The sequence below is a fragment of the Pseudarthrobacter raffinosi genome (assembly GCF_023913835.1).
GTDB lineage: Bacteria > Actinomycetota > Actinomycetes > Actinomycetales > Micrococcaceae > Arthrobacter > Arthrobacter raffinosi.
Genome location: NZ_JAMXBG010000002.1, coordinates 227,473 through 285,143, shown reverse-complemented (window position 1 = coordinate 285,143; position 57,671 = coordinate 227,473). Strand labels below are relative to the sequence as shown.

Below are 57,671 nucleotides of genomic sequence, written 5' to 3'. Positions count from 1 at the left end.
TTTCCTCATTCACGAAGTTGATAATATGGACGTACCTGCAATTGGCGGCCCCATCAAGCCGTTTTTCATGGCAATTGCGGGCATTCAAGCCTTAGAGACGCAAAGAAAAGAGTCCGACCCAACGTACCAACGGCGCCTAAGATCCTCCATCGTTACAGCACGGAATAGTCCTGCCGACCTTCGTGTACTCAACACGCTCGAGTCTTGGGGAGTAACCGTTGATGATGCCTTCTTCCTTGGTGGCCTCAAAAAGGGTCCCGTATTGAGCGTGCTAAAACCAGACATCTTCTTCGATGACCAAAAGGTTCACATCGAGGATGCTGCAAAACACACGATGTCAGCGCACGTGGTGTTTGGAGTCAGAAATGAGAAAACTTCTACCCCGGTCCACATTGAATCACCCTCGAGCGTTTCGAAGTAAGTGAGACTTATCGCGTATCGCACCCCTAAGGGAAAAGCCCACTAATAGAACAAACACGCTTCATAGCTCTCGCCACCCCGCGCCCCTGCATGCGACTCATTGACGCTTCAGGCGCCTCTTTCGTGAGGGCCTCTGCGGTTGCCACCGTTGCGCTTTGGTCCGTGCGGCGCTCATTATCTCTGCGTCTGGATCTAGCCCCTCCACCAGGTCAAACGAAAGCTGCTCAAGCGCAACTGACGATTGTTCCTTGGGCGCCTCCGTCACCGATGGGGATACCCTCCGCCACGCGGAAAGCGAGCCCTTCTTGCCCGGAACTTTCTCAAGGCTTCCTGCTTTTTGCAGATTGTAAAAGCGTTGCTTCACGAGGTTTTCTGAGTGAATACCCGTTATCTCCCGTGCTGCTTTATTGGTGATCTCATTGTGACTTTCCAAGTATTCCAGGATCAGCTCTTCAGGTCGAGCCAGAGGAGTGTGCCCAATCCTCACCACAAAATAGTTTCCTTCAAACCTAAATTCAGGATCCTTTAGCTTGGCTTCTTTCATTTTCGCGAACGCTGTCTGCAGTCCTTCCCCAATGTCTTTATTTGGCGGGTCAGGATATTTGTTGAGCAGTCGGACGATGGTGCCGTTCCTGGATGCGCGGTCGGTGAAAATATTTTCGAGCGTGATGTGGCCGGGAAGCTTACCGGGGCTGTGCACTTCGACCCTATTATTGAAAATGTAAATAAGAATATCGTCCGCGAGATTATAGTCCCGGTGGATGACTGCATTGACGATGATCTCTTTTAGAGTTTCAGGTGGATAGCGCGTTGGTACTAGTTGTCCCGACGAATCCCGAGTTTGGACCGCTTGAATTTCCTCGGAAACGGCAGCAAGTGCTTGATCGATCAGGCTGCGCGCCGGGCCTTCCAGAGATCGAGGGACGCCCTTCAGGTAGTCCCGATTTGCCTCTTCCAGATCGGTCTCGTATCGAGCTATTTTGATGCCGCATCTCTTGCTGAGAATGCTCTGCGGATGTTCGGCAAAGAGGAGCGCGGCCGATACCTTCATGCCCTCGGTTTTTCGGTTGTACAACCTCTCACGCCGAAGGAAATCGCCTGGTCTCATCGCAGGACTGATGCTCGACAGAAAGTCCTTGAGCTCCTGCTCCTCAGTCGCCTCCTCTAGAAAGTAATCGCTAAGTTCCTGATCCTCGTATGAGACTGCGCCTTTGGAAAGACTGAGGTTCACAATTTCTTGCCCGGTGACCTCCGTAGACGCGGCGTGGTGCCGAACATACACCTTTCCACCGGCGGTGTAGTGAACATCTCCGCTCTTCGTGATCGTCACCAGGCACACGAATCCTTGGCGCTCTTGCCCTTCAATTTCCAAATAGTTCACTGAGTAGGGAAGCGCGGGCTTGCAGTCCTGAGACAATGCCTGATGAACGGGGTTCAGTTCCTCGATAGTCTCGTAGCCTTGCCAGCGTTCCAAGCTTACGACTGACGTCTTCGCGTCTTCGATACCGAGTGCGAATTCCCCGCCATCGCCATTTGCCAAGGCAACGGCAATCTTCTGGATAACCGAACCCTTAGCCTGCCGACTCTTCACGTCCCAGAAGTGTGATTCCTCGCGCTCAAGCAGGCTCAACGCTTCTTCCACGGTGATCGTACGTCGTTCCAAGATCTCCCAGTTTCGTAGTCGCGTTGTTACTCGAATGAACGTGAGAGTCGGCTGCTGCAGCGCTGTCCCGTTCGTTGCTATTGCTCGCCCTGAATCACGTCGTTCCAAATATGATCCGGAGTTCCCACAGACACGAAAGCTAGGCTGCGTCTACTGGACGCCTTGCACCTCGACCGCTATTTGGAAAATGTCGATCCGTCCACGTTGGTCAACCCCTCGTACGACGTTGGAACTAGAAGTCCCAGTCATCATCCTCGGTGTTGACGGCCTTGCCGATGACATAAGAGGAGCCGGACCCCGAGAAGAAGTCGTGGTTCTCGTCGGCGTTCGGGGACAGGGCCGAGAGGATGGCCGGGTTCACGTCGGTGACGGAAGCCGGGAACATGGCCTCGTAGCCCAGGTTCATCAGTGCCTTGTTGGCGTTGTAGTGCAGGAACTTCTTGACGTCCTCGGCCAGGCCAACGGAATCATAGAGGTCGTGCGTGTACTGGACCTCGTTCTCGTACAGCTCGAAGAGCAGCTCGAACGTGTAGTCCTTGATCTCCTGCTTGCGCTCCTCGGACAGGCCTTCAAGACCCTTCTGGAACTTGTAGCCGATGTAGTAGCCGTGCACGGCTTCGTCGCGGATGATCAGGCGGATCAGGTCGGCCGTGTTCGTCAGCTTGGCCCGTGAGGACCAGTACATCGGCAGGTAGAAGCCCGAGTAGAACAGGAAGGACTCCAGCAGCGTGGAGGCCACCTTGCGCTTCAAGGGGTCGTCGCCCTGGTAGTAGTCCATGACGATCTGGGCCTTCTTCTGAAGGTTCACGTTCTCAGTGGACCAGCGGAATGCCTCGTCGATCTCCTTGGTGGAGGCCAGGGTGGAGAAGATCGAGGAGTAGCTCTTGGCGTGCACGGACTCCATGAACGCAATGTTCGTGTAGACGGCTTCCTCGTGCGGGGTGATCGCGTCCGGAATCAACGAAACAGCGCCGACGGTGCCCTGGATGGTGTCCAGCAGCGTCAGCCCGGTGAACACGCGCATGGTGAGCTGCTGCTCGTCCGGAGTCAGCGTGGCCCACGACTGAACGTCGTTGGAGAGCGGGATCTTCTCGGGCAGCCAGAAGTTGTTGACCAGACGGTTCCAGACGTCTACGTCCTTATCGTCCTGGATGCGGTTCCAGTTAATCGCTTCGACGTGGCTAAGCAGCTTGACCTTCTCGGTCATGTCATCCCCTAAAAGTTGGGTTGTTCTTTGAAGTTAAGCGTACGACGGCGGGCGGGCGCCCGCCGTCGTACTGTCCAGATTTAGTTGAAGATTAAAGCATGCAGCTGACGCAGTTGTCCACCTCAGTTCCCTCCAGCGCGAGCTGGCGGAGACGGATGTAGTAGATGGTCTTGATGCCCTTCTTCCAGGCGTAGATCTGGGCCCGGTTGATGTCGCGCGTGGTGGCGGTGTCCTTGAAGAACAGCGTCAGGGACAGGCCCTGGTCCACGTGCTGGGTGGCTGCGGCGTAGGTGTCGATGACCTTCTCGTAGCCGAGCTCGTACGCGTCCTGGTAGTACTCCAGGTTGTCGTTCGTAAGGTACGGCGCCGGGTAGTACACGCGGCCCAGCTTGCCTTCCTTGCGGATCTCGATCTTGGACGCCACCGGGTGGATCGAGGAGGTGGAGTTGTTGATGTAGGAGATCGAGCCCGTCGGCGGGACGGCCTGCAGGTTCTGGTTGTATATGCCGTGTTCCATGACGGAAGCCTTCAGCTCACGCCAGTCATCCTGGGTGGGGATGTGGATGTTCTTGAACAGCTCCGCGACCTTCTCGGTCTGCGGCACCCATTCCTGGTCCGTGTACTTGTCGAAGAACTCGCCCGAGGCGTACTTGGACTTCTCGAAGCCGCCGAAAGTCTGTCCGGTCTGGATGGACAGCAGGTTGGAGGCGCGGACCGCGTGGTACACCACCGAGTAGAAGTAGATGTTGGTGAAGTCCAGGCCCTCTTCGGATCCGTAGTGGACCCGCTCGCGGGCCAGGTAGCCGTGCAGGTTCATCTGGCCGAGGCCGATGGCGTGGGACTGGTCGTTGCCGCGGGCGATGGACGGTACCGAGGTGATGTTGGACATGTCCGAGACTGCCGAGAGGGACCGGATGGCCGTCTCGATGGTCAGTCCGAAGTCCGGGCTGTCCATGGCCTTGGCGATGTTCAGCGAGCCCAGGTTGCAGGAGATGTCCTTGCCGGTCTGGTCGTAGGACAGATCGTCATGGTACGTGGTGGGCTGCGAGACCTGGAGGATCTCGGAGCACAGGTTGGACATGATGATCTTGCCGTCGATCGGGTTTTCCCGGTTCACGGTGTCCTCGAACATGATGTACGGGTAGCCGGATTCGAACTGGATCTCGGCGAGGGTCTGGAAGAACTCGCGCGCCTTGATCTTGGTCTTCTTGATCCGGGAATCGTCCACCATCTCGTAGTACTTCTCGGTGACGGAGACGTCGGAGAACGGCATGCCGTAGACCCGTTCGACGTCGTACGGGGAGAACAGGTACATGTCCTCGTCCTTCTTGGCCAGCTCGAACGTGATGTCCGGGATGACTACGCCCAGCGAGAGGGTCTTGATGCGGATCTTCTCATCCGCGTTCTCGCGCTTGGTATCCAGGAAGCGGTAGATGTCCGGGTGGTGCGCGTGCAGGTACACGGCACCGGCACCCTGACGGGCACCGAGCTGGTTGGCGTAGGAGAAGCTGTCCTCGAGGAGCTTCATCACGGGGATGACGCCGGAGGACTGGTTCTCGATCTGCTTGATCGGGGCGCCGACTTCGCGGATGTTGGTCAGCGCGAACGCCACACCGCCACCGCGCTTGGACAGCTGCAGCGCCGAGTTGATGGACCGGCCGATCGATTCCATGTTGTCTTCGATGCGGAGCAGGAAGCAGGAAACCAGCTCGCCACGCTGGCGTTTGCCGGCGTTCAGGAAGGTCGGAGTGGCCGGTTGGAAGCGGCCTTCGATGATCTCGTCCACCATCTGCAGGGCGAGCTTCTCGTCACCGCGGGCCAGGTGCAGGGCCACCATGCAGACGCGGTCCTCGTAGCGCTCCAGGAATCGATTGCCGTCGAACGTCTTCAGCGTGTAGGACGTGTAGAACTTGAACGCGCCCAGGAAGGTCTCGAAGCGGAACTTCTTTTTGTACGCGCGGTTGTAGAGCTCGCGGATGAAGTTCATCGTGTACTGGTCGAGGGTTTCGCGCTCGTAGTACTGGTTCTTCACCAGGTAGTCGAGCTTCTCTTCCAGGTCATGGAAAAAGACGGTGTTGTTGTTCACATGCTGCAGGAAGTACTGGTGTGCAGCCTCGCGGTCGGCCTCGAACTGGATCTCGCCGTTCGGACCGTACAGGTTCAGCATGGCGTTGAGCTCGTGATAGCCCAGGCCCTTATAGGCGGCCGGCATCTCGGGCTTTTCGACGGCGGCGCCTGCGCGGGTGCCCTGGCCTTCGGCCCTGGTTACTTCTGTGTCTGCGACAGTCGTGTCCAAAACGTGTCCAATCCATTGTGTACGCGGGCGACGTCTTCTGGCGTGCCCATTAGTTCAAATCTGTAAAGCCGGGGGACGTTGCACTTGGCGGCAATAATGTCCGCGGCCATGCAGTAGTTGTCCCCGAAGTTTGTGTTGCCTGCACCGATAACCCCACGGATCAGTTGCCTGTTCTGCGGGTCGTTTAGAAAGCGGATCACCTGCTTGGGCACGGAGCCCTCTCCCCCGGTGCCCCCGTAGGTCGGCACCACCAGCACGTAAGGCCGGGTGGCGAGAAGGGGTGCATCCTTTGTATGGAGCGGGATCCGTGCCAGCTCACGTCCGAGCTTCGCGACAAAGCGGCTGGTGTTCTCGGAGGTGGAGGAAAAGTAGATGAGCTGGCTCTGTGTGGTGACAGGCTGCAACGGGTCCACCTGGGCCCTGGCCACTGCCAGTGCTGACACGGGAGTCACCTCATGTGTGGGTATTGAAAGTTGCCGGCTGGCGAAAAGTGCAGGGCCTTAGGCCACGGAGGAAACGGCAGACAGTGCCAGTTCCTCGATCTTGTCCGGGCGGAAGCCTGACCAGTGGTCCTGGTCCGTGACTACAACAGGTGCCTGCATGTAGCCCAGCGCCTTCAGGCGCTCGAGGGCATCGGCGTCCTGGGAGATGTCAACGCTCTGGTAAGTGATGCCCTTTTTGTCCAGCGCACGGTAGGTTGCGTTGCACTGTACACACGCAGGTTTGGTGTAAACCGTAACGGTCATGGTCCTGTCCCCTTTTATCGAAATCTTCGCTCGTCTTTGTCCCGCCCAAGCTAGTACGTCGATACTACATGTAGTGCAGACGGCTCTTCGGAACCCCAAGATGATGTATTACAAGTATGTCATTTAATGCACTTTTAATCCACAGGCAGAGGCCCTCAAAATGTCCGGAATCCCGCCATTTTTGCGGACGTCATCCACACCCTGTGGAGTACTTAGCCACATTTTCCGGCCCGGCGTGTCGCCTGCGGGACGGCGTGTCGCGCGTGGCTCGAACAGGCCAAACCGGAGTCTTAGCTCCGTACCGTGGGCAGCGACGCCAAGAGGCCCATGGCGCGGTCGAGCAGGTCATCCATGCTTCCCCGGGCCGCTCCGGCCACAGCCTGCCTCGCCACGGCATCCGCACGGACCGTGTCCCCGGACTCCAGCGCCGCGCTGGCCTCTGCCAGGAGGATCTCAACCTGTACCCAGGCGTACGAATCAGTGACCCGGCTGCAGAGGATCCCCGCGTTCTTCATCCACTCCAGTGCAGTATCGGCGTTGCCTTCCAGCAAATGCGTGAGCCCGATGGTCTTCGCAGCAAGGCCTTCCCAGCAGGGGTCCTGCAGCTGGCGTGCGAGCGCGAAGGTTGCCTCCGCCTGCTCCCGGACCACCCCGGGCCGTTCTCCATCGGACAGACGGGCATGGGCCAGCCACGCTTCCGGCCAGGGCCGGAATGCCGTCCAGCGTTCGCGGCGGGCCAGTTCGCAGGATTGCCGGGCCCATTCTCCGGCCTCGTCCACGCGGCCCAGGAGAAACAGGCTTCGTGCCCCCAGTCCCAGGTTCCAGGCTTCACGTCTGACGGAACCGGCACTCCGGCTCAGCTCGACGGCGGCAGCGAACTGGTCGGCACCTGCTTCAAGCTTGCCCCAGTCGCTGAGGTTCATGGCTTCAAACCCGGCGATCGCCGCGTCGAGGGACGGATCCCCGGTTGCCAGCCCGCGGGCAGTTTCCAGGTATCCGGCGGCACTGGCCCGCCGTCCGGCGAGGATGTCAACATATGCCAGCTCCGACAGCGCCTTTGCCGCTACCGGCTCCGCGCCGGCGGCAGACGCCAGGTCTACGGCGGCGGCAAGAATGATGGAGCCTTCGTCGTCGTAGCCTCGAATTGAGTGGACGAGCGCCGCGCCGAGCTCGGTCAGGCAGCGGCTCAGCAGTTCCTTGTCGCCGGATAACTCGGCTGCGGCGGACGCTCCGCGCAGGCATTCGATCCCGGCGTCGGCAGCGCCGGCTGACAGGGCGGCAAGCCCGGCCTCGCACAGGGACTGGGCGGACGCGCGGGCTGAAACACCGGGTACCGGCGCCGCGACGGCGGGCCGTGCGGCCGCGCGGAGGGCCGCGGTGGGCCTTGTTCCGAGCTCGGCGGCGAACATTGCTTCGCTGGCGTCGGCCTGCCGGAGGGCAGCGTCCACATCACCGGATGAGGCCAGCGCCTTGACCAGCAGGATGTGCGGCCCTTCTTCGAAGGGCGCCCGTGCCACCATGGCCCGGGAAAGTTCCACGGCCCGGGCGGACTGCCGGGCAGAAAGCGCCCGAAGAGCGGCCTGCCTCAGGGCGCTGAGCACCTCACTGTCCACCCTCTGGCGCTCCACCAGGAGCCAGGACTCAAACCCTGGCGATCCCTTGACGTCGATCCCTTCCAGGAAGTGCCCTTCGGGAATCTCCGTTTCCAGCACGCCCCGCGAGAGTTCGGCCACGTCCACAGCTGTATCCGGACCGAGCCCGTGCGAGACAGGGTTGCCCCGGAAAGCTTCGGCCAGGCCCGTTTTCCGACGCAGTTCAGCCAGCGTCCACCGCAGTGCCCCCATGGGATCGTCGGCGTCAGAAAACAGCTCATCCACGAGAACCTGGCGGGAAACCGGCCCCGATGACCGGACCAACCTCCCCAATACGGCCCAGCTCTTGTGGCCTCTGGGCCCGGGAATCGGCTGGCCGTCGCGTTCAAGACCCAATCTGCCGATCAACCGAAGGCGCAGCACAAGCACAATGTAGCAACGCTCAGGCAGCCAGCACCAGAGCGGGTGCCGGATTGAGCTGCGCCAGGAGTTCAGCCTGGGCGGGCGCACCCAACTCACGCACCAACACACCGTGAACGATGCCAAATGCCCGCAGCCGGGCTACCTCCGAACCGTCCCAGTCATTGAGCGCGGCCGCCGCGCCCGGCGCAAACGGCTGGACCGCGGATGCCATCATCTCCAGGGTCCGGCGATCCCTCTGGGTGCCCTCAGCCACGATACGGTCGGCTGTGAGGGTGATGAAGGTATTCAGTTCTGCTGTGGTGTTCCAATTAGTTTCCATAACTGGAGTTTCCAGCGCCGGCGTGTGACCGTGCGTGTGACCACCTGAAAATTAAAGCTGAGCCTCCCTGCGGTCCAGCACAATCTGCTGCACGTCCAGGTAGCCGGACTGGAAACCCGCCCGTGAATAGCACAGGTAGAACAGCCACATCCGCTGGAACACGGCGTCGAACCCCAGCCCGCCCACCTCCAGTGAGCGGTCCATGAACCGCCCCTCCCAGAGGCGCAGGGTCGCGGCGTAGTGATCGCCCAGGCCCATCCGTTCCCGCACGCGGAGTGTGGTGTGCTGCTGGGTCACGCTTTCGATGGCCCGCACTGAGGGAAGGAAGCCACCGGGGAAAATGTACTTGTGCACCCAGGTGTACGCGTTGCGCGTAGCCAGCATGCGGCCGTGCGGCATGGTGATGGCCTGGATGGCCACCTTCCCGCCCGGGGCCAGCACGCGGTCAATGGTCTGGAAGTAGATGGGCCAGTACTCATAACCAACCGCCTCGATCATCTCCACCGACACCACGGCGTCGAACTCGCCCTCCACGGCCCGGTAATCCTGCAGCGCAACCGTCACCTGGTCTGCGTAACCGGCAGCCGCAATCCTTTCCTGCGCCAGCGCCCGCTGCTCACTGGACAGCGTCACGCTGTAAACGGTGGCACCACGGGCTGCTGCCCGGAGGGCCAGTTCACCCCAGCCGGTGCCGATCTCCAGCAGCCGCGTGCCTGATCCGACGCCGGCCTTGTCCAGCAGCCTGTCGATCTTGGTCTGCTGGGCCTCCGCCAACGCGTCCCACGGGACCGCATCCAGCGCACCGTCGCTCAGCGGGAAAAGCGCCGAGGAGTAGCTCATGGTGGTGTCCAGGAAGTGGGAGAAGAGCTCGTTGGAGAGGTCGTAGTGCCGCGAGATGTTGCTGCGCGTGTTGTGCTCTTCATTGCGTTCCTGCCGCGGCGTCCGGGGCAGGTACAGGGTCCGCAGCTTCTGCAGCGGAGCGGGAATCAGCGTGTCCACGGACGCGGCGAAGACCTCCAGCACCCCGGCGAGGTCTGATGCTTCCCAGTCCCCCGCCATAAACGACTCGCCCAGCCCGATCAGGCCGTTGTCCCCGATCCGCACTTCGAACGCTGCCGGCCTGAGCATGGTCATCACCGGCGCGTCCAGGCCGCCGGTGCCCAGCACTGAACCGTCCGGGTAGGCAACGCGCAGGGGCAGCCGGCGCACCGCCGCCTTGAACAGCAGGCCGGCGGCCTTGCCCGCCACCAGCGCTTTAGTGCCCGACGGCGCGTGGGCAACACCGGGCCACACTTCCGGATCGATGGTGGCCGGCGACGCCGGTACCCCGGCAGCGGTCCGTTCCGTCACCGGGTGCCGTGCGGCTGACTTCGCGGCGGAGACCTCCGCAGTCGCGGCTGTTCCGTTCTCATCGGTCATTGTCATTGGACTGCCTCCTGTGAGGGGTGATGTGGTTTTTTGATGACTGGCAGGCGTCGAGCCCAGAGTTTGATGCCCTGGATCCGGATCAGCGCCGATACCAGCAGCGGCGCGGCCGGGACGGCAATGGCCGCTGCCAGGATGTTCCTGACGGTGGCCGGGTGCCGGTCCCCGTCCATGGTTGCGGCGAACGGCCGTTGACCTTCCCGCTCCAGGACGATGGAGACGGACAGCCGTTGCTCCGGGGCGGGCAGCTTCATCCGGTACTGCCCGTCAACGTCATTGAACGGTGAAACGTAGAAGGCCTTGGGCACGCTGGCCCGGCCGGAAAGATCCGTTTCCAGGAGGTAGCAGTGGCGTTCGCCGTAGGTGTTGTGGACCTCGGCGATGACGCACTGCAGCTCCCCGGACATCCGGTAGCACCAGAAGATGGTGAGCGGGTTGAAGACGTGGCCGAAAACCCGGGCGCTGGTCAGCATCCGGATGGCCCCGCCGTCGGGCTCTATCTCCCGGGTCCGCAGGAACCGTTCCACGTTGCTGCGGATGGTGGCGTCGGGATCGCCCAGGTGGTCGGCGACCCGGAAGACAGCCAGCGGCCGCATGAGCCGGGGCAGAACCGGGAGCCGGTCCACGTCCACAAACCAGCTGTAGCTCCGGTAGGTGAACGCATTCTTCAGCGGCGTCTGGCGCACGTGGGAAATGGACGTGCGGTAGATGGCTGCGGTTGAGCTCATGCGCCCTCCGAGGCTGGGAGCAGTTCAGGCTCGGGTGCCTGGATCCCGGAAGTGTCCCAGGTGCGTCCCAGGCTCGCGGCGGCACGGACACCGGCCAGGGCGCCGTCCTCATGGAACCCCCAGCCCAGGTAGGCGCCGGCGTAGGCAATGCGGTCATCACTCAGGGCTGCAATGCGCTGCTGTGCCCGCAATGATTCGGGGGTGTACTGGGGGTGTTCGTAGACCATGCGTTCAAGGACCCGGTCCTCGGCGATGAGCTCGGACTCCCCCAGGCTCACCAGGTACGGCTGGCCATCGGCTGGCTCCAGGCGCTGCAGCCGGGTGAGATCGTAGCTGACCAGGACCTTGTCCGGGCGGGCTTCGCAGTCCGGGAGCCGGTAGTTCCAGGACGCCCTGGCATTGTCGGCTGTGGGCAGGACGGCCGGGTCCCGGTGGAAAACGGTGTGGTTGACGGAGTAGGGCATCTGGCCGAGGGCGTCTTTTTCGGCCGGTGTGGCGTCCGCGAGGAAGCTCAGGGCCTGGGCCGGGTGCGTGGCAATGACCACGGCCTCGAAATCCTCGACTCCGTGATCAGTGTCCACTTCCACGCCGAGGGCGTGGCGCCGGATAGCGGTGACCGGACTGCTAAGCCTGATGTCCGGGAGCGTGGCGGCCAACTTCGCCACGTACTGCCCCGAACCGCCGGTGACCGTCCGCCACTGCGGCGAACCCTTGACGCCCAGCATGCCGTGGTGGCCCAAAAACGTGAAGAGGTAGCGCGCCGGATAGGACAGTGCCGTGGTGGGATCGCACGACCACACCGCGCTGACCACCGGCGTCATGAAATGGGAGATGAAGTACTTGCTGAAGCGTTCCTTTGCCAGGAAGTCACCGAGGGTCAGCTCCGCGCCGCCCGCACCAGGGCCGGCGTCGGACGCGGGAGCCGACTCAATCAGAGTGCGGGCCCTGCGGTAGAAGCGCATGAGCTCCAGCAGCATCAGCAGGTAGCGTCCGCGCAGCAGGCTGGACGGGCGGGCGATGATGCCGCGACCGCCCCCACGGGCCCCGGCGTATTCCAGGCCGCAGCCGTCACAGCGGACGGACATACTCATTTCGGAGTCCTGCGTCTCCACGCCCAGCTCGGCGAACAGCCGCAGCAGGGTGGGATAGGTCCGCTCGTTGTGGACGATGAAGCCGGTGTCGATGCCGAGAACGGATCCATCCGGCTGCGCGACATTGTGGGTGTGGGCGTGGCCGCCCAGCCTGCTGTCCGCCTCGAAAAGGGTGACGTTGTCTTGCCGGTTCAGGACATACGCGGCCGTCAGGCCGGCCACTCCGCTGCCCACGACGGCGATGCGCCGTCCGTGCGGCTTGAAGGTCGAGTTCCCTGCCAAAGACACTGTTTTGCTCCCCTGCTCGGACTGCATGTGCGCTTGCTCGGTGCAAACTCTCTAGGGGCAGTTCGACGCCGTGGGGCCGGTGGATGACTGAGTTGCGGTAAATCTTTGTGCCAGAATGAAGCGGGCGTTCCATCCCCGGCACACCGCAGTGCCAAGGCGGCCCTGACCGAAGGACAGCGTTGGTAAATCCCGTACATCTGAAGACCCTCCTGGAAGTTACCCGGCTGGGCTCGTTCGCGGCCGCAGCGGCACGCCTGGGCTACACGGCGTCGGCTGTCTCGCAACAGATGTCCGCCCTGGAACGCGAAACGGGCGTGGTCCTGTTCCAGCGTTCGGCCCGCAGCGTGGTCCCCACGGAAGCGGCGGAAGTGATAACCCGGCACGCCGCGAAGGTGCTGACGGACATCGAAGCGCTGATGGCGGCAGCCTCCAAGACACACAGCAGCACCAGCCAGGAGCTCCGGCTGGGAATCTTCCCCAGCCTGGCTACCTATGTCCTCCCGCGCATCCTGAAGAATCCGGCGTGGAAGGACCTGGCCATCGACCTCAAAGTAACGGTGGCCGAACCGGCCCAGACCATCCAGGGACTGCGCACCGGCGGAGAGCTGGATGTGGCGCTCGTTTTCCAGGTGGGCCAGTCCGGGCTCGCCTGGCCGCACACTATTAACCGGCAGTGGATCGGCGATGACAACTTCCGCGTGGTGCTCCCCGCGGGCTGGGGTTTCCGCACGGACGCCAAGGTGGCGGCGGACCATTTGTCCGAGCTGCCCTGGATCATGCACCACCCCGGGAGCCCCGATGCCGTAGTGATTGAGCGTCTCTTTGCCAGCTGCAACCTGCATCCGCGCGTGGTGGCCCACAGCGACGACTTCCATGCCAGCCTCGAAATGGCGGCCGCCGGACTGGGCGCGGCGCTGGTGCCCGAGCTCGCATTGCGGAACCGGCCGGCCGGCGTTGTGGTGCTGGACGTTCCCGAGATCCGGCTGGCCCGGAACGTGTTTGCCCTGCTCATCAACGAGAAGAAGACCGCCCGGGTGCAGCTGTTTGTGGACCTGCTCGCCGAGACGATGGCCGCTGCGGGGTCCTCAGGCAATTAGCCCGGAATACTGGAAAGCGCAGCACTTGGGGGCTATGTTGAAGGTATGAACAGGGTAGCGAGCCAGCACTTTGGAGAAATCGAGCTCAACCACGGCAGGGATCACAACATCGCCGCCAAACATGAGCTGGGTGGCCAGGTACTGGAACTCGACCTGAACATCAACGCACACGACCACTTTGACGAAGCGGCCATGCACAAGGTGGACTACCGGCTGCGGTTCCTCCCCGAACTGGTGGATGAGGTGCGGCAGATGATCGCCGACGAGCTGGAGCAGGAAGGCACCAGCCCCCAGGAATACCTCCACTTCCACTGCAGCGCCCTCAAGGACGAGCACCTGCAGAAAGTCTTCGGCGTGGAGGAACGCAGCCAGCTCACCAACGACGTCTTCCTCAAAGCCCTCAAACTCGGCCACGTGGGCATCTTCCCCGGACAGCCTGAACGCTACTTCGTGATGGACTTCACCCTGGGCTCACACTTCACGGACGAGGTCCTGGTGGTAGCCGCCGACGAAGACGGCGTGGTGGACGACGAAATCCTCTGGGAGTCCTGAACCCTTAACGCACGACGGCGGCCGGTCACCTTTCGGTGACCGGCCGCCGTCGGCGTTAATGCGGTGGGTTACTTCGCGGACTCCAGCAGGCCGGCGCGGACCGTCTTGGTGGCCTTGACCAGGTTGCGCAGGGACTCTTCGGTCTCGGCGTAGCCGCGGGTCTTCAGGCCGCAGTCCGGGTTGACCCAGAGCTGGCGGGACGGGACGTGCTTGACGGCGGTGGCCAGGAGTTCAGTGACCTCGGCTTCGCCCGGAACACGCGGCGAGTGGATGTCGTAGACGCCCGGACCAACGCCGCGGCCGAAGCCGTGGGACTCGAGGTCGTGGACTACCTCCATGCGCGACCGTGCCGCTTCGATGGAAGTGACGTCTGCGTCGAGGCCGTCAATGGCGTCGATGATCACGCCGAACTCCGAGTAGCAGAGGTGCGTGTGGATCTGCGTGGCGTCGGCCGCACCGGCCGTGGCCAGGCGGAAGGAATCCACTGACCACTTCAGGTAGGTGGCGTGGTCTGCCTTGCGCAGCGGCAGGAGCTCGCGCAGTGCGGGCTCGTCCACCTGGATGACCTTGATGCCGGCAGCCTCGAGGTCCGCGATTTCGTCGCGGAGGGCCAGGCCAACCTGGTTGGCGGTCTCGCCCAGCGGCTGGTCATCGCGGACGAAGGACCAGGCCAGGATGGTGACCGGACCGGTGAGCATGCCCTTCATCGGCTTGCTGGTCAGCGACTGGGCGTACTCGGCCCAGGCCACGGTGATGGGGGCGCTGCGGGTGACGTCGCCCCAGAGGATGGACGGGCGGGTGCAGCGTGAGCCGTAGGACTGGACCCAGCCGTGGACCGTGACGTCGAAGCCTTCGAGGTTCTCGGCGAAGTACTGGACCATGTCGTTGCGCTCGGGCTCGCCGTGCACCAGGACGTCGTAGCCGAGCTCTTCCTGCAGCTCAACAACGCGCTTGATCTCGTCCTTCATGAGCTGCTCGTACTGCTCGTTGGTGAGGTCGCCCTTGTTGTTGCGGGCTCGCGCCGAGCGGATTTCGGACGTCTGCGGGAAGGAGCCGATGGTGGTGGTGGGCAGCGGCGGGAGGTGCAGGGCCTCTTCCTGGGCGGCTTCGCGGACTGCGTAGGCGGAGCGGCTGAAGTCCGCTGCGGTCAGGGCCTCGGTGCGGGCCCGGACGTCGTCGCGGCGGACGCCTTCGGCGATGGCGCGGGCTGCGATGACGGCGGATGCCTCGTCGATGGCTGCTTTGGCGGAGGCCGGGTCGGCCAGGTAGGACGCGAGGGTCTTGACTTCCACGGCTTTCTGGTCGGCGAACGCAAGCCAGCTGCGCAGCTCGTCGGAGAGCTGGCCTTCTTCGGTGACGTCGTGCGGGACGTGCTGGGTGGAGGTGGAGGTGCTGACGGCGATCCGGCCGGCGGCAGCCTTCAGTTCGTCCAGCTTGGCGGCGGCGACGGCCAGGTCGTTGCGCCAGATGTTGTGGCCGTCAACGACGCCGGCAACCAGGGTCTTGTTGCCAAGGCCGGCCAGGGCCGCTGCGGACGGGACCGCGCCCTTGAAGGCGTCGATGTGCAGGGCGTCGATGTTGGTGGCGGCAAGTGTGCCCAGCTGGCCATCGAGGGCGCCGTACGGGGTGGAGACAAGGATCTGCGGGCCCTTGGCCGCACCGGAGAGGACTTCGTAAGCGCGGGCAACGGCTGCTTCGATTTCGGCGGCCGGGGTGTCCTGGTCAACAACCAGGGCGGGCTCGTCCAGCTGGATCCAGCTGGCGCCTGCGGCGGCGAGCTTCTCGAGCAGCTGCACGTAGACCGGCAGGACGTCTTCGAGGCGGGACAGCGGAGCGAAGCCTGCGGGGGCTTCATCCGAAGCCTTGGAGAGCAGCAGGTAGGTGACCGGGCCAACGATGTACGGGCGGGTCTCGATGCCGTTGGCCAGGGCGAACTCGAATTCCTCAACGATGCGGTTGGAGGCGAGGGTGAACTCGGTCTCCGGGCCAATCTCCGGAACGAGGTAGTGGTAGTTCGTGTCGAACCACTTGGTCATTTCCAGCGGCTGCTGGTCCTTGGTGCCTCGGGCCAGGGTGAAGTAGCCGTCGATGTCGAGCTGGCCTGCGGCGTTGAGGAGCTTGCCGAAGCGGGCAGGGACAGCGCCGAGGTGGGCGGTGGCGTCCAGGACCTGGTCGTAGTAGGAGAACGTGCCCGGAACAGCGGCGGCTTCGGTGAGGCCCAGTTCCTGCAGGCGCTTGGCAATGGTCAGCTGGATGCCCTTGGCGGCGGCGTCCAGGGCAGCAGCGTCGATCTTGCCGGCCCAGTAGGCTTCGACGGCCTTTTTGAGCTCGCGGCGGCGGCCGATGCGCGGGTAGCCGAGGAGTGACGCGGCCGGGAACGGAGTGGCGGGGGTGTTCTGTTCAGTCATGGGAGATTCCTTGAGTGTTAGTGGAAACTGTGAATGGTCTGGCGGATGTTGGAAGGTCAGCTGGCGAGCTGGCGCCGGAGGGTGGCGCTGCGGCGGCCAGCTGAACGGGACTGGCGCGGAAGTGCCAGTTTGTCCAGCACCTCCAGCGCGCTCTGGTGTTCGTTGAAGGTGTAGATGTGGATGCCCGGCGCTCCGGCCTCGAGGGCCGCGTTGGCCAGGTCCACCGTGGCCCGGACACCGATCCGGAGTCGTTCGGAATCAGTGTCCGCGGCGGCAAGGCGGGCCAGGAGTTCCGGTGCCGGTTCAACGCCGGTCAGTTCGCCGAGCCGTGTGACCCGGCGCAGGCTGGTGAGCGGCATAACGCCCGGGATGATGGGGATGGTGACCCCGGCCCGGCGTGCGCGGCTGATGAGGTTCGCGTACTGCTCGGTATGGAAGAAGACCTGGGTGATGGCAAAGTCGGCGCCGGAACGCTGCTTGGCGAGCAGCACCTCGACGTCGTGGGCTTCACTGGGTGATTCCGGGTGCCGGGTGGGGTACGCGGCGACGCCCACGGCGATCTTGCCTGCACACAGCAGGGCCGACCGCCGCTGTTCAACCCGCCGGATGAGTTCGATCAGGTCCTGCGCATACCGCAGTGACCCTGCGGCGAGCGGTGCGCCGTCCTTGGGCTGGTCGCCCCGGAGGGCCAGGATGCCCCGGACGCCGGTGTCCAGGAGGTCGCCGATGATCTCCGCCAGTTCCTCCGGCGTGTTGCCCACGCAGGTGAGGTGGGCGAGGGGCCGGAGCGTGGTTTCCAGGAGGAGCCTGTTGATGAGTTCGACGGCGGTGTCCCGGTTCGAGCCACTGGCACCGTATGTGACGGAGACATAGTCCGGCTCGGTGGTTTCCAGTTCCCGGATGGTGGTCCAGAGCGACTCGGCCGCGGCCGGCGAGCGGGGCGGGAAGAGCTCGTACGAGAGTGCCACGGGGGCAGTCTCGGTGAGGTTCGGATGCGTTTCAATAAGGCTTGGCGGTGACATTTGCGTCCTTGGCTTTGGGCCATTGCCGGCTACCGGTCAGCAAATGTGACGGTGAAGCCGGGAATGAATTTGAGTTTGGGAACACGAAAAACTCCACAGGGACGCAGCCGCGACTGTTACGCCTGTAATGAAGTTGTCCGTGAGCAAATGTCAGGCCCACATGGGGGCACCCACACCCTCCACAATCGGAGGATCGCTGACACGTTACCTCGGTAACTTGTATAGAACTCTAGGAGCCCGCGGGGCACCCTTCAAGTCCACTGCCGAATTAAGACGCAGCTTTACGGCGTGTTTCGCATTGGTGCAGAATTTTGTTCGCCATATTGGTCAACGGATTCATCGGGGCATACTGCAGACCCGCCGCTGCCTTGGCCTGTTACCAGGGCCGGTCAACACCCGGCCCGAAGCCATCGTCCCGGAGGTACTCGTCCCGCTCCTGCCCGGAATTCCGCTCGCTTTGGGCTTCCCTGGCGCTGTCCCTGAGCTGCTCAAGCTGGCTCTGCTGGCCCGGATCCGCCGGAAGCGCGTCCTGCCCAGGCGCTTCCGGCGGTTGCGGGGTGGTGTTGTCCGCAGCCGCTGCATCGGCCTTTTGCTGCAGCCGCTCCGCCGCCTGTTTCAGTTGCTCCCCCGCGCCGGATTCGGCGCTGGCATCAGCGCCGGCATCCGCGCCGGAGGCAAAGCAGCCCTCCGGAGCAGCCTCCACCACCGCAACGCCTTCGGCGAACAGCCGGGCCGCCGCCGTCGGATCTTCTGTTTTGGCCTCGGCGTCACCGAGGCGTTCGATGGTGAGGGCCAGGTTGACCCGGACGACGCACTCGTCGGCCGGGCCCGCCAGGGACAGTGCTTCCTCGAAACGTTGGCGGGCACCAGCGAAGTCCCCGGCGAGGAACAGGCCGTCACCCTCGGCGAACGGCGCCTTGTGCGGCTCGATGAAATTGGCGGTCCTCAGTCCGCCCGCAGCATCCGCCACGCTGCCGGAGTCCCCGGCCGCGAAGGACCGGGCAGCAGTGTCGGCGAGGATGCCCACGCTGAGCATCTTCGCGGCCAGGCACAGGACCAGGAGTGCGGGCAGCGCAGACCACCACCACAGCCGACGGCGTCGCTCCCGCCGGTCCCGCGAGGTCACCGGCGGTGCCTGTTTCTGCGGTGCCGGTTCCAAGGGTGCCGGCGTGGGCGTTGGAGTTGGCGTTGGCGTTGGCGTTGGCGTTGGCGTTGGCGGTGGCCGCATCATGTTCGAACTCCCGCTCCGGGCCGGAGCTGCCGCCATTGGCGCAGCACCAGGAAAGTTTCGCGGAGAGCCAGCAGGAACACTCCAGCGGCGAGGAGCCAGTACAGCTCGGTCCGGCCGGCAACGCCGCCATCCGCCGGTGCCCATTGGAAGTCCCCGGGATCAGCGGCCTGCATCATCGGCGCCACCGGGTCACCGGCCGAACGGTGGACATAGGGCACCCCCAGCTGACCGGCAATCCCTTGCAGGCGGCCTTCGTCGATGACCGATAGAGCATCCTTGCCTGTTCCGGACGACCGGTCCTGGATGTAGCCTGCGCCGGCGTCCTGCCCCGAACCCTGACCCGTGTTCTCCTTCATCCGGCCGCCGTCCGCCGTGCCGTAGCCGAGCACCGCGCCGCCGTCCACCAGGCCGCCGGCGAGCCTGATCGCCGCCGGCGCCTTGGCGCTGGTCTGTTCCCCGTCGCCCAGGTAGTAGACCAGGCACGCCCGTTCGGGATGGCTGTCCCGCGCGGCGCGCAGCCGCTCCGCCAGCAAGGTTCCGGCAGCGGTGACGCTGCTGCCCTTCGAAAATGCCGTGACCTGCGGATGCAGGACGGACACGCTGGCGTCCAGGGCGGTGGCGTCGGTGGTGAGGGGCATCCGGACAATGGCGTTGCTGTCGAACGTCAGGAGCGAAAAGCGGGCCCCGGCCAGTTCACCCGCGATGGCCATGATGTCCTGCCGCACCCCGTCCAGCCGGGGCGAGCCGTCGCCGTAGTCTTCGGCAGCGATGCTGCTGCTGGTGTCCACCACAAAGAAAACGTTGACATCCGCCGCCGCGGCCTGGGAGCTTCCGCCGGGAACACCCGGCCGGAGCGCCGCGGCCAGGAGCAGCAGCACCAGGGCGCTCCTGAACAGCCAGTCGCGGCGTGTACCGGCAGAGTGCACCCGCGACGCTTGGACGAGACGCCAGACCAGAAACAGCACGGCCGCGGCGATGAGCGGGACCATAACCCACCAGGGAAGGATCGGTTGCAGTGTCATGGCCGGAGCCTCCACGACGCGCCCGCCAGTACCAGGCCGGACAGGAGTGCCAGCGTGAGCGGCAGCTCAGGCCGGTCCGAGACCACGGCCCGGGGTGCTCCCTTCATGGCCGTGGCTTCGGTTTCCTGCGCGGAATGGACGATGTCCGCCACAGCCTCCGGGCTGTCCAGTTGGTGGTACGCCCCACCGCTGGCTTCGGCCGCTGTGCGCAGCCTGGCTCCGGGCTGGCCGGGGCCGGGTCCGTAGTCAAAGTCGCCGGGGTTCAGGGCGTAAACACGCACATCGCGCTCCTTGGCCAGGGCGGCCGCCTGTTCCAGGGTGAAGATGGGATCGCCGGACAGGTAGTTGTCCGTTGCCAGGACGATGGACCGCGAGCGCCGCTGACCGGCGTCCGAGTTGCCGGTGTCACTCGTGCCGGTCTCCGCTCTGCGTGCATCCGCGGCGCCGGTGTCCGGGAACCCGTTGACGCAGGATGCCAGGCCGTCGCCGATCAGTGACGATCCGCGGCCGTTCCAGGTGCCGTCCAGGAACCCCGCGCTGCCGGGGCTTCCCTCGAACGCGTTTTGGGCCAGCTGGAGTTGTTCCTGGACATACCCATAGTCGTCGGTGAGGGGGAAGACCTGGACGGCGCTGCTGTCGAAGACGGTGAGGCCGATCCGTTCGCCGTCGAACTCCTTCGCCAGTTCGGCAAACACCTGCACCACGGCCGCGTCGGCGCTGCTCATGGAGCCCGACGTGTCCAGGCACAGCATGATGTCCCGGTTGCGTTGCTCCGGCTGGATGGTGGTCAGTTCCACCGGACGCGCCGCCGCGGCCACCGCGGAGACCAGCAAGGTTGTGGCTGCGAGAGCGGCTACGGCCAGCCATCGGCGGTGCCGCCGGAGGGCCGCCTGGTATTCGGGCAGCGCGGTGAGGCGGTCCGCATTGGCCACCGGCCGCCGTCGAGCGTTTGCGTGGCGGTCCGGGCGGTAGGCGCGCCATCCTGCCAGGGCCGCGATGACCAGCGCCGGAGGGATCAGCCACCAGAACATCAGTTCCATTGCCGCACCGCCTGGCGGGCAGTCGCGGCCGATTGCGTGACCGGCGGCAGCGGTTCCAGGCCGAACTCGCCCGGGTAGATCTTGCGGACGGCCTCGGCCACTGGGGGCAGCGGGTGCCCGTGCAGCTCCGCAAGGGTCATCCTGGGGGCGTCAATGCCGGTGACGTCGCGGGCGAACCGGCGGACCAGCAGGCTAAGTTCCTGGTGCGCCTCCCGTGCGGTCAGCAGCCCGGCGGCGGCGTCTGCCGTGACGGCGTCGATCCTTTGCAGGTAGGCCTCCTTGAGGCCCGCAAGGTCCGACGGCGGCGCGAACCGGGGCGCCTGCTCCGGCACCTTCGGTTCGCGCGTGCTCAGGAAAACGAACGCGTACCAGCCCAGGACCGCTGCCAGTAGGGCGAGCCCTGTCCACAGCCACGCCTGGCTGTACTGGAGGGGTCCGTAGATGCCCGGGTCAGCCTGCACGCCGGTGCCTTTCCAGGAGGGCGAAGAGTTCCGTCATGACCGCACTGCTGCCGGTCATGTGGCCTTGGGTAATGCCGGCGCGGCGGAGCATGGCCTGCCGGGCGGCGTCCCGTTCCCCTGTTGCCTTGGCATAGGCCGCCGCGACTGCCGGGGAGGCTGCCAGGTGTGCTGGCAGCATCGACGAGTCTGCCACGCTGAAGGCGTCCTGGCCGGTGTTTCCTTCCCCGGCCAAGTCAGCGTCCCGGATGGTGAGCCAGAGGACCTCATGCTGGGCACGGAGGCGGCGGAGCAGCTGTTCCGTGTCGGGGCCGGCGGCATGTTCGTCGGACACCACAAACAGCAGGAACCGGCCCTTGACGTTGCGGGCCACGTACTCCAGCTGGTCCTCGATCCTGCTGGGGCCAGAGTCCAGGGAGGTGGATGAGTCAACCTCGCGCAGGAGCCGTTCCAGATGCGGCTCACCGGCTTTGGCCGGGATGGAGCGTGTCCCGTTACGGTCGCCGCAGACCAGGCCCACTACGTCGCCATGCCGGTGCGCCAGGTAGCCCACCACGCCGAATGCCATCACGGCGATGTCCTTTTTGGTTTCGCCGTCGCGGGACTCTGCGGCCATGCCTCGGCCTGTATCGGCAATCAGCAGGACGGTCCGCGCTGCAGGAGACTGGTCACTGCTGGCTCAGGGAGTCTGGACGGAGGCCACGACCGCGTCGATGATCGTCTCCACCGGCACCTGCTCGGCGACGGCGTCGAACCCCAGGATGAGGCGGTGCCGGAGCACACGGTGGGCGAGGGACTTCACGTCCTCCGGGATCACGTGGTCCCGGCCGTTGAGAAGTGCCACTGCCCGGGCGGCCTGGCTGAAGGCAATGCTGGCGCGCGGGCTGGCGCCGAACTCGATGAAGCCGGCGAGCCGCTGGTCGATGTACTGCCCGGCGTTCCGGGTGACGAACACCAGGCCCACGATGTAGTTGATGACGGCCGGGTCGATATAGATCCGCTTCACGAGAGCCTGGACGCCGATGACGGCGTCCAGTGAGGCGGCGGCCGCCGGCTTCTGCTCGGCGCTGAAGACCCCGGCGTCGATCCGGCGGATGATTTCCGTTTCCTCGGCCGGCGTGGGGTAGTCCAGCACGTCCTTGAGCATAAAGCGGTCCATCTGCGCCTCCGGCAGCTGGTACGTGCCTTCCTGCTCGATGGGGTTCTGCGTGGCCAGCACCATAAACGGGGACGGCAGCCGGTACTCCTCTCCCCCGATGGAGGTCTGCCGCTCCTGCATGGCCTCCAGCATGGCGCTTTGGGTCTTGGCGCTGGAGCGGTTGATCTCATCAAGCAGGACGATGTTGGCGTGCACCGGCCCCAGCTGCGTGATGAAGGTGCCCTTGGCGGCGTCGTAGATCTGCGTGCCCACGATGTCGCTGGGGAGCAGGTCCGGCGTGCACTGTATCCGGCGGAACTCTGCGCTGACTGCTTCGGCCACGGTCTGGGCGGCGGTGGTCTTCGCCAGGCCCGGAACGCTTTCCAGCAGGATGTGCCCACCGGTCATCAGGCCCACCAGCAGGGATTCACGCAGCCGTGCCTGGCCCACCACTTTGGCATCGAAGCTGCGGGAAATGTTCGCCACTACCTGCTGTGCACGGGCCAGTTCCGCCGGTTCGATTCGTGCGGGCGCACTGGTTTGAAGCAATGGATTTCCCCCTGATGGCTGGTGGTCTACGGATGTTAGCCCGGGTGTGCTGCCGTGCGGCTGCACTCCGTCCGCCATCCTATCCAAGACACCTCCCGGTCCGGCCGCAATGGAGACCCCTCCCCATCGCGGCTCTGCAGGTCTATTCTTTTGCCATGAGTGAGCTTCCAGCCAGTTACAAAGAGTTTCTCGCCGACAAGAGCGAGCGGTTCATCCTTGCCGTCAAGCCTGTTCTGCAGCAGTCCGCTGCCGACAAATCCCATGGTGTCCGGGTTACCTACAACGCGGGTCCCACCGGCCACCAGGCCCACCTCGATGACAGCATCCCCTTCGGCGTGGTGGTGGAGGACATCGACTGAGGTTCCGGCCGGCTTCGCAAGCCGCGCAGCACTAGACCTTGACCGCACCCGAGAGCGCGAAGGAACTCCCCGCGCCCCTGGCCACGATGACGTACAGAGCCAGCACCGGGACTGAATACAGGATGGAGAAGGCGGCCAGCTGGCCGTACGCCACTGCGCCGTGCTGTCCGAAGAAGCTGAAGATCGACACCGCCGCTGGCTGCCGGGCTTCGGACAGGAGCAGGACGAACGGGACGAAGAAGTTCCCCCAGGCCTGGATGAACACAAAAATGAACACCACACCCAGTCCCTGCCGCATCAGGGGCAGGAGGATGGTCCGCAGCGCCGTTAGTCCTGACGCACCGTCCACCCAGGCTGCTTCCTCCAGCGACACCGGAACCGCGTCCATGAAGTTCTTGGTCATCCAGACGGCCATGGGCAACGTGGTGGTGGCCATAAAAAAGATCGTGGCGGGCATCGAATCCAGCAATTGAAGCTGCACAAACAACCCGTACACCGGCACCATGATGGCCGTGATGGGAAGGCAGGTTCCAAACAGGATGGTGTACATAAACGGCTTGTTGAACCTGGACTGGTATCGGGACAGCGGGTAGGCAGCCAGGACGGCTGCCACGAGGTTCACCGCTGCGGTGCCGGCGGACAGCACCATGCTGTTCCAAAGCGGCTGGAACAGCAGCCCCGGTGTCATGATGGCGGCAAAGTTTTCCAGGGAGACCCTACCGGGGAGCCTTGTCTCATGCCCGGCGGAGGCATCAAGGGACGCAAACACCAGCCAGAGCAGCGGCAGGACAAAGCAGGCACCGATCAGGATGAGGGAAACGTCCGCCGGCATCCGGGCACGCTGCTGGGCGCGGGAAACTGCGCCAGTCCCGGACCGGAGCTGCCCCCGCGCGGAGGTCCCCGCCGTCGTCGTCATGGTTTGGTCTCCCGCAGGAGCCGGACGTAGGCGGCACCGAACACCAGGCCAATGAGGATCAGCACCGAGGCCACCGCCGTGCCGTAGCCGATGTCGCCGAACTTGAAGGCCTCCAGGTACGCCAGCACCGGCAACGTGGTGCTGGCGTTGGCAGGACCGCCCGCTGTCATCACCCAGATGAGGGTGAACACCGCCAGCGTCTGCAGAGTGATGAGCATGAGGTTGGTGGCGATGCTGCCGCGGATCATGGGGATGGTGATGAAGGCCAGCCGCTGCCAGCCCCCGGCACCGTCCATCAGCGCGGCCTCCGTGACCTCACCGGGGATGTCATTGAGCGCGGCGCGGTAGACGAGCATGGAGAACGCCGTGCCACGCCAGATGTTGGCAAGCAGAATGGCGACCATCGGGAACGAATACAGCCAGTCGGTCTGCCCTAGCCCCAGCCCGCCCAGCAGCTGGTTCAGGGTCCCGTCGCGGCTGAAATACGCGTAGGCGGCGAAGGCGGCCACGATCTCGGGCAGCACCCACGCAGCCACCACCGCAGTACCGACGACGGCGGCCACCGTCCGGCGGGCCCGCCGCATCAGTACCGCGAGGGTGAGCCCCAGCAGGTTCTGGCCCAGGATAGCAGAGCCGCCCACGAACAGGACGGTCAGGCCAAGCGAGAGCGGCAACACCGGATCGGACAGGAGCCTGGCGTAGTTGTCGAGCCCGATCCAACCGGGACTGCGGGCATTGCGGCCGGTCAGGGCTGCATTGGTGAATGACGCGTGGAAGGCCCACAGCACGGGACCGGCCAAAAACACCAGCAGCAGAACCACTGCCGGGAGTACGGGGAGCAGCCGTGCCTGACGCCGGAGTCCGGGGCGACGCCGCCGGTTGCCGGACCGGTCACTCCTGAGGGAAACCGCCACAGGCTACTGGGCGACGGTCTTGGCCTCACCCACGATGCCCTTCACCGCCGCGTCATAGTCGGCGGCCGCCTGCTCCGGGGATTTCGCCCCGGTGATCACAGCTTCCGTGGCCTCCTGGACGGCCGCGGAGATCCACGGGTAGTCGGCCGTGGCTGGCCGGTAGTGCGTGACGGCCACAAGCTCGGACACGTCCTTCACAAACGGGTTGGCCGCCTGGTAGCCGGCGTCGGCGGCGACGTCCTTCCGCACGGCGATCTGGGAGCTGGCGATGTTGAAGGCCAGGGAATTCTTCTGGTTCAGGGCCGTGGCGAGGAACTCAAACGCGAGGTCTGGGTTTTTGGTCTCCGCCCCTACCGCCAGGGTCCAGCCGCCGGACATGCTGACACCGCCGGGTGCCTGACCGTTCTGGGTGGGGAACGCCGTCACGCCCATGTCCTGCCCGTACTCGGCCCATTCGTAGCTGCCGCCCTTCTGCCAGAAGGACGGCGTATAGGAACCCTCAACAGTGGCGCCCATCTTGCCCTGCGGCAGCCACTCGCCGAAGACCTTCTTCCACACATTCGCGTCGAGGGCCTCCGCCGGGGAGACGGCCAGTTTTTCGTCGTAGAGGGTCTTGAGGAACCCCAACGAGTCGGTGAACCCGGGGGAACCGACCACCCATTTCTTGGCGTCGGCGTCGTAGAGTTCGGAGTCTGTTCCGTAGAGCAGCTCATAGAAGCTTTGCATCACGGTGCCTTCACCGGAGGCCTTGCCGGCGTACATGTTGAACGGCACCACGCTGGGATCGCTGGCCTTGATTTTCCGGGCGGTGTCCAGGATGTCCTGCCATGTGCGGGGCTCCCACGGGACGCTGACGCCTGCGGCGGTGAGCACCTTCTTGTTGTACCAGATAGCTCGCGTGTCGGTGCCCAGCGGGACCGCGTACGTGCCGCCGTCGTCCCCAAGGCCGGCGGCCTTGGCGCCAGCATCGAAGGTATCCCAGTCCTTCCACCCCTCAAGGTGGCTGTCCAGTTTCAGGAGGTACCCGGCGTCGACGTCGGAACGCACCTTGAAGGTGTCCTCATAGAAGACATCCGGGGCGGTGGAGGGCGAACGGAGAGCGAGGGCAAGCTTGGTGCCGTAGTCGTCGTCGTTCGCCTGGATGGGCTCCAGAGCCACCGTGACGCCCTGGTTGGCGGCCTCAAACTCCTGTTTGGCCGCCTGGAAGAGCGTGTCCAGGGCAGTGAAGGAATCGGTCTTTTGGTAGACCACCTTCAGCGTTTTGGTCTCCGCTTCGGGGGCGGCGGGGGAACATGCCGTCAGCACAAAGGCTGCGGCGGCAATGAGTGACGTGATTCCAAGGGCCTGACGACGCATGATGCTCCATTTCGGTCAATGGCTGCCGTCCCCTGTGTCTGCGGGCCCCCAGCCGCGGCGATATCCACATGCTAGATGGGGCTCCTGCCACTGGCAAGGAGCCCCGGTTCAGACTTCCAGGAGAAGCCGCTGCGCCCGGGGCGCCAGTGTATGCTCCAGGACAAGGCAGGCAGCTCCAACGGCGCCCACGTCCTCACCGACGCCCGTGCCGACAACCTCGATGGTGTGGATCAGGCGCGCCGCGCTGTTGGCGTCCATCAGCGCCGGGATCTTCTCCAGGTAGCGGTCAGCGATCCGGCTCCAGAAGGGCCCGCCGAACACAACCCGCTCCACATCCAGCGTGTTGGCGACCACCGAGACGGCCCGGGCCACCAGCACGGCTGACTTGTCGATGATCGCCAGGGCCTTGGCATCGCCGGCATCGGCAAGGTCGCACAGCTGGGAGAAGCTCTGCTGCACTTCGGCTCCGCTGGTGTGCTTGCCGGAGCCGTCCAGGATGCCGGCGGCAACGGCCTCCGCCACGAGCACCTGCGGGATGGCTGAGGACTTAACGCAGCCGCGCAGTCCGCAGTCGCAGACCGGGCCATCAGGGTCCACCACTATGTGGCCGATCTCGCCGGCGTTTCCTGATGTTCCACGGACCACCTCATCGTTGAGGACGATGCCGCAGCCGATACCCGTGCCCATGTACATAAAGATGAAAGTGCCCGAGCCGCTGGGCCCGCCGGCCCATGTCTCGGCGACGGCGGCGCTGGTGACGTCCTTATCCACCAGGACGGAATAGCCGGTGGCTTTGGCCAGGGCGTCCCGAAGTTCCACGCGGTCCCAGCCCGGCAGCAGCGGCGGGTCCACCACGGTGCCGTTGTCCAGGTCGATGGGTCCCGGAGCGGCCAGGCCCAGGCCGGCGATCCGGCTGGTGTCCACGCCGGACTCGGCAACGAGGTGCTCGATCTCGGTGGCCATGGTGGATATAACGGCTGCAGGATCACTCCCGCCGGGTGTCCTAATCCGTGAATGCTGTACAACGGCGCCCACAAGATCGAGGACCACGAACGTGGTGACGGCGGGGTCCAGGTGGACGCCGATGGCATACATTCCGCCCGGGTTGAGGCGAAGCATGGTGCGCGGTTTGCCGGGGCCGCTGCCTTCTTTGCCCGCTTCGACGATCAGGTGCTGGTCCAGCAGGCGGCGGGAGATGTTGGAGATGGTCTGCGGCGAGAGGCCCACAATCTGGGCGAGCTCCACGCGGCTGAGCCCCCCGGATGACCGGCGGATGGCATCCAGGATGACCGTGAGGTTGAAGTCCCCCATGCGCGGAAGATTAGTCCCGCGCCGTGGCGCCGAGGACTGGCGGATTTCTGGCACGGTCTCCCCTAGGTTTTCGGCCGCGTATTCATGATTATGTCTGAATGGTACGTTACCTCCTGATCAACGCCCAGAGCCGGAGGTGAGGCCGCGCCGCGGCCGGGGCGCCACCTTGCCGTGCTGGCACGCCTATGGCCGCCGGGTGCTGACCGCCACCGTGAACTTTGGATTGCCGCCCCTCACAGTGGTGGGACCCACCAGCCGCTCCAGCGCCGGGAGGTACTGCAAGTGCCGGTTGAACACCGTCCACAGCTCACCGCCCGGCGCCAGGACCCTGGCCGCCGCCTCGAAAAGTTTAATGCCCGCCCCGGCATGCACACTGGCGCCCAGGTGGAAGGGCGGATTCAGCAGGATCAGGTCGGCGCTTCCGGCCGGGAGGGTGCTCATGGCGTCATCCTGGAGGGCGGTAATCCTCTCCTCGAGGCCGTTGGCCTGCGCCGTGGCCCGGGCGGACGCGACGGCGGCGGCAGACCGGTCCGTGGCCGTGACCCTTGAGGCCGGGTTCTGGCGGGCGTACATGGCGGCCAGGATGCCGGTGCCACAGCCCAGATCGATGGCGTGCCCGGCTTCAGGCATCTCCGGCAGGAAGGTCAGGAGGAACCTGGTCCCGATGTCCAGTTTCGCTCCAGCAAAGACGGCACCGTGCGCAGCAACGTCCAGGTCCAGCTCGGCAAGGCGTTCGACGGCGGGACTCCACTCGTGCGTCTCAGTTTGCCGGGCGCCGCTGGCCAGGATGATCCGGGACTTCTGCCGCGCCAGCTGCGGCTGGACCGTCTCGAAGTGGCGTTCCAGGACCGCGTTCATTCCCAGGGACATGTGTTTGATCCGCCCGCCGGCGAGCAGCACCACGCCAGGGGCGGCATAACGCGCCACGGCGGCTGCGATTTCTTCAAGCTCCGCCAGCGTCCGCGGCAGTTGAAGCAGCACCAACTCCGCGCCGGACAGCAGCTCCTCCCCCAGCGGCAATTGTTCGAACCCGGTGGCGTCAATGGCTCCGGGATCCGCCGCTGCGAGCCCCACAGCCGCAGCGTTGTTCCGCAGGGCGCGCTCCCCAGTGATGAGATCCTCATGCACACGGACCCGGCTGACCCCCAGCGTGCCCAGCGCACCGAGGGTGAGAGCACCGTAGCGGTCGCCGATCACTGCCAGCCGGGTACCCGGTTCCGTGCGCGCTGCGGCGGCTTCGAGCAGCTGCCGGTCCGTGGCGTCCCAGGCCTGGAGGTTCGGGGCTTCGACATCCGGGTGGCGCCGGAGCGTGCCGAAGATGTCCTCAAGAGTGTTCTGTGCCACTGGTTCCTGCCGTCTGGTCATGTACTGGTTGTTGATGCGGTTGGTGCAAGCGCGGGCAGTTTGAGGATGGCGGTGACGGCCGCCCGGCCCGCCCTGTTGGCGCCGATGGTGGACGACGACGGCCCGTACCCCACCAGATGGACGCGCGGTTCAGCTGCCACCTGGGTCCCTTCCATGGCGATGCCGCCGCCGGGTCCCCGGAGATGCAGCGGCGCCAGATGCTCGAGCTCGGCACGGAATCCGGTGGCCCACAGAATGACGTCGGCACGGAGCAGGCTCCCGACGGCGAGCCGGACGCCGTCGGGCTCTATCGCGGTGAACATGGGGCGACGGTCCAGCGCACCCCGTTGCGCTGCCGCCCTCAGCGCCGGGGTCCAGATGAGGCCGGTCACGGCCACCACGCTTTGCGGCGGCAGGCCCTGCCGCACGCGCTCCTCCACGAGGGCGACGGCGTTGTGGCCGGCCTGGGCGTCGAACGCGGCGTCACGCCAGTCGGGTTCCCGCCGGGTGAACCAGCTGGTGCTGGTCACCTGCGAGACCTCCTCCAGAAGCCCGACGGCGGAAATGCCGCCTCCCACGACGATGACGTGCAGGCCGCGGAACTCCTCGGCGGAGACGTAATCGGCCACGTGCAGTTGCCGGCCCCGGAACGTGGCCCGGCCCGGGTAGATGGGCCAGAACGGCCGGGTCCACGTACCGGTTGCGTTGATGACCGCCTTCGCTGACCAGTCGCCGCTGTCGGCGCTGATCCGCAGGCGCCCCGCCGGATCGGCGTCTTCCCTAGCGACCGAGGTGATCTTGACCGGGCGCAGGACCTCAATTCCGAGGTCCCGCTCGTAGCCGGCGAAGTACCGGCTCAGGAACTCCGAGCTGGGTTCCGTGGGATCCACGTCAGGCTTCGCGATGCCGGGAAGGTCACTGATGCCGTTGACCGTCGCCATGACCAGGCTTTTCCAGCGGTGGTGCCAGGCGCCGCCCGGGCCTTCCTCGGCGTCGAGGACCTTGTATTCAACCCCTCGGCGCTGCAGGTGGTAGGCGGCGGAGAGTCCCGCCTGGCCCGCGCCGATGACCACAACGTCGGTGGTTCCGTAGTCCATGTCCCTGACCGGTTCCGGCTAGACCTTCTTCACCACGGAGGATTTGAGCTGCATCGGCCCCACGCCGTCCACCTTGCAGTCGATGTCGTGATCGCCCACACCGTCCATCAGCCGGATCCCGCGGACTTTGGTGCCAACCTTGATGACACCGGAGCTGCCCTTGATTTTCAGGTCCTTGGTCACCGTGACAGTGTCGCCGTCGGCGAGGATGTTGCCCACTGCATCCTTGATGACCCTCGGCCCGGCCTCTGCCGTGGCCTCAGCCGCCTGGGCGGACCACTCGTGGCCGCATTCCGGGCAGACCAGTAGCGCACCCATCTCGTAGGTGTAGGCGCTGGAGCATTCGGGGCACGGTGGCAACGTCTCATTCACTCCCCCATGATAATCGCGCCACTGCGCTGACAGGTGCGCGCCGGCGTCGTACTGTTGGGCCTAGGCGGACGAAAGGCGAGGACCATGAAAACAGAAAAAGGCGCAGCGTCGCTGCTGGCGAACGCACTGGGCATCGTCCTGGGGACGACGGAGATACCGCTGAGGGTGCGGGCGTGGGACGGGTCCGAGGCGGGGCCACCCGAGGCCCCGGTCCTCGAATTCAGGTCACGCCGCGCCCTGCGCCGGATCCTGTGGTCGCCGGGGCAGCTCGGGCTCAGCCGCGCCTATGTCGCCGGGGACATCGCTGCCCCCGGCGACATCTTTGCAGCCTTCACGGCGCTCAGCTCGGTGGGCAAGTTTTCCGAACCCGGCCCCTTCCGGCCCCCGACTCCGCGTGAACTGGCCACGCTGGTCAGCACGGCGGTCCGGCTGGGCGCGCTGGGCCCCAACCCTGCTCCGCCGCCGGAGGAGGCCAAGGTCACGCGGAAGGGCCGGCTCCACACCCGGATGCGCGACGCCGCGGCCATCTCGCACCATTACGACGTCGGCAACGACTTTTACGCCCTCGTGCTGGGACCCTCAATGGTTTACTCGTGCGCTGTGTGGGCGGATGGACCCGACGGCGGCGGCACCCCTGCCGAACGGGGCCTTCCGGCAGGACTGGATGACGCGCAGAAGGCCAAGCTGGATCTCGTCTGCCGGAAGCTTGGGCTGAAGCCCGGGATGAGGGTACTGGACGTGGGGTGCGGCTGGGGCAGCTTCGCGTTGCACGCGGCGCAGCATTACGGCGTCTCGGTGGTGGGCGTGACGCTCTCCACCGAACAGGCCGTGCTGGCGCGCAAACGTGCGGCCGACGCCGGCCTGACCGAAAACATCGACATCCGGGTCCAGGATTACCGGGATATCGCCGACGGGCCGTTCGACGCCATTAGCTCCATCGGCATGTCCGAACACGTGGGCCGGGAACAGACACCCAACTATGTCGACGTGCTGCACGGCTTGCTCCGTCCCGGCGGCCGGCTGCTCAACCACGCCATCTCCTGGAACGCCGGCCCCATCAAGCCCGACCCGGATTCGTTCATTCCGCGCTATGTCTTTCCGGACGGCGAGATGATCAGCCTGGGCGAGATGGTCAGCGCACTGGAGACCGGCGGGTTCGAGGTCTTGGACGTGGAGGCCCTGCGCCAGCACTATGCGCTGACCCTGCGGGCGTGGGTGCGCAGGCTCGAAGAGAACTGGGACGAAGCCGTCCGGCTCACCAGCCTGGGCCGGGCGCGGGTGTGGCGGCTCTACATGGCCTCAAGTGCCCTGGGCTTTGAAACCGGGATCACGGGCGTCAACCAGGTCCTGGTCCAGCGTGCCGGCGGGGACGGGCCGCCGCTGCGCCGGAGTGATTGGATCTAAGCACTCACTACTGGGCGCCCAGTTCTCCGGGCTCCCTGCTTGGGAGACAAAAAATGAGCCACCCGACCGGGTGGCTCATTTTTTTACGGACCTGCGTCCTGTTTGGTGGAGCTGAGGGGACTCGAACCCCTGACCCCCTGCATGCCATGCAGGTGCGCTACCAGCTGCGCCACAGCCCCAAACGTGTGCTTCTCCGCGGTTCAGACCGCCCGAAGCAACCTGATCAGCTTAATAGAAATCTGCGCGCTGCGCCAATCGGGAGGCGCATTTTCCTGCAACAAAAAATCCGCCGGAATCTTTCGATTCCGGCGGATTATCCGGTGGAGCTGAGGGGACTCGAACCCCTGACCCCCTGCATGCCATGCAGGTGCGCTACCAGCTGCGCCACAGCCCCGGACCTTCGTTACTCCGCGGTCTCCCCGGAGCAACTCAAATATCTTAGACCAGCTTTTCCGAAAATTCCAAATCGGGCATATTCGGGCCGGCAAGGCCTGCTATTCGGAGTCGGAGGCCGCCGTCGCCTTGGCTGACGTGTCCTCGCCCAGCTGCAGGTCAACCACTGGGCAGTCCTTCCACAGGCGCTCCAGGGCGTAGAAAACGCGGTCCTCTTCATGCTGGACGTGGATGACGATGTCCGAGTAATCCAGCAGTACCCAGCGCCCGCCGGAGCGGCCTTCGCGGCGTACCGGACGGAGGTCCTGCTTGGAAAGTTCTTCTTCGATGCCGTCAACGATGGCGTTGACCTGGCGCTCGCTCGGCGCGGATGCGATGAGGAAGACGTCCGCCAGTGCCAGCCGTTCGCTGACATCGAGGGCCACAATGTCGTGGGCAATCTTGTCCGCGGCTGCCTTGGCGGCTTGGCGGGCAATGGCGATGGATGAATCTGTTGCAGTCATGGGACTCCTTGTAGTTTTCTAAAGCTTTGTAAAAGGGCGTTGCCTGGTCAGCTGGAGATGCCGCTGACGATGAGGATAACGCCGGAAATAAGAGCCACGATCCCAAAAGCCAGGACGAGGACCTGCATAAGCCTGAGCCGCTTCGCACGGGCCAGGCCGGCCGTTGCCGCATCCAGCGGCTCCAGCCCATGCGCTGACCGTGCCGGGATGCGCGGCAGGTCATCGAACAGATCGCCCGTCTCCCCCACTGGCGTAGAGGCCGTGATGGGCTGGACGGGGACGACGCGCTTCGGTGCCGCGGCGGCCCTGGCAGCAGCTTCCGCACGGGCGATCACCCGGGAACGGCCCGACGCGGCCGCCTGCGCAGAACCCGCGGCCGGCTCTTTGGACGTAGTGGACGGCCTGCGGCCCTTGCCGCCTGGCCGGACCTTTGGTCCGGCCTGGGTCGCCAGCGGCACGTAGGAGGTCGCCGGGGGTTTCATCACAGGACGGTCGACGCCGGGTACCTGCACGAATTCCAGCGGCGTGACCATGGCCAGGTTGTCGGCGGTGGCCGGGCCCGTCTGGGGAACGGATTGCGTGGCCGCGGCCTGCGGATTGGGAGCCTGCGTGGGTACTGATACTGGCTGGGCAGTGGCGGCCTGCTCGGCCAGCTTCCGCTTGGCCATCGCCCGGCGGTTAAGCACCGCCGCGCGCTCGGCCAAGGCGATCTGTTCCGCAAGGATGTCCGGATCCACTGCTTCGGGGTCCAGCGAGGCGATGTGTTCCATCTTGGCCAGCTGGTTCTTGGCCTGCTCGGCAATAAGCGTGCGGGCTGCGAGTGCCTGCTCCACGCTCATGCCAGCCGGAACACCTGCACCGTTCGCCGGCGCGGCGGGCCCGGCCATATCGGCGGATACAGCGGTGTCGTGACCTGGCCTCGTTGGGGCTGTCTTCGCTTGACCCAGCTTGGCTTGGCCTGGCTTAGGTTGGCTCGGCGCGGGTTGGCTTGGCAAAGGCTGCCCCATGGGAGCGGGAATGATGGGATTGGCCGAGGTGACGGCCTGTTCCTTCAGTTGCTGGAGCCGCAACTGCCTGCGCGTGGGAGGGCCTCCTGCGGAAAGCTGGCCCTCTTTCTCCTCGAGTTCTTTGATGGCACGCAGCGCCGCGCGGTCGCGGGCCCGGATCTGCGAGGACCGCTGCGCTTGGGACTGCTCGGGGACGGAATCCACCGGGGCGTCAGCCGCGCGCCGTTGTTTTGAGGCAGGCGAAACCTGGCCCGGGCCGTTGGACCCGGGAGCCGTGTTCTCATCTCTGGCCTGCCGCAGTTCGCGGCGGCTGCGGACGGGGGGCTTTTCCTGACTCATTGAGGACTCATTCAGTACTGGCTGGCTCGTCTGTTTCGGTAGTTCGGACGTCCTGGGGATCTGATCCCTCGGCGTACAGACCATATTTGGCGATGTATTGGACCACTCCGTCCGGCACGAGGTACCAGACGGGGTTGTTCCCGGCTACACGGACACGGCAGTCCGTGGACGAGATGGCCATGGCCGGCACCTCGAGGAGGCTGACGTCCTTGCGGCCCATGCCATCAAGCACATGTCCCGGCCGTGTCACACCGACAAAATGGGCCAGTGACCACAGCTCGTCGATGTCCTTCCAGGAAAGAATCTGCGCCAGTGCATCCGCACCGGTAATGAAGAACAGATCCGCATCCGGACGCTGGGTCCGGAGATCCCGCAAGGTATCAATGGTATACGTGCGACCGGGCCGGTCAATATCCACCCTGCTGACGGTGAAGCGGGGGTTCGATGCCGTGGCGATCACCGTCATGAGGTAGCGGTGCTCAGGCTCACTGACCTGCTTGTGCGACTTTTGCCACGGCTGCCCGGTGGGGACAAAGACCACTTCATCCAGGCTGAACTTGGCGGCCACTTCGCTGGCTGCAACAAGGTGGCCGTGGTGGATGGGATCAAACGTCCCGCCCATCACGCCCAGCCGCAGCCGCCTTTGCGCACCGTCACGGTGCAGAACACGGGAAATTTCAGTGGCCTTGGCCGTGGTCGTGCTTGTTGGGGTGCTGGCGGTGCGGATCGGCGTGCTCATCCGTTACGGTGTGCCGGTTGCCCAGGTTCGAGTAGGAGAGCGTAACGAACATCATCACCAGCAGGATGGCGAAAATGGATGCGCCGAACACCCACGGCTCAGCCCAGATCGGAGCGGGTGCGTGTTCTCCGCCTTCGGCAACGGTCATGGCGATCTGCTGGAGCAGCATTTTCTCCCCTAGGGTTCAAGGATGTGGCAGCGGATTGTCCCGCCGTTCCGGACTTCTGTCTATATTACCGCGTTGCTACCCGCGGACCTGGCCTTCGCCCTGCACGATCCACTTAGTGGTGGTGAGCTCTGTCAGTCCCATCGGGCCGCGGGCGTGCAGCTTCTGCGTGGAGATGCCAACCTCGGCACCGAGGCCCAGCTCGCCGCCGTCGGTAAACCGCGTGGACGCGTTGACGATGACTGCGGCAGAGTCAACCTCGGCGATGAACCGCTCCGCGTTGGCCAGGTCGTTGGTGAGGATCGCTTCGGTGTGGCCCGTGGACCAGGTCCGGATGTGCTTGACGGCGTCATCCAGGCTGTCCACCATTGCTACGGCGAGGTCCAGGTCCATGTACTCGGTTCCCCAGTCCTCATCCGTTGCCGGAACGGACTCAACAGATGAAGGCAGCGCCGCACGGATGCGCTCGTCGGCGTGGAGGGTGACCCCGGCGCCGCGCAACGCGGCGGCGACGGCGGGCAGCACGGCGGACCGCGAATGGACCAGCAGCGTCTCCACGGTGTTGCAGACACTGGGCCGCTGGGTCTTGGCGTTCAGCAGGATCTCCACCGCCATGTCCTCGCTGGCGGATTCGTCGATGAAGATATGCACGTTGCCCTCGCCGGTCTCGATGACCGGCACGGCGGCGTTCAGCACCACGGACTGGATCAGGTCCCGGCCGCCGCGCGGAATCAGGACATCAACGCGGCCGCGCGCACGCATCAGCGCATTCGCACCTTCACGGCCGTACTGGTCCACTGTCTGCACGGCATCGGCCGGCAGCCCGACGGAGTCCAGGGCTTCGCGGAGGATCTGGACCAGTGCTTCGTTGGTGGAGGCGGCAGCAGTGCCGCCGCGGAGGATGACGGCGTTGCCGCTCTTGAGGCCAAGACCGGCGATGTCTACAGTGACGTTGGGGCGGGCCTCGTAAATGGCGGCAACCACTCCCATGGGCACGTTGATCTGGCGCAGGCGCAGCCCATTGGGGAGGGTCTGGCCTCGGACCACGTTTCCGACCGGATCGGGCAGGCTGGCCAGGTTTTCCAGGGACGCCACGAGCCCGTCGATCCGGCTTTCGGTCAAGGTGAGGCGGTCCAACAGGGCCGCCGACGTGCCGTTGGCTTTGCCGGCCGCAACGTCCTTGGCGTTGGCCGACAGGATGAAGTCCTTCCGCGCCAGCAATGCGGCACCGATGGCCCGGAGGCCACTGTCCTTCCGGGCGCGGTTGGCCCCGGCCATCTGGCGGGCTGCCTGCCGTGAGCGGTCAGCGATGGCGTGGACGGCCGCCTCAACCTTCGCCGGGGTGTGGGTCCCCCCCTGTTCCGGCCCGGGAGGAACCACGGTTGAATCGTCGGAAGTGCCAGTGGCTTGGGAAATCAGTGCCTCAGTCATCCTTCAAGTCTAGGCGAGCGGACCGCTCAGACCAGAACCAGGTCGTCGATATGGACAACCTCACGGTCGAATCCGCGGCCCAGGGACTCGCCCAGTTCCACTGTGGAGCGCCCCAGCATCTGGGGAAGCTCTTCGGAAGAGTAATTAACCAAACCGCGCGCGATGACGGTACCGTCGCCGGCCACCATCTCGACGGCGTCGCCGGCTTCGAAGGTGCCGTCCACCGATGAAATTCCGGCGGGGAGCAGCGAGTAGCGATTGTCCCGCACAGCGTGCACGGCGCCGTCGTCAAGGAAGAGCCTGCCCTGAACGTGCGCCAGGTGGGCCAGCCACATCATCCGCACGGACTTCCGGCCGCTGTTCACGGTGAACCAGGTCCCCACGTCCTCACCGGCCAGGGCGGCTGCGGCGTTGGTTGTGGACGTGACCAGCGCCGGGATGCCGGAGTCGGCGGCCATGATGGCAGCCTCGACTTTAGTCTGCATGCCGCCGGTGCCTACGCCTGCCTTGCCCGGCTTCCCGATAGTCACTGCCTCAAGATCTCCGGGGCCGTCCACCTGGGAAATGCGCTTGGCGCCCTTGGCGGGCGGGCCGTCGTATATCGAGTCGACGTCGGACAGCAGGATCAGGGCGTCAGCACGGACCAGATGGGCCACGAGCGCTGAGAGCCTGTCGTTGTCGCCGAAACGGATCTTGTGCGTGGCGACCGTGTCGTTTTCATTGACCACCGGCACAACGCCGAGGTTGAGGAGGCGGTTCAGTGCACGGAACGCGTTCGCGTGGTGGCTACGACGCATGAGGTCATCTGCGGTCAGCAGCACCTGGCTGACCGTGACGCCGTGGGCGCCGAACGCGTGCGTGTAGCGCGCCATGAGCAGGCCCTGGCCCACGCTGGCGGCGGCCTGCTGGGTCGCGAGGTCACGCGGACGCTTCACCAGGCCGAGGGGCGCAAGCCCTGCGGAAATGGCTCCCGAAGAAACCAGGATAATTTCCGTGCCGGCGTTATGTTTGGCGGCCAAGACATCTGAGAGGGCGGTCAGGGACTCTTCCGAGATGCCGCCCTTGATGCTGGTCAGCGACGACGACCCTACTTTGACAACGATCCGGCGGGCCCGGGCGAGCACACTGCGGTCGTCTTTGGGTTCCTCGATGATTACTGCGGACTCTTCGGTCATTTCAGCGGCCTCACTCGTCATCTTCAACGCCCAGCCCACTCTCAGTGACAGGCTTGGCGGCGCGGCGCCCGCTGACCGATTCGGTCCAGATCCCGGCCTTGCGCTCTGCCTCGAGCTCGGCGCGGGCGGCGGCCTTGGCCTCACGGCGTTCCACCTGCTCGTCCCGCTTCTGCCCGCGGGTGGGCCGGTCGCCGATGTCGGCGAAGCGGACGTCGGTGCCACGCGGTGCCGCCAGCAGTTCTGCACCGGCCATCATGGTGGGCTCCCAGTCGAAGACAACGCCGTCGTCCTCGCCGATCACCACGGTGTCACCGGGCACGGCGCCCTGCTTGAACAGTTCGTTTTCGACGCCGAGCTTCGCCAGGCGGTCGGCGAGATAGCCGATGGCTTCCTCGTTGGTGAAGTCGGTCTGCTTAACCCAGCGGACGGGCTTGTCGCCCAGGACGCGGAAGAGCGGCTCGAGGTTCTTTTCCTCGCGGCGGATCTTGAAGCCGGATTCGTTGACGGCGCGGGGCCGCAGAACGGGAGGCTGGACCTTGGGCGGGGCGGCTGCGAGGGCGGCACGGGCAGCCTGGACGATTTCCGCCATGGCGAAGCCGAGCTGGCGGAGACCCTCATGGCTGGTAGCCGAGATTTCGAAGACCCGGTAGCCGCGTGACTCCAGTTCCGGGCGGACAAATTCAGCCATGTCCTTGCCGTCCGGGAGGTCCACCTTGTTCAGGGCCACCAGGCGCGGACGGTGGTTTAGCGGAACCACTTCGCCGTCGGCACCGGCGTAACTCATATCCACGGAGTATTTTTCCAGCTCGGCCTCGATGATGGCCAGGTCCGCCAAAGGGTCACGGTCCGATTCAAGCGTGCCGCAGTCCAGCACGTGCACCAGGGCGGCGCAGCGCTCCACGTGGCGCAGGAAGTGGTGGCCAAGACCCTTGCCTTCGCTGGCGCCCTCGATGAGGCCCGGGACGTCCGCAATGGTGAAGCGGACATCGCCGGACTGGACAACACCCAGGTTCGGGATCAGCGTGGTAAAGGGGTAATCGGCGATCTTGGGCCGCGCGGCGGACATGGCCGCGATCAGGCTGGATTTGCCGGCAGAGGGGAAACCCACCAGCGCGATGTCGGCGATGGACTTCAGTTCCAGCACAATGTCACGGGCGTCACCCTCGATGCCCAGCAGAGCGAAGCCCGGGGCACGGCGCTTCTGCGAGGACAGCGAAGCATTGCCCAGGCCGCCCAGGCCGCCGGCGGCCGCCACATACTCGGCGCCTTCGCCGACCAGGTCCGCCAGGACGGTGCCGTCCTTGGACTTGACCACGGTGCCGTCCGGTACGGGCAGGATGAGGGTCTCGCCGCTCTTGCCACCCCGCCAGTCACCCATGCCGGGGCCACCGTTGGTGGCATGGCGGTGCGGGGCATGGTGGTAGTCAAGCAGCGTGGTGGTCTGGTGATCAACGCGCAGGATGACATCGCCGCCGTCGCCGCCGTTGCCGCCGTCGGGACCGCCCAGGGGCTTGAACTTCTCCCGGTGGACAGAGACACACCCGTGGCCGCCGGTACCGCCGGATACGTGCAGTACTACCCGGTCTACAAAGCTCGCCACGTGGATCTCCTCAGTGCTGTTTTCCTGTACGCCCAAAGGCGACAAGACGATTGTAATGCGGTTAAAAGAACAGTGGAGCGGACCAAAATGGCCCGCTCCACCGCTTCAGAACTATTTGTTACTCTGCAGCTGCAGCAGCAACGATGTTAACAACGCGGCGACCGCGGCGAGTGCCGAACTGGACGGCTCCCGGGGCCAGTGCGAACAGTGTGTCGTCGCCGCCACGTCCAACGCCGGCGCCCGGGTGGAAGTGGGTGCCACGCTGGCGAACGATGATCTCGCCTGCGGAAACTACCTGGCCGCCGAAGCGCTTGACGCCGAGGTACTGGGCGTTGGAGTCACGACCGTTGCGAGTGGAACTCGCGCCTTTTTTATGTGCCATTTGAAATGCCTGCCTTTAAATTCTGGGGAATCTGCTGAAGAACCTGAACAGTAACGAAGAGTTACTTGATACCCGTGATCTTGACCTTGGTCAATTCCTGACGGTGACCCTGGCGCTTCTTGTAACCGGTCTTGTTCTTGAACTTCTGGATGACGATCTTCGGACCACGGAGGTCTTCGAGGATCTCAGCCGTAACCGTTACCTTGGCCAGGTCCGCAGCAGCAGAGGTGACTTTGTCACCGTCTACCAGGAGCAGTGCGGGCAACTCAAAGGTGCTGCCGGCTCCACCGGGGACGCGGTTCAGGGTAACGAAGTCTCCAACGGAAACCTTCTCTTGGCGGCCGCCTGCGCGGACAATCGCGTACACCACTTGGGAACTCACTTCTCTCGACGTTTATTACTAAATTTGCGTGCTGAACCCTGTTCCATAATTGGCTGGGTTCTCGCTGTGCCTCAACGCCGTGGGGTCGTAACCCAAGTGTTGGCGTAAGCACCGAAGATCTAGAATACGCTAATTTTGCCTTCGGCCGCAAATGAGGCTGGTTACGGCAGGTTGTCTGTGATAGGACCCACAAGCAGGTACTGCACTGACAATCCAAAACCGTGCCCGACTATCGTACAGGCCGCACGGGCCCCAGCCAGTCAGGAATGAATTCGCGGCGCGTCGAAGAATTCCACCTCGAACCGGCACGACTGCCTGAAAGCCACCAGCATCGCCGCCTGTTCATCCGCGGAAGCACTCCGACCGGCGTCGTCACCAAAGTCGATGGCGTAGCGCGTGGCCTGGGCGAAATCCTCGTCAGCATAGGCCCGCAGCCAGTCGGCATAAGGATGTGCTGCCGGGGCACCCGCAGCCAGGAACTCCGCGTGGAGAGTCTGTCCCACTTCGGCATACAGCCAGAAGCACGGCAGTACCGCCGCCACGAGGACCGCGTAGCTGCCTGAGGCCGAGGCCGCCAGCAGGTGGTCCACGTAGGACTTGGTGACAGGTCCCAGGACGGAGTCCACTGTCCTGGTGCTTAGCCACGTGCGGTGCAGTTCGGACTCGACCTCAAGGCATTGCTGGGCCGACTTTGCCCAGAACAGCTGGGCGGCTTCCGTGGGCGCCAGCGCACTGGCCCGGGCAAGGACCCGCGAATAGCCGTTGAGGTAGATGGCGTCCTGGGCGAGGTAATAGGCGAACTGTTCCTCAGCCAAAGTGCCGGCCGCCAGGTCGCGGATGAAATCCAGCCCGTAGATGGCTGCAAGATCCGGCTCCGACGCCCGCCGCAGCGTCTCTGCGAATTCGCCGGCTGCCGGAACCTGTTGCATGTGGTGGAAGTGGTTGATGGGGCCGTTGCCCGCGCCCACCTCAAGTTGGTCAGCGGCCTGCAGCGCGCCCACCAGCCAGGGCTTCACTTGCCGTAGTGCGGCTTCCCAGTCCCCCAACCGGGCCTGGGCCGTGGCCATGGCCGATGACAGTGAGCAGCCGGTGCCGTGGCTGTTGCGCGTGGGGATCCTGTCCCCGCTCACTTCCACCACTTCCTGGGCGAGCAGCCCGGCAGCGTTGACCAGGGCATCCGGGCACGCACCGCCGTCGAGATGGCCGCCCTTGACCAGGACAGTGGCACCGGTCGCGGCGGACAACCGCTGTCCCTGCCCGAGCGCGTCGTGCCATTCCCTCGCCTGCGGCTCCCCCACCAGGATGGCCAGTTCGGCCAGGTTGGGGGTGATCAGGTCCGCGAGCGGGAACAGCTCCCGCAGGGCCGCCTCGGCAGACCCCTGCAGTAGCCGGTCGCCGCTTGTGGCCACCATCACCGGATCAAGAACGACGACGGCGGGACGCACCTTTTCCAGCCAGTCGCGGACCACGCCTATCACCGCAGCGTCGCCCAGCATGCCGATCTTGACCGCGTCGATGGTGATGTCATCGCTGATGGCATCGAGCTGCTGGCCCAGGAAGGACGCAGGCGGAACGTGAACCGCCTGGACCCCCCGGGTGTTTTGGACTGTCAGTGCGGTGATGGCCGCCATGCCGTAGCCGCCAAGAGCCGCGATGCTTTTGAGGTCGGCCTGGACGCCGGCGCCACCTGAAGGGTCCGATCCGGCAATGGACAGCACCCGCGGAACGTCACGCAGCACCTGGACGTTGGCAGTCCGGCCTGGCGCGGGCAGGACCTCAGCCCCGGTTGCTGAGGATCCCTGTAGAGCCGCCGCGGGCGTTGCAGGAGGAAGGACAGAAGTTGAAGCCAAAGGAGACATCCCTTCGCCGGTGCTAACCGGACAGGTTCAACGGGTGTGGATCTCAGCCGGCTCTCTGCGCGGCACCCCGTGTCAGTCACCAGCCTAGCGTTCCTCGCGACTTAACGCCGGACGCCCGGACGCAGCCTGTGATTCACAGGCACATCCAGGCGCCGTTGTATTGGCTTGCCCTACTGCTTGGTCAGAGCTCCGAGGCCGGAACTCCTACGCCCAGGATGATGGGCGCGTTGGCGGCAACCGGCTTGTCGGCCACAGGAGCCTTGACGGGCTCCGGCGCCTTGGCGGCGTGGGTGTGTCCGGCGGCAGCCGCCGGAGCGGCTTCGTGATGCTCTACGGACGTGGCGTTGGCTGCGCCCTGGGCACGGCTGGCACTCCGGTTCCGCCGGGGACGGCGGGCGCGGGGCTCCTCGGTGTGGTCGGAGTAATCCCTCTCCGCCGCGGCTGGCTGCTGCTGGCGGGCAGGTTCGGCCGCCCGGCTTTCAGTTGCCTGGACTGCCGGCGGCGTGCTCTCCGCTACAGGAGCCCGCTCACCAAGGTGGGCGAAGGCCTCCGCGAGGCGGTCAAGTGTCAGGGCAGGTGCGTGCGGCTGGTCATCGTGGTGCGCCACGAACGGAAGCACCACCTGCTCGCCGCCGAATGTCAGCACTGCGGCCGGGCGGCCGTTGGAGTCCGTTTCGGACTGCCCAACCGGAGCCGGCACCGGAGCCGCAGACTGCCGGCCCGCGGCAGCTGATGCGTGAGCCACCTCGTCGTCATGCAGATGCGCAGCGTGGGCCGCGGCCGCAATGTTCGCAAGCGCTGCCCGCGTGGCCTCCGCCTTCGCATGGCGCTCGGCATCGCTGGCTTCCGGGTGGACCGTGTGGATCTGCACCGGAGCTGCCGGTGCTGTTTCCAGCGGCTGGCCGCCCCGTCCGCGACGGCGCTTCCGGTCAGTGCGGCCACCCGGCTGGCTGTCCGGGCGCTGGCTGTCAGTCCGCACGCTGTCGGTGCGCTGGGCTTCCGGGCGGCTGTCAACCCGCTGCACGTGGTGCTCCGCGGCTACCGTGTTGGCGCGGCGGTGTTCCACGGGGTCGTCGTGGGTGACAATTCCACGGCCTGCACAGGTTTCACACTGCTCGCCGAAGACTTCCAGAAGCCCGGTGCCCATGCGCTTGCGCGTCATCTGCACGAGGCCCAGCGAGGTCACTTCGGCCACCTGATGCTTGGTCCGGTCGCGGCCCAGGCATTCCACCATGCGGCGCAGGACAAGGTCGCGGTTGGATTCGAGGACCATATCGATGAAGTCGATAACGATGATGCCGCCGATGTCGCGGAGCCGGAGCTGCCGGACCACTTCTTCAGCTGCCTCGAGGTTGTTCTTGGTGACGGTTTCCTCGAGGTTGCCGCCGCTGCCGGTGAACTTGCCGGTATTGACGTCCACCACGGTCATGGCTTCGGTGCGGTCAATGACCAGCGAACCGCCCGAAGGCAGGAAGACCTTGCGTTCCAGGGCCTTGTGGATCTGCTCATCGATCCGCCACGCAGCGAAGATGTCCTGGTCCTTGGTCCACTTTTCCAGGCGGCCCACGAGGTCCGGGGCCACGTAGGTGACGTAGGCCTCGATGGTGTCCCAGGCCTCTTCACCGGAGACGATCAGCTTGGAGAAGTCCTCGTTGAAGACATCACGGACTACCTTGATGGTGAGGTCAGGTTCGCCGTAGAGCAGCTCCGGCGCGAGGATCTTGGTGGACGTGGACTGGCTTTCGATGCCCTCCCACTGGGCCCGCAGCCGGTTGATGTCGTGCGTGAGCTCCTCTTCCGAGGCGCCTTCGGCAGCGGTGCGGACGATGACGCCGGCGTGCTCCGGGAGGCGGTCCTTGAGGATGCGCTTGAGGCGGTTTCGCTCGACGTCGGGCAGTTTGCGGGAGATTCCGGTCATGGAGCCGCCGGGCACATAGACCAGGTAGCGGCCGGGCAGCGAGATCTGGCTGGTCAGGCGTGCACCCTTGTGGCCCACGGGATCCTTGGTGACCTGGACCAGGACGGTGTCGCCGGACTTGAGCGCGTTTTCGATCCGGCGCTGCTTGCCTTCGAGGTTAACGGCCTCCCAGTTCACTTCACCGGCATACAGGACGGCGTTGCGGCCGCGTCCGATGTCAACAAACGCCGCTTCCATGGACGGCAGTACGTTCTGCACCTTGCCGAGGTAGACGTTGCCGATCAGGGAGTCCTGCTGGGTCTTGGAGACAAAGTGCTCGGCCAGGACGCCGTCTTCGAGGACGCCGATCTGGATTCTGTCGTCGCGCTGGCGGACGATCATCTGCCGGTCAACCGATTCGCGGCGGGCCAGGAACTCGGCCTCGGTGATGACGGTGCGGCGGCGGCCGGTGTCGCGGGATTCGCGGCGGCGCTGCTTCTTGGCTTCGAGGCGGGTGGAACCCTTGACAGACGTGACGCGGTTGTTGACCGGCGCTTCGGTCGCGGCGCGCGGCGCGCGGACACGGGTCACCGTGTTGGGCGGGTCGTCGCCTTCGCCTCCGGTCAGTTCCAGATCCTGGTCGCCACGGCGGCGGCGACGGCGACGACGGGACGTCACGCCCTCATCGGCCTGCCCGGCGGACTCCTCATCGGTTTCTTCGGCTGCGCCTTCGTCGCCTTCGTTTTCACCCTCAGCATCGCTTTCGCCTGTGCGGCTGCGTCCACGGCGACCACGGCTGCGGCGCCTGCGGCGGCCGTTGGCGTCGTCTGCTTCGCCGTCGTCGGGGTCGTCCTCTTCCGGCTCTTCAACCACGGCAGCAACCGGCGCGGGGCGGACCACGGTGCTGAGGTCGGGGGCCTGGAAAAGCACCGATGTGGTGGACGCCGGCTCAAGGAACAGTGAACTGAACGGGCTGGCAGTCTCAGCAGCAGCTGGCTCTTCAGCCGGCGCGGCGGCAGCGTTGACGGGGGCGACGGGGGCGGTTGCTGCCGTCGCGACGGACGCGGCTGCTGCGGGCGCGACGGCCGCCGCAGCGGCGACCTCCTCTGCTTCCGGGGCCTGCGTTGCTGCAGCTTCAGGGGCTGCCTGCTCCGGAGCTGTCTGTTCTACGGCCGCGGGAGCGACGTCGGGGGCCGAGGTTTTGCGGGTGGCCACGCGGCGGCGGCGGACAGGCTTGGTCTCCGCTGCAGCCTCAGGCGCTGCGGCTTCGGCCGCGTGTTCGACGCCGGCAGCATCTACGGCGGTCTCGGTAACAACGGCGGCAGGTGCTTCCAGAACCTCAGCAGCGAAGGCCGGCAAGGGTTCGGCGGCGACCACCGTCTTACGTGCGCGGGTCCGGCGGACCGGCGTCTTGGGTTCCGGAGCGGCATCCGTCGCAGGCTCAGCTTCGGCGGCGTCATTCACCGGTACGGCCTCTGCGGCCTTCGGCACTGCCTTCCGACGTGTCCGGGTGGCCTTCTTGGGCGCTTCCGTAGCCTCGGCGACGGCTTCATCATTAACGGCTGGTGTTTGTTCGTTTTCCATATGTGGCAACACTCCTGCCCCTGACGTACCGCCACATCCGGCACCCATTGGGGCACATATTGTCAAAACCCGCAGGCGTTGACAGAAGTCAAGTGGATACTCCCAGGTTCGCACCGGCAGAGGGGTGCGGCAGCCCGTGGGAGCCGTCGGCTGTGTCCTGAAACCCGTTGTTCTACACGCCACAACCAGGTGCCGACCAATGGAATTGCGGGAAGCCGGATCAGAGAATCCGAAGCCTGCCCTGCTCATCATTGGCGGTCTTGAAACAAGCCACCGGACCGGAGTCCGAATGTGGGTCGGCCTCCAGCCATGTTCATTCTCTCACACCCGGGCTGAAAGGCGGCGGAACCACGGGCAACGGATCGGTACCTGAGGGCGCTGACTGAATGCTGCTTCCAGCCACCGGCGTTACAATCGGGGCAAGGAGCACCCGAAGCAAAGGACGCCACACCATGCCCAGCATTTCCTCCCACGGCACCGACACGCCGGCTGCCTCCCCTGCGGCGGAGCCGTTAGCCGCCACGCCCGGGAGCGTGCCGCCGATGGCACGCAACCGGCCCTTCGGCTGGCTATTGGTCATCACTGGCGCCATCGGCTGGCTGGCCTCGGGAACGCTGGTCCTGGAAAAGCTCGCTGTCCTCGAGGATCCGAATCATGTAACGGCCTGCGACGTTAATCCGTGGATCTCCTGCGGCCAGGTCATGCAGACGTGGCAGAGCTCGGCGTTCGGGTTCCCCAACATGTTTATTGGCATCGTGGCGTTCGCCGTCATCATCACAGTGGGCATGGCCCTGCTCTCCGGCGCCACGTTCGCACGCTGGTACTGGGCGGGACTCCAGGCCGGCGTGACGCTCGGCTTCGCGTTTGTGGTGTGGCTCTGGTCCCAGGCACTCTACGACATCCATGTTCTCTGCCCGTTCTGCATGATTGTCTGGGCCGCGATGATCCCGCTCTTCGTCTGGGTGACCATCCGCAACGTCGTCCACGGCGTCATCCCCGTCCCGGCAGGTACTGCACGTGTGCTGGGCGAATCGGGCTGGATCATCACGGCGCTGCTGTACGTGGCGGTCATCGCCACCATCTTCTTCGCTTTCATCCAGGTGTTTGCCGGAACCTCGGGCTTCTGACGCGGGCCCCGCACAAACGCACAAAAGGCGCGAACCAACAAGCGCGAACGAACACTTGAGGCCCCGGTTTCCCGGGGCCTCAAGTGTCCGTTCGCGCAGTTGGGGGTGGACGTTAGTCCTGGAACCAGATCTTGATTTCGCGCTCGGCCGAGTCCACGGAGTCGGAGCCGTGGACCAGGTTCTGCTGGACCTTCAGGCCCCAGTCGCGGCCGAAGTCGCCACGGATGGTGCCGGGAGCCGCAGTGGTGGGATCCGTAGTGCCGGCCAGGGACCGGAAGCCTTCAATGACGCGGTGGCCTTCGAAGATCGCGGCCACCACCGGTCCGCTGAGCATGAATTCAACGAGGGGCTCGTAGAACGGCTTGCCCACATGTTCTTCGTAGTGCTGCTCCAGCAGTTCCCGGCTGGCGTCAACCTTCTTCAGTTCGGCGAGGGTGTAGCCTTTGGCCTCAATGCGGCCCAGGATGGCGCCGCTGAGGTTGCGGGCAACGCCGTCGGGCTTGATCAGTACCAGGGTGCGCTCAATGGTCATAGCTGCTCCAATGCGTAATGTGTGGTTTCGGGACAATTCTACGAGGCTTCCGGGGTGTCCCCGTGCGACGCATTCCACTCGGCCTGGTCGCGTTCGCGCTTTGCGGCTTCTGAATCGATCCTGATGCCGGTGCGGATTCCATACCACCAGGCCAGGCCGAACAGCGCGCCAACCAGGAACATCATGGGCTCAACGATGCCCGTCAGGATCAGCACAATCTGCAGGATCCAGCCCAGTCCCACGCCCCAGGGCTTGGACAGCACCGCGCAGGCCAGGATCATCACTACGCTCAGTGCGATGCCGATGCCCAGGATCAGCGCCGGCGGAAACTCGCCGCGCCTGAGTCCAAAGACGGCCAGCGTTGCGAAAAAGACCACAAACGCTTCAAGCAGCAGGACGGTGGAGGCAAACATCACCTTGGTGGACCGGCGCTTCTTGGGCATTCCCGGGCGCCACTCGCGCTGCGCTTTGGTCAGCTTCGCCACCGCTAGGCCTCCGTCTTTCCGAGCAGGATCCGGGCTTCCGCCACCAGGGTGATGGAACCCGTCACCAGCACGCCGCCGGAGAGGTCGTCGCTGGCTTCGGCGCGTTCCACGGCCCATTCGAGGGCGTCGTCGAGCTTCTCAGCAATGTGGATGTTGTCTTCGCCGAAGCCCATTTCCACCGCCAGTTCAGCCAGTTCGGCCGCGGGCACTGCCCGTGGCGAATTGGACTGGGTAAAGCAGTATTCCTGGGCGATCTCGCCCAGGGATTCCTTGAGCTGGCGCAGGATCTCTTCGGCGTCCTTCTCCTTCAGGACTCCCACTACCGGCACCAGCCGGGTGAAGCTGAAGGCCTCCTGGATGGCCTCGGCCGAGACCCTGATGCCGTCCGGGTTGTGGGCCGCGTCAACAATGATGGTGGGCGCCGTGCGGACAACCTCAAGGCGGCCCGGGGACGTGACGGATGCGAAGGCCTCCTGGAGCACCTCGGCGTCAAGTTCCTTCTCGCCGCCGAAGAAGGCCTCGAGGGCTGCCACCGCCACTGCTGCGTTCTGGGCCTGGTGCGCACCGTGCAGCGGCAGCAGCAGTTCCGGGTACCGGCCGGCGATGCCCTGAATGCTCACCACCTGGCCGCCCACGGCAACCGTCCGGGATTCGACGCCGAACTCTACGCCTTCAAACCGGAACGGGACTCCCACGTCCTTGGCTTTCTCGAGTAGCACCTGCGCAGCATCAACGGGCTGCGAGGCACTGATGAGGTAACCACCGGGCTTGATGATGCCGGCCTTCTCGTACGCAATCTCCTCGGTGGTATCGCCCAGCAGGTCGGTGTGGTCCAGGGAAATGGGGGTGACCACGGAAACCAGGCCGTCGCCCACGTTGGTGGCATCGGTGATGCCGCCCAGACCCACCTCGATCACGGCCACGTTGACCGGCTGGTCCGCGAAGATCGCGAAGCCCAGGATGGTCAGGCACTCGAAGTACGTGAGCCGGGGCTCCCCCGCAGCGGTAAGCTCTTCGTCGACGATCTGCAGGTACGGGCGGATCTCATCCCAGATCCGGACAAACGTTTCGTCAGAGACAGGGTGGCCGTCGATGCTGATCCGCTCGGTGACCTTGGACAGGTGCGGGCTGGTGTAGCGGCCGGTACTCAGGCCGTGCGCTCGCAGCCCGGCCTCGATCATCCGGGCCGTGGAGGTCTTCCCGTTGGTGCCCGTCACATGGATGATCGGGAACGCCTTGTTGGGCTCCCCCAGCACATCCATGGCCCGAAACAGCGGCGCAAGACGCGGCTCCATCTTGTTTTCCGGCGCACGCCCCAGCAACTCTGCGTAGACACTTTCCACGGAGAATTCGTCAGTCATAGCTCAAGCCTCTACTTTTTCGACGGTAATGCGTGGTTCGCCTGACTCAGCCGGAACTGTGGCCAGCTCCAGGGTCAGGGTTTCGGTCTTGACCAGCTCGGCGTTTGCCAGCAGCGCCTCCAGCACGGCGGGAGCGGCCGTGACGGTGGTGCGGATCCGGTCGCTCACATTCAGTGCAGCGTCCTTGCGTGCCTGCTGGATGGCGCGGACCATGTCCCTAGCCGTCCCTTCGGCCTCAAGTTCGGGCGTGACCTCGGTGTTGAGCACCACAAAGCCGCCGCCCGGCAGGACAGCTACTGAAGCCGATCCGCCGTCGGACTCTGCCACCACGGTCTCCAGCGTGTACTCCTGGGATTCCAGCTCCAGGCCGCCAGAAACAACAACTCCCGCGACGCCGTTTATTTCTTGAACCGACCAGTCGCCGGACTTGGCGCCCTTGATGGCCTGCTGGACGTTCTTGCCCAGGCGCGGGCCCGCGGCGCGTGCGTTGACCACGAGCTTCTGCTCGATGCCGAACTCCTCCGGGGAGGCGCTCTCGGCGTCCAGCAGGCGCACGGAGCGCAGGTTCAGTTCATCGGCGACGACGGCGGCGAAGCCTCCCAGCGCATCCGCGCCAGGTGCCACAACGGTCAGTTCCTGCAGAGGCAGCCGCACGCGCAGGTTTGCGGCCTTCCGCAGCGAGGATCCGGTGGAGCAGATCTGCTGCACGCGGTCCATCGCTTCCACCAGCGACGCGTCGGCCGGGAACAGGTCCGCGTCCGGCCAGTCGGCCAGGTGCACGGAGCGTCCGCCGGTGAGGCCGCGCCAGATCTCCTCGGAGACCAGCGGCAGCAGCGACGCGGCCACGCGGGACACGGTCTCCAGCGCGGTGTAGAGCGCGTCGAAGGCGTCAGCGCTCTCGTCAAAGAAGCGCTGGCGGCTGCGGCGGACGTACCAGTTCGTCAACATGTCCAGGTAGCTGCGCAGTTCATCGCACGCGCCGGAGATGTCGTAGCTGTCCAGCTGGGCGGTCATGTTGCGGACCAGGTCACCGGTGTTCGCCAGCAGGTACTGGTCCAGGGTGTCGGCGTACCCGTCGTAGCGGAGCTTCGCGTCGTAACCCTTACCGCCGTTGGCGGCGTTCGTGTACAGCGTGAAGAAGCTGTACACGTTCCACAGGGGCAGGATGACCTGGCGGACGCCGTCGCGGATTCCCTGTTCGGTGACCACCAGGTTGCCGCCGCGCAGGATGGGGCTGGACATCAGGAACCAGCGCATGGCGTCGGAGCCGTCACGGTCCAGGACCTCGGAGACGTCCGGGTAGTTGCGCAGGCTCTTGGACATCTTCTGCCCGTCCGAACCGAGCACGATGCCGTGGCTGATGACGTTCCGGAACGCCGGACGGTCGAACAGCGCCGTGGACAGGATGTGCAGCATGTAGAACCAGCCGCGGGTCTGCCCGATGTACTCAACGATAAAGTCTGCCGGGTTGTGCGTGTCGAACCAGGCTTCGTTCTGGAACGGGTAATGCACCTGGCCGTAGGGCATGGAGCCGGAGTCGAACCAGACGTCCAGGACGTCCTCGACGCGGCGCATCACGGACTGGCCCTCTTCGGGGGTCCGGGGATCGTCCGGGTTGGGGCGGGTCAGTTCGTCGATGAACGGGCGGTGCAGGTCAACCTCGCCGGCCTTGTTCAGCGGCAGGCGGCCGAAATCGGCCTCGATCTCGGCGAGCGAGCCGTAGACGTCGGTGCGCGGGAATTCGGGGTCGCTGGACTGCCACACCGGGATGGGGCTGCCCCAGTAGCGGTTGCGGCTGATGGACCAGTCGCGGGCGTTGGCCAGCCACTTACCGAACTGGCCGTCCTTGACGTTGCCGGGGATCCAGTTGATGTCCTGGTTCAGTTCGGACATGCGGTCCTTGAACTTGGTGACTTCCACGTACCAGGAGGACACCGCGCGGTAGATCAGGGGGTTGCGGCAGCGCCAGCAGTGCGGGTAGCTGTGCTCGTAGCTGGCCTGGCGGACCAGGCGGCCCTGGGCCCGCAGCACCTGGGTGATGGGCTTGTTGGCCTCGAAGACCTGAAGCCCGGCGATGTCGTGCAGGTCGCCGTGGCTGAACAGCGGCAGGAACTTGGCGCCTTCGTCCACGGACAGGACCACCGGGATGCCGGCCTCTTCACAGACCTTCTGGTCGTCTTCACCGTAGGCGGGCGCCTGGTGGACGATGCCGGTGCCGTCGGTTGTTGTGACGTAGTCGGCCACGAGGAAGCGCCAGGCGTTCTGCGTCCCGTACTTTTCGTCGTCGCTGAAGTCGTTCCACAGCGGCTGGTAGGCCAGGCCCTCCAGGTCGGCGCCGGTGTGGGTTGACGTCACGGCGGCCTCGGCGGAGTCCGCATCCTCATAGCCCAGGTCCTTGGCGTACGCGGCCAGCAGGTCCGCGGCCAGGAGGAAACTGCCGGTGACGGGCGCGTCCGGCGAAGCGGCCTTGACGCCGTTGGGTCCGGCGGGGAGAACGGCGTAGGTGATGGAAGGCCCGACGGCGAGCGCCAGGTTGGTGGGCAGCGTCCAGGGCGTGGTGGTCCAGGCGAGCGCCTGGACGCCGGCGAGCTGCTTCGACAGCGCCGACTCCCCTGCCGTGATGGGGAACGTCACCGTGACAGTCTGGTCCTGGCGGTTCTTGTAGACGTCGTCGTCCATGCGGAGCTCATGGTTGGACAGCGGAGTCTCGTCCTTCCAGCAATACGGCAGCACACGGTAGCCGTTGTACGTCAGGCCTTTTTCGTGCAGCTGCTTGAACGCCCACAGGACCGATTCCATGTATTCGACGTTGAGCGTCTTGTAATCGTTGTCGAAGTCCACCCAGCGGGCCTGGCGGGTGACGTAGCTCTTCCACTCATCGGCGTACTTCATTACGGAGGCACGGCAGGCGTCGTTGAACTTATCGATGCCCATGGCCTCGATCTGGGTCTTGTCCGTCATGCCCAGCTGCTTCATGGCTTCCAGTTCAGCCGGCAGTCCGTGGGTGTCCCAGCCGAAGCGGCGTTCAACGCGGCGGCCGCGCTGTGTCTGGTAGCGGCCCACGAGGTCCTTGGCGTACCCGGTCAGGAGGTGGCCGTAGTGCGGCAGTCCATTTGCGAAGGGAGGGCCGTCGTAGAAGACGAATTCGTTGCTGCCGGGCTGCCCGCCGGGGGCGTCGGCGCTTCGCTGGTCGATGCTGGCCTGGAAAGTGCCGTCCTGGTCCCAGTACTTCAGGATGCGCTCTTCGATCTCCGGGAACTTGACGGAGGCGGAGACACCGGCGGCAGCGCCGCTCGAAACTGCAGCCGAAGGGGAAGCTGAGGCTTTGGGGTAATACGTCATTCTCGACATCCTGGATTGAGCTGGTGAACCACTCAGCCGCTGCTGGATGGTTCCGTTCAGGATGCGAGGACGGCTCGTGTGCTGTCCTGGGACTGCACGCTTACCGCGGTACCACCTCACTTACCGGCACTCCACCATGCTCCGGGGGAAGCTTGTTGGTGCGCCGGCCGCTCATTACTGCTGTGACGGGCTTACCCGTCCGGTTCTACCGGCCCTGGCGCGTGCTGATCCTTGCGCCGGGGCGTTCTTCCGGAAGCTCACCGGTGATGGCCGGGTCAAAGCTGATACGACGATGTTACCGGAGAAGTCACTGCGTTTCACTGCACACTGCCTTGAAAGCACAGCGCGGTCCGCCGGGCAGCGAAACGCAGTGACGGCGGCTGGGCGCCCGGGCCGGTACTAGAAGCCGCGCGGCAGTTTCATCCCGGCAGCAGCCATGACATCGCGGAGCCGGTCCGGGTAGTCGGTGATGATCCCGTCAACGCCGGTGTCGATCAGCGCCCGCATGGTGGGCTGGTCATCGACGGTCCACGGGATGACCTGCATCCCGGCAGCGTGCGCACGTTCCACCATGTCCGCGGTGACGTAGGGGACGTAGCCCGGATCGGTCACTTTGCCGTTCTGCGGGGTGCCGTGCACGGGAGAGACGGCGTCGAAGCCGAGGGAAGACGCTGCAGCGATGAGGTCGCCGCCAAAGTCGTCGGCGTCAATCCCGCCAAGCCACGGCGAGCTGCCCGGCTGCCCGGCCTGGAGGAAGTCCTTGTTGGTCAGGGCCACGGTGCGGATCTGCGGGTCGCGCTGCTGGACGAGGCGCAGGGAGCCCCAGTCGAAGCTCTGGATGGAGACGCGGCTCTGCATCTGGGCGGCGTTGATTTCCCGGAGTGCGACGTCGATGAACTGCTCGCGCGGGGCGGTTTCCGCCGGAGCGCCGGCTTCGACCTTCGTTTCAATGTTGAACTTCACCTGGCTGGCGCGGTGGGCGTCGGCGAGCTCAAAAACCTCGGCCAGAGTCGGCATCTTGGCGCCGGGAGACGCCGTCTGGCCCGGGAACTGCGGCTGGGTGAGCGAACCGCAGTCCAGGCTTCGGACCTGTTCGAAGGTCAAGTCCTTGACGTACTTGCCCACATAGGGGAACTGCGGATCGTTCGGCGTGACCGGCGCGGTATCGAGGCACTTCTTGTTGCTGATCTTGCGGTCGTGCGTGATGACTTCGCGGCCGTCCTTGGTGATCTGGAGGTCAAGTTCCAGGGTGGACACGCCGGTCTCGAGGCCCTTGGCGAAAGACGCCAGGGTGGATTCGACGGTCAGGCCGAGTCCGCCGCGGTGGGCCTGTAGATCAAAATGGTTGTCCGTGCCGTTGGGGTTCGTGTCAGCGGCTTGGGCCTGAACCGAAGTCGTGAGGAGCAGGGCTGCGCTGAGTACGGCAGCGCCAAGCTTCATCGGGGTGCGCATAGGAAGGAATCTCCACTCTGGTGGTGTGCAGTTTTGCGCCTGCTACAGTGCCGTCCTGCGGCCAACGTCAGGCCACAGCGGGCTGGCCGGAGTGCGACTGGACGGTAAACGTTGGGCTTCATCGCAAAGCCGATCCAATCAACGGGCGACGCCAGGGCGGCGACTCTTTAGACTCGTGCCATGACAGTCTCCCGGGCGATTTGTTCCGGTCCCTGATGGGCCATCGTGCACACCACTGCTGGCTGTTGTCTGCTGGCCTGGTTGCGGCCCCTGTTGTGGTGGTGTCCTGGTTCCGCGCCGTTCCGGCGCCGTGGCCGCCGCTTGTGGTGCAGGTAGTGGCCTTTACGCCGTGGCTGGCATTCCTTGCCGCGGCCGCGGTGTTGCTGACACTGCCCAGCCGGCGCGCCTGGGCTATCCTGCCGGCGGCAGTCCTGCTGACCGCACAGCTTACCTGGCTGTTCCCGCCGGAAGTGTTCCTGGCCCGGCAGGGAGGGTACCCCCAGGTCCGGGGGCCGGATGCTCCAGCCGCGGCGAAGCTGACAGTCATGAACCTCAATGCCCGGCTCGGGGGTGCTGATAGCGCCGCCATCGTCCGGCTGGTCCGGGACCACCATGTTGACCTGCTGACCGTCCAGGAGCACAGCCCGGAGTTGGAGAAGCGGCTGGCGCGGGCGGACCTGGGCAGCGTGCTTCCCCACCGCGTGTCCCATCCCCGGAACGGAGCGGCCGGCAGCGCCGTCTACTCGTCTTTCCGGCTCAAGGAGGTGGGAATGGTCCCTGACACAGCGTTCAGCATGCCGGTTGTCCGGCTTGAGACCAGTGACCCAGGCGCCGGCGCCGGGCTGACGGTCATCAATGTGCACGCGCACGCGCCCGTGGACATTGCAGTTCATCAATGGCGAAGTGACCTTACAGCTGTGGCCCGGGCAAGCAGCGGAGCCGGTCCTACGCTTCTGGCGGGCGATTTCAACGCGACATATGACCACTGGGAATTCCGCGCGATGCTGGAGGGGGCCGGCGGCGGCCGGAAACTGGTGGATGTTGCAACCGCGTTGGGCAGCCGGCTCATCCCCACCTGGCCGATGCGGGATTACAGCCTTCCCGGCGTGGCTCTGGACCATTTGGTGACCAGCCCGGACATTTTAAGTTCGGGTTACTCGGTCCACCCGGTCCGCGGCACCGACCACGCTGCAGTGATCGCCACCCTGGAGATCCAGCTTCCCTAACGCTTGCGGATCAGCTTGTGGGTGGCCGCCTGTGCAACGGGCCGGATCACGATCTGGTCCAGGTTGACATGGTGCGGCGCGCTGACGGCGTAGCGCACCACGTCGGCGACGTCGGCTGCGGTCAGGGGCTTCTCCACGCCCTCGTAAACCTTCTCCGCGGCGTCCTGGTCACCAAAGCGGTTGAGCGCGAACTCTTCGGTGCGGACAAGGCCCGGGGCTACCTCGATGACTCGGATGTTGTGTTCCGCCTCTTCCAGCCGGAGGGCACCGGTCAGTGCGTGCTGGGCAAACTTGGCGGCGTTGTAGCCGCCGCCGCCCTCGTAGGCCACCAGTCCGGCGGTCGACGTCAGGTTCAGGACAGTTCCTTCGCCGGTGGCGCGGAGCATCGGCAGGAACGCCCGGGTGAGCTTCACGGTGCCGAGGACGTTGACCCGGAACATCCATTCCCAGTCCTCGGTGTTGGCCTCGCCCACCAGGTCAGCACCCCGGGCCCCGCCGGCGATGTTGATGAGCGTCCCCACGCCGCCGGCTTCGGTGACGCGGGCAAGGAGCCTGGCGACGTCGTCGTCCTCGGTGATGTCAGCGGGAATTCCGACGGCGCCTGTTTCAGCTTCCAGCGCGGCCAGCCGTTCGGCGCGGCGTGCCACAGCGAATACCGTCCAGCCTTCCGCCCGCAATGCCCGCACGGTTGCCTCGCCGATGCCGGTGCTGGCGCCGGTTACTACTGCTGCCTTGTTCAGTGAATCTTCAGTCATGGCACCACCATAACGGGCCCGGCCGGTGGCATGCTTGGAGCGATGTCGCCGGATGAAGTCCCGGCCATGAAACAATTGCCAGATGGCTGAAGACACTCAGGGTACAGACACGCCCTCCACCGCCCCTATCAACGTTCCGGACAAGCCCGCCCTTGAGGGGCTCGAAGCTGCCCTCACGCAGCGCTGGCTTGCCGAAGGGACCTACAAGTTCAACCCGGACACCACCCGGGAGCAGGTCTACTCGATCGACACTCCCCCACCCACCGCATCTGGCTCCCTGCACGTGGGGCACATGTTCTCCTTCACGCAGACGGACGTGCTGGCCCGCTACCAGCGCATGATCGGCAAGAACGTGTTCTACCCGATGGGTTGGGATGACAACGGCCTGCCCACCGAGCGCCGCGTCCAGAACTACTACGGCGTGCGCTGCGATCCGTCCATCCCGTACGACGCCGACTACCGGGCTCCGGCGGAGCCCGCCAAGAACCAGCGCGATTTCGACGTCGTCTCGCGCCGGAACTTCATCGAGCTGTGTGAAGAACTTGCCGTGGAGGACGAGAAGGTGTTCGAAAGCCTGTTCCAGCAGCTCGGACTTTCCGTGGACTGGCAGCTGACGTACCGGACCATCGATGACGCCTCCCGCGAAGTCTCCCAGCGCGCCTTCCTGGCCAACCTGGCAGCCGGCGACGCGTACATGGCCGAAGCGCCAACCCTCTGGGACATCACCTTCCGCACGGCCGTGGCCCAGGCGGAACTCGAAGACCGCGAAGTTGCCGGCGCGTACTACCGCTACCCGTTCTTCACCGAAGACGGTGAAAAGATCTATGTCGAGACCACCCGTCCCGAACTGCTGGCAGCCTGCGCCGCCCTCGTTGCAAACCCCGACGACGAGCGGTACCAGCCGCTGTTCGGCAAGATGGTCACGTCCCCGGTCTTCGGTGTTGAGGTTGAGGTCAAGGCCCACGCGCTGGCCAAGGCGGACAAGGGCTCCGGCATCGCCATGGTGTGCACGTTCGGTGACCTCACCGACGTCACCTGGTGGCGGGAACTCCAGCTGCCCACCCGTGCCATCGTTGGCCGGGACGGCCGCATCGTCGGCGAAACCCCGGACTGGATCACCACCGATGCAGGGCGCACCGCCTACGAAGACATTGCCGGCAAGACCGTCTTCAGCGCCAAGGAAACAGTGGTGGAGCTCCTGGCCGCCGAAGATCTGATCGACGGCGAACCGAAGAAGATCATGCACCCTGTGAACTTCTACGAAAAGGGCGACAAGCCCCTCGAGGTTGTCACCTCACGCCAGTGGTACTACCGCAACGGCGGCCGCGACGAAGAGCGCCGCGCCCGCCTGATCGCGCGCGGCCACGAGATCGACTTCCACCCGGCCTTTATGCGGTCCCGCTTCGAGAACTGGATCTCCGGGCTGAACGGCGACTGGCTCGTGTCCCGCCAGCGCTTCTTCGGTGTGCCCATTCCCGTCTGGTACCCGCTGGACGCCGAGGGCAACCCGCGGTACGACGCCCCGATCGTGCCCCTGGACGAGCAGCTGCCGGTTGACCCCGCGGCCGATGCCGCACCCGGTTACGACGAAGCCCAGCGCGGCGTTCCTGGTGGCTTCGCCGGCGACGCCGACATCCTGGATACGTGGGCCACGTCTTCCCTGACGCCGCAGATTGTGGGCGGCTGGAGCCGGGACGAAGACCTCTTCGCCAAGGTCTTCCCGTTTGACCTGCGCCCCCAGGGCCACGACATCATCCGCACCTGGCTGTTCTCCTCGGTAGTCCAGGCTGATGCGCTGCAGCACGCCGCGCCGTGGAAGCATGCCGCCATCTCCGGCTGGATCCTGGACCCGGACCGGAAGAAGATGTCCAAGTCCAAGGGCAACGTGGTGGTTCCCACCGATGTGCTGGACGAATTCGGCTCCGACGCCGTCCGCTACTGGGCCACGTCCGCCAAGCTCGGCGCGGATACGGCGTACGAGATCGCGCAGATGAAGATCGGCCGCCGCCTTGCCATCAAGCTGCTGAACGCCTCAAAGTTCGTCCTGAACCTGGGGGCGACGGAGAATTCCGTGGTCTCCACCGATCTCTCGGTGCTGACCAACCCGTTGGACCGCGCGGTGCTGGCCCAGCTGGCCGATGTGGTG

50 protein-coding genes, 2 tRNA genes and 1 riboswitch (2 of these 53 only partly in view) are annotated in these 57,671 nt (G+C 65.2%); of the genes, 8 read left to right on the top strand and 44 right to left on the bottom strand.

The features are described 5' to 3' along the window. Positions 1 to 421, top strand: the 3' end of a protein-coding gene (locus NG697_RS03140) for a 5'-nucleotidase (RefSeq protein ID WP_252613605.1). Its footprint begins 554 nt before the window's first position; the window shows 421 of its 975 coding nt (coding positions 555-975); the start codon falls outside the window, past its left edge; it ends in the stop codon at positions 419 to 421. Positions 422 to 517: 96 nt separating this feature from the next. Here the strand turns inward: NG697_RS03140 and NG697_RS03135 are convergent, their stop codons facing one another. The 10 genes from NG697_RS03135 to NG697_RS03090 all read right to left on the bottom strand — a co-directional run bounded on the left by NG697_RS03135 (position 518) and on the right by NG697_RS03090 (position 12,192). Further along, positions 518 to 2,083, bottom strand: a complete 1,566-nt coding sequence (locus tag NG697_RS03135) for an ATP-binding protein (RefSeq protein WP_252613604.1) — start codon at positions 2,081 to 2,083, stop codon at positions 518 to 520. Between the two features lie 232 nt (positions 2,084 to 2,315). Next, a complete protein-coding gene (nrdF, locus tag NG697_RS03130) occupies positions 2,316 to 3,290 on the bottom strand; it encodes a class 1b ribonucleoside-diphosphate reductase subunit beta (RefSeq protein WP_024368367.1) in 975 nt (324 codons plus the stop codon). Between the two features lie 91 nt (positions 3,291 to 3,381). Then, the gene (gene nrdE, locus NG697_RS03125; protein ID WP_252613644.1) at positions 3,382 to 5,502 is read right to left on the bottom strand and encodes a class 1b ribonucleoside-diphosphate reductase subunit alpha; all 2,121 of its coding nucleotides are present in this window, start codon (positions 5,500 to 5,502) and stop codon (positions 3,382 to 3,384) included. A 53-nt stretch (positions 5,503 to 5,555) separates the two neighbouring features. Continuing rightward, complete coding sequence (gene nrdI / locus NG697_RS03120) at positions 5,556 to 6,020, bottom strand: class Ib ribonucleoside-diphosphate reductase assembly flavoprotein NrdI (RefSeq protein ID WP_252599565.1); 465 nt, start codon at positions 6,018 to 6,020, stop codon at positions 5,556 to 5,558. 66 nt (positions 6,021 to 6,086) lie between these two features. Continuing rightward, on the bottom strand, positions 6,087 to 6,332 hold the full coding sequence (gene nrdH / locus NG697_RS03115) for a glutaredoxin-like protein NrdH (RefSeq protein ID WP_009356333.1): 246 nt from the start codon (positions 6,330 to 6,332) through the stop codon (positions 6,087 to 6,089). A 290-nt stretch (positions 6,333 to 6,622) separates the two neighbouring features. Further along, positions 6,623 to 8,209, bottom strand: coding sequence for an AfsR/SARP family transcriptional regulator (locus NG697_RS03110; protein ID WP_252565622.1), 1,587 nt, complete (start codon positions 8,207 to 8,209; stop codon positions 6,623 to 6,625). Between the two features lie 157 nt (positions 8,210 to 8,366). Continuing rightward, entirely contained in the window at positions 8,367 to 8,666 is a 300-nt protein-coding gene (locus tag NG697_RS03105; RefSeq protein ID WP_252565625.1) for a hypothetical protein, read from the bottom strand. A gap of 51 nt (positions 8,667 to 8,717) precedes the next feature. Further along, positions 8,718 to 10,091, bottom strand: a complete 1,374-nt coding sequence (locus NG697_RS03100) for a class I SAM-dependent methyltransferase (RefSeq protein ID WP_252599501.1) — start codon at positions 10,089 to 10,091, stop codon at positions 8,718 to 8,720. Beyond that, positions 10,088 to 10,819 carry a DUF1365 domain-containing protein gene (locus tag NG697_RS03095; protein ID WP_252599502.1) on the bottom strand — a complete coding sequence of 244 codons (732 nt, stop codon included), beginning with the start codon at positions 10,817 to 10,819 and terminating at the stop codon, positions 10,088 to 10,090. Before NG697_RS03095 ends, NG697_RS03100 begins: the two co-directional genes overlap by 4 nt. Then, a complete protein-coding gene (locus NG697_RS03090; RefSeq protein ID WP_252599503.1) occupies positions 10,816 to 12,192 on the bottom strand; it encodes an NAD(P)/FAD-dependent oxidoreductase in 1,377 nt (458 codons plus the stop codon). Before NG697_RS03090 ends, NG697_RS03095 begins: the two co-directional genes overlap by 4 nt. Before the next feature lie 185 nt (positions 12,193 to 12,377). Between NG697_RS03090 and NG697_RS03085 the strand changes: the two genes are divergently transcribed. Further along, positions 12,378 to 13,295, top strand: coding sequence for a LysR family transcriptional regulator (locus tag NG697_RS03085; RefSeq protein WP_252613603.1), 918 nt, complete (start codon positions 12,378 to 12,380; stop codon positions 13,293 to 13,295). Between the two features lie 45 nt (positions 13,296 to 13,340). Further along, entirely contained in the window at positions 13,341 to 13,847 is a 507-nt protein-coding gene (locus NG697_RS03080; protein WP_104060889.1) for a DUF2004 domain-containing protein, read from the top strand. Between the two features lie 68 nt (positions 13,848 to 13,915). Here the strand turns inward: NG697_RS03080 and metE are convergent, their stop codons facing one another. The 8 genes from metE to NG697_RS03040 form a co-directional block, all read right to left on the bottom strand. Beyond that, on the bottom strand, positions 13,916 to 16,255 hold the full coding sequence (metE, locus tag NG697_RS03075; RefSeq protein ID WP_252613602.1) for a 5-methyltetrahydropteroyltriglutamate--homocysteine S-methyltransferase: 2,340 nt from the start codon (positions 16,253 to 16,255) through the stop codon (positions 13,916 to 13,918). Positions 16,256 to 16,311: 56 nt separating this feature from the next. Beyond that, on the bottom strand, positions 16,312 to 17,277 hold the full coding sequence (locus NG697_RS03070; protein WP_104060810.1) for a methylenetetrahydrofolate reductase: 966 nt from the start codon (positions 17,275 to 17,277) through the stop codon (positions 16,312 to 16,314). A gap of 376 nt (positions 17,278 to 17,653) precedes the next feature. After that, positions 17,654 to 18,403, bottom strand: coding sequence for a hypothetical protein (locus NG697_RS03065; RefSeq protein WP_252613601.1), 750 nt, complete (start codon positions 18,401 to 18,403; stop codon positions 17,654 to 17,656). Positions 18,404 to 18,504: 101 nt separating this feature from the next. Continuing rightward, entirely contained in the window at positions 18,505 to 19,530 is a 1,026-nt protein-coding gene (locus tag NG697_RS03060; RefSeq protein WP_252613600.1) for a vWA domain-containing protein, read from the bottom strand. Then, on the bottom strand, positions 19,527 to 20,570 hold the full coding sequence (locus NG697_RS03055) for a vWA domain-containing protein (protein WP_252613599.1): 1,044 nt from the start codon (positions 20,568 to 20,570) through the stop codon (positions 19,527 to 19,529). Before NG697_RS03055 ends, NG697_RS03060 begins: the two co-directional genes overlap by 4 nt. Continuing rightward, positions 20,561 to 21,031, bottom strand: a complete 471-nt coding sequence (locus tag NG697_RS03050; protein WP_252613598.1) for a hypothetical protein — start codon at positions 21,029 to 21,031, stop codon at positions 20,561 to 20,563. Before NG697_RS03050 ends, NG697_RS03055 begins: the two co-directional genes overlap by 10 nt. Next, positions 21,021 to 21,671 (bottom strand): DUF58 domain-containing protein, encoded by a 651-nt coding sequence (locus NG697_RS03045; RefSeq protein WP_445260447.1) that lies wholly within the window; start codon positions 21,669 to 21,671, stop codon positions 21,021 to 21,023. Before NG697_RS03045 ends, NG697_RS03050 begins: the two co-directional genes overlap by 11 nt. A gap of 36 nt (positions 21,672 to 21,707) precedes the next feature. Further along, positions 21,708 to 22,715, bottom strand: a complete 1,008-nt coding sequence (locus NG697_RS03040) for an AAA family ATPase (protein ID WP_141140814.1) — start codon at positions 22,713 to 22,715, stop codon at positions 21,708 to 21,710. 155 nt (positions 22,716 to 22,870) lie between these two features. Between NG697_RS03040 and NG697_RS03035 the strand changes: the two genes are divergently transcribed. After that, the gene (locus NG697_RS03035) at positions 22,871 to 23,074 is read left to right on the top strand and encodes a hypothetical protein (protein WP_056341538.1); all 204 of its coding nucleotides are present in this window, start codon (positions 22,871 to 22,873) and stop codon (positions 23,072 to 23,074) included. Between the two features lie 31 nt (positions 23,075 to 23,105). Here the strand turns inward: NG697_RS03035 and NG697_RS03030 are convergent, their stop codons facing one another. The 7 genes from NG697_RS03030 to NG697_RS03000 all read right to left on the bottom strand — a co-directional run bounded on the left by NG697_RS03030 (position 23,106) and on the right by NG697_RS03000 (position 30,384). After that, entirely contained in the window at positions 23,106 to 23,990 is an 885-nt protein-coding gene (locus tag NG697_RS03030; RefSeq protein WP_374209880.1) for a carbohydrate ABC transporter permease, read from the bottom strand. Continuing rightward, complete coding sequence (locus NG697_RS03025; RefSeq protein WP_308293071.1) at positions 23,987 to 24,811, bottom strand: carbohydrate ABC transporter permease; 825 nt, start codon at positions 24,809 to 24,811, stop codon at positions 23,987 to 23,989. Before NG697_RS03025 ends, NG697_RS03030 begins: the two co-directional genes overlap by 4 nt. Positions 24,812 to 24,907: 96 nt before the next feature. After that, entirely contained in the window at positions 24,908 to 26,260 is a 1,353-nt protein-coding gene (locus tag NG697_RS03020) for an extracellular solute-binding protein (RefSeq protein ID WP_252613596.1), read from the bottom strand. Positions 26,261 to 26,368: 108 nt separating this feature from the next. Next, complete coding sequence (locus tag NG697_RS03015) at positions 26,369 to 27,571, bottom strand: ROK family transcriptional regulator (protein WP_252613595.1); 1,203 nt, start codon at positions 27,569 to 27,571, stop codon at positions 26,369 to 26,371. 183 nt (positions 27,572 to 27,754) lie between these two features. Continuing rightward, a complete protein-coding gene (locus tag NG697_RS03010) occupies positions 27,755 to 28,915 on the bottom strand; it encodes a class I SAM-dependent methyltransferase (RefSeq protein ID WP_252613594.1) in 1,161 nt (386 codons plus the stop codon). Between the two features lie 17 nt (positions 28,916 to 28,932). Continuing rightward, positions 28,933 to 30,012, bottom strand: a complete 1,080-nt coding sequence (locus NG697_RS03005) for an FAD-dependent oxidoreductase (RefSeq protein ID WP_252613593.1) — start codon at positions 30,010 to 30,012, stop codon at positions 28,933 to 28,935. A gap of 18 nt (positions 30,013 to 30,030) precedes the next feature. Continuing rightward, the gene (locus NG697_RS03000) at positions 30,031 to 30,384 is read right to left on the bottom strand and encodes a zinc ribbon domain-containing protein YjdM (RefSeq protein WP_252599517.1); all 354 of its coding nucleotides are present in this window, start codon (positions 30,382 to 30,384) and stop codon (positions 30,031 to 30,033) included. A gap of 84 nt (positions 30,385 to 30,468) precedes the next feature. Between NG697_RS03000 and NG697_RS02995 the strand changes: the two genes are divergently transcribed. Then, the gene (locus NG697_RS02995) at positions 30,469 to 31,788 is read left to right on the top strand and encodes an SAM-dependent methyltransferase (protein WP_252613592.1); all 1,320 of its coding nucleotides are present in this window, start codon (positions 30,469 to 30,471) and stop codon (positions 31,786 to 31,788) included. A gap of 103 nt (positions 31,789 to 31,891) precedes the next feature. On the opposite strand, the gene NG697_RS02990 is transcribed toward NG697_RS02995, so the two are convergent. The 13 genes from NG697_RS02990 to NG697_RS02930 all read right to left on the bottom strand — a co-directional run bounded on the left by NG697_RS02990 (position 31,892) and on the right by NG697_RS02930 (position 45,245). Beyond that, positions 31,892 to 31,967 (bottom strand) — tRNA-Ala (locus NG697_RS02990). A gap of 142 nt (positions 31,968 to 32,109) precedes the next feature. Then, positions 32,110 to 32,182 (bottom strand) — tRNA-Ala (locus NG697_RS02985). Positions 32,183 to 32,282: 100 nt separating this feature from the next. Further along, on the bottom strand, positions 32,283 to 32,684 hold the full coding sequence (gene rsfS, locus NG697_RS02980) for a ribosome silencing factor (RefSeq protein ID WP_058932218.1): 402 nt from the start codon (positions 32,682 to 32,684) through the stop codon (positions 32,283 to 32,285). Positions 32,685 to 32,731: 47 nt separating this feature from the next. Beyond that, a complete protein-coding gene (locus NG697_RS02975) occupies positions 32,732 to 34,030 on the bottom strand; it encodes a hypothetical protein (protein WP_252599519.1) in 1,299 nt (432 codons plus the stop codon). A gap of 7 nt (positions 34,031 to 34,037) precedes the next feature. After that, positions 34,038 to 34,769 (bottom strand): nicotinate-nucleotide adenylyltransferase, encoded by a 732-nt coding sequence (gene nadD / locus NG697_RS02970; RefSeq protein ID WP_256470950.1) that lies wholly within the window; start codon positions 34,767 to 34,769, stop codon positions 34,038 to 34,040. After that, positions 34,708 to 34,938 (bottom strand): hypothetical protein, encoded by a 231-nt coding sequence (locus tag NG697_RS02965; RefSeq protein WP_252599520.1) that lies wholly within the window; start codon positions 34,936 to 34,938, stop codon positions 34,708 to 34,710. Before NG697_RS02965 ends, nadD begins: the two co-directional genes overlap by 62 nt. A 75-nt stretch (positions 34,939 to 35,013) precedes the next feature. Then, positions 35,014 to 36,366, bottom strand: a complete 1,353-nt coding sequence (locus tag NG697_RS02960) for a glutamate-5-semialdehyde dehydrogenase (RefSeq protein WP_252613591.1) — start codon at positions 36,364 to 36,366, stop codon at positions 35,014 to 35,016. Positions 36,367 to 36,392: 26 nt separating this feature from the next. After that, on the bottom strand, positions 36,393 to 37,541 hold the full coding sequence (gene proB / locus NG697_RS02955; RefSeq protein ID WP_252599522.1) for a glutamate 5-kinase: 1,149 nt from the start codon (positions 37,539 to 37,541) through the stop codon (positions 36,393 to 36,395). Between the two features lie 10 nt (positions 37,542 to 37,551). Beyond that, positions 37,552 to 39,141, bottom strand: a complete 1,590-nt coding sequence (obgE, locus tag NG697_RS02950; protein ID WP_252599523.1) for a GTPase ObgE — start codon at positions 39,139 to 39,141, stop codon at positions 37,552 to 37,554. A gap of 118 nt (positions 39,142 to 39,259) precedes the next feature. After that, complete coding sequence (rpmA, locus tag NG697_RS02945) at positions 39,260 to 39,523, bottom strand: 50S ribosomal protein L27 (RefSeq protein WP_056340543.1); 264 nt, start codon at positions 39,521 to 39,523, stop codon at positions 39,260 to 39,262. 61 nt (positions 39,524 to 39,584) lie between these two features. Then, positions 39,585 to 39,893 (bottom strand): 50S ribosomal protein L21, encoded by a 309-nt coding sequence (gene rplU, locus NG697_RS02940; protein WP_018773353.1) that lies wholly within the window; start codon positions 39,891 to 39,893, stop codon positions 39,585 to 39,587. A 272-nt stretch (positions 39,894 to 40,165) separates the two neighbouring features. Continuing rightward, a complete protein-coding gene (thiD, locus tag NG697_RS02935) occupies positions 40,166 to 41,764 on the bottom strand; it encodes a bifunctional hydroxymethylpyrimidine kinase/phosphomethylpyrimidine kinase (protein ID WP_252613590.1) in 1,599 nt (532 codons plus the stop codon). Next, positions 41,747 to 41,844: riboswitch (TPP riboswitch) on the bottom strand. (Overlaps the previous gene by 18 nt.) A 101-nt stretch (positions 41,845 to 41,945) precedes the next feature. Then, complete coding sequence (locus NG697_RS02930; protein ID WP_252613589.1) at positions 41,946 to 45,245, bottom strand: Rne/Rng family ribonuclease; 3,300 nt, start codon at positions 45,243 to 45,245, stop codon at positions 41,946 to 41,948. Between the two features lie 452 nt (positions 45,246 to 45,697). Between NG697_RS02930 and NG697_RS02925 the strand changes: the two genes are divergently transcribed. Next, positions 45,698 to 46,372 (top strand): vitamin K epoxide reductase family protein, encoded by a 675-nt coding sequence (locus NG697_RS02925; protein ID WP_252599526.1) that lies wholly within the window; start codon positions 45,698 to 45,700, stop codon positions 46,370 to 46,372. Between the two features lie 112 nt (positions 46,373 to 46,484). On the opposite strand, the gene ndk is transcribed toward NG697_RS02925, so the two are convergent. The 5 genes from ndk to NG697_RS02900 form a co-directional block, all read right to left on the bottom strand. Continuing rightward, on the bottom strand, positions 46,485 to 46,904 hold the full coding sequence (gene ndk, locus NG697_RS02920) for a nucleoside-diphosphate kinase (protein ID WP_058932211.1): 420 nt from the start codon (positions 46,902 to 46,904) through the stop codon (positions 46,485 to 46,487). Positions 46,905 to 46,942: 38 nt separating this feature from the next. Next, positions 46,943 to 47,389 (bottom strand): DUF4233 domain-containing protein, encoded by a 447-nt coding sequence (locus tag NG697_RS02915; RefSeq protein ID WP_111909021.1) that lies wholly within the window; start codon positions 47,387 to 47,389, stop codon positions 46,943 to 46,945. Between the two features lie 2 nt (positions 47,390 to 47,391). Beyond that, a complete protein-coding gene (locus NG697_RS02910) occupies positions 47,392 to 48,750 on the bottom strand; it encodes a bifunctional folylpolyglutamate synthase/dihydrofolate synthase (protein ID WP_252599528.1) in 1,359 nt (452 codons plus the stop codon). Positions 48,751 to 48,753: 3 nt separating this feature from the next. Further along, complete coding sequence (gene ileS / locus NG697_RS02905) at positions 48,754 to 52,092, bottom strand: isoleucine--tRNA ligase (protein WP_252613587.1); 3,339 nt, start codon at positions 52,090 to 52,092, stop codon at positions 48,754 to 48,756. A 399-nt stretch (positions 52,093 to 52,491) separates the two neighbouring features. Next, positions 52,492 to 53,544, bottom strand: a complete 1,053-nt coding sequence (locus NG697_RS02900) for a glycerophosphodiester phosphodiesterase (protein ID WP_083510487.1) — start codon at positions 53,542 to 53,544, stop codon at positions 52,492 to 52,494. A 215-nt stretch (positions 53,545 to 53,759) separates the two neighbouring features. Here NG697_RS02900 and NG697_RS02895 point away from each other — a divergent pair, with 215 nt between their 5' ends. Beyond that, on the top strand, positions 53,760 to 54,770 hold the full coding sequence (locus tag NG697_RS02895) for an endonuclease/exonuclease/phosphatase family protein (protein ID WP_252613585.1): 1,011 nt from the start codon (positions 53,760 to 53,762) through the stop codon (positions 54,768 to 54,770). Here NG697_RS02895 and NG697_RS02890 read toward each other — a convergent pair. After that, complete coding sequence (locus NG697_RS02890) at positions 54,767 to 55,525, bottom strand: SDR family oxidoreductase (protein ID WP_141140833.1); 759 nt, start codon at positions 55,523 to 55,525, stop codon at positions 54,767 to 54,769. The genes NG697_RS02895 and NG697_RS02890 overlap by 4 nt on opposite strands. A gap of 82 nt (positions 55,526 to 55,607) precedes the next feature. Here NG697_RS02890 and valS point away from each other — a divergent pair, with 82 nt between their 5' ends. Further along, positions 55,608 to 57,671 carry the 5' portion of a valine--tRNA ligase gene (gene valS / locus NG697_RS02885; RefSeq protein ID WP_252599532.1) on the top strand. Its footprint extends 555 nt past the window's final position, so 2,064 of the gene's 2,619 nt are visible here — the first part of the coding sequence; it begins with the start codon at positions 55,608 to 55,610; its stop codon lies beyond the right edge, outside the window.

Excerpts from the sequence above, each read along its gene's own strand:
- NG697_RS02965 (WP_252599520.1), bottom strand. The coding sequence starts at position 34,938 with ATGCTGCTCCAGCAGATCGCCATGACCGTTGCCGAAGGCGGAGAACAC.
- NG697_RS02910 (WP_252599528.1), bottom strand. The coding sequence starts at position 48,750 with ATGACTGACGAATTCTCCGTGGAAAGTGTCTACGCAGAGTTGCTGGGG.
- NG697_RS03005 (WP_252613593.1), bottom strand. The coding sequence starts at position 30,012 with ATGGACTACGGAACCACCGACGTTGTGGTCATCGGCGCGGGCCAGGCG.
- NG697_RS03020 (WP_252613596.1), bottom strand. The coding sequence starts at position 26,260 with ATGCGTCGTCAGGCCCTTGGAATCACGTCACTCATTGCCGCCGCAGCC.
- NG697_RS03035 (WP_056341538.1), top strand. The coding sequence starts at position 22,871 with ATGAGTGAGCTTCCAGCCAGTTACAAAGAGTTTCTCGCCGACAAGAGC.
- NG697_RS02930 (WP_252613589.1), bottom strand. The coding sequence starts at position 45,245 with ATGGAAAACGAACAAACACCAGCCGTTAATGATGAAGCCGTCGCCGAG.
- NG697_RS02900 (WP_083510487.1), bottom strand. The coding sequence starts at position 53,544 with ATGCGCACCCCGATGAAGCTTGGCGCTGCCGTACTCAGCGCAGCCCTG.
- ileS (WP_252613587.1), bottom strand. The coding sequence starts at position 52,092 with ATGACGTATTACCCCAAAGCCTCAGCTTCCCCTTCGGCTGCAGTTTCG.
- NG697_RS03105 (WP_252565625.1), bottom strand. The coding sequence starts at position 8,666 with ATGGAAACTAATTGGAACACCACAGCAGAACTGAATACCTTCATCACC.
- NG697_RS03095 (WP_252599502.1), bottom strand. The coding sequence starts at position 10,819 with ATGAGCTCAACCGCAGCCATCTACCGCACGTCCATTTCCCACGTGCGC.
- metE (WP_252613602.1), bottom strand. The coding sequence starts at position 16,255 with ATGACTGAACAGAACACCCCCGCCACTCCGTTCCCGGCCGCGTCACTC.
- NG697_RS03100 (WP_252599501.1), bottom strand. The coding sequence starts at position 10,091 with ATGACAATGACCGATGAGAACGGAACAGCCGCGACTGCGGAGGTCTCC.
- nadD (WP_256470950.1), bottom strand. The coding sequence starts at position 34,769 with ATGAGCACGCCGATCCGCACCGCCAGCACCCCAACAAGCACGACCACG.
- NG697_RS02975 (WP_252599519.1), bottom strand. The coding sequence starts at position 34,030 with ATGAGTCAGGAAAAGCCCCCCGTCCGCAGCCGCCGCGAACTGCGGCAG.
- NG697_RS02995 (WP_252613592.1), top strand. The coding sequence starts at position 30,469 with ATGAAAACAGAAAAAGGCGCAGCGTCGCTGCTGGCGAACGCACTGGGC.
- thiD (WP_252613590.1), bottom strand. The coding sequence starts at position 41,764 with ATGTCTCCTTTGGCTTCAACTTCTGTCCTTCCTCCTGCAACGCCCGCG.
- nrdH (WP_009356333.1), bottom strand. The coding sequence starts at position 6,332 with ATGACCGTTACGGTTTACACCAAACCTGCGTGTGTACAGTGCAACGCA.
- NG697_RS03015 (WP_252613595.1), bottom strand. The coding sequence starts at position 27,571 with ATGGGGGACTTCAACCTCACGGTCATCCTGGATGCCATCCGCCGGTCA.
- nrdE (WP_252613644.1), bottom strand. The coding sequence starts at position 5,502 with ATGCCGGCCGCCTATAAGGGCCTGGGCTATCACGAGCTCAACGCCATG.
- ndk (WP_058932211.1), bottom strand. The coding sequence starts at position 46,904 with ATGACCATTGAGCGCACCCTGGTACTGATCAAGCCCGACGGCGTTGCC.
- NG697_RS02960 (WP_252613591.1), bottom strand. The coding sequence starts at position 36,366 with ATGACTGAGGCACTGATTTCCCAAGCCACTGGCACTTCCGACGATTCA.
- NG697_RS02895 (WP_252613585.1), top strand. The coding sequence starts at position 53,760 with ATGGGCCATCGTGCACACCACTGCTGGCTGTTGTCTGCTGGCCTGGTT.
- rsfS (WP_058932218.1), bottom strand. The coding sequence starts at position 32,684 with ATGACTGCAACAGATTCATCCATCGCCATTGCCCGCCAAGCCGCCAAG.
- NG697_RS02890 (WP_141140833.1), bottom strand. The coding sequence starts at position 55,525 with ATGACTGAAGATTCACTGAACAAGGCAGCAGTAGTAACCGGCGCCAGC.
- proB (WP_252599522.1), bottom strand. The coding sequence starts at position 37,541 with ATGACCGAAGAGTCCGCAGTAATCATCGAGGAACCCAAAGACGACCGC.
- NG697_RS03060 (WP_252613600.1), bottom strand. The coding sequence starts at position 19,530 with ATGACACTGCAACCGATCCTTCCCTGGTGGGTTATGGTCCCGCTCATC.
- NG697_RS03055 (WP_252613599.1), bottom strand. The coding sequence starts at position 20,570 with ATGGAACTGATGTTCTGGTGGCTGATCCCTCCGGCGCTGGTCATCGCG.
- NG697_RS03070 (WP_104060810.1), bottom strand. The coding sequence starts at position 17,277 with ATGTCACCGCCAAGCCTTATTGAAACGCATCCGAACCTCACCGAGACT.
- NG697_RS03030 (WP_374209880.1), bottom strand. The coding sequence starts at position 23,990 with ATGACGACGACGGCGGGGACCTCCGCGCGGGGGCAGCTCCGGTCCGGG.
- rpmA (WP_056340543.1), bottom strand. The coding sequence starts at position 39,523 with ATGGCACATAAAAAAGGCGCGAGTTCCACTCGCAACGGTCGTGACTCC.
- NG697_RS02925 (WP_252599526.1), top strand. The coding sequence starts at position 45,698 with ATGCCCAGCATTTCCTCCCACGGCACCGACACGCCGGCTGCCTCCCCT.
- nrdF (WP_024368367.1), bottom strand. The coding sequence starts at position 3,290 with ATGACCGAGAAGGTCAAGCTGCTTAGCCACGTCGAAGCGATTAACTGG.
- NG697_RS03080 (WP_104060889.1), top strand. The coding sequence starts at position 13,341 with ATGAACAGGGTAGCGAGCCAGCACTTTGGAGAAATCGAGCTCAACCAC.